Annotated in this window: 49 protein-coding genes, 1 pseudogene and 1 riboswitch (2 of these 51 running past the window's edge); of the genes and pseudogenes, 23 read left to right on the top strand and 27 right to left on the bottom strand. The window is 74.0% G+C overall.

Features of this window, described 5'->3' with window-relative positions:
- The 3 genes from AB0B55_RS03345 to AB0B55_RS03335 all read left to right on the top strand — a co-directional run.
- On the top strand, positions 1–268 hold the final stretch of the coding sequence (locus AB0B55_RS03345) for an ATP-binding cassette domain-containing protein (RefSeq protein ID WP_357169984.1). Its footprint begins 476 nt before the window's first position; 268 of the gene's 744 nt are visible here — the last part of the coding sequence; its start codon lies beyond the left edge, outside the window; it ends in the stop codon at positions 266–268.
- The gene (locus AB0B55_RS03340; RefSeq protein ID WP_357169981.1) at positions 268–1,038 is read left to right on the top strand and encodes an ABC transporter ATP-binding protein; all 771 of its coding nucleotides are present in this window, start codon (positions 268–270) and stop codon (positions 1,036–1,038) included. Before AB0B55_RS03345 ends, AB0B55_RS03340 begins: the two co-directional genes overlap by 1 nt.
- Positions 1,039–1,102: 64 nt before the next feature.
- Entirely contained in the window at positions 1,103–1,921 is an 819-nt protein-coding gene (locus AB0B55_RS03335) for a methyltransferase (RefSeq protein ID WP_357169978.1), read from the top strand.
- A 128-nt stretch (positions 1,922–2,049) separates the two neighbouring features.
- Here the strand turns inward: AB0B55_RS03335 and AB0B55_RS03330 are convergent, their stop codons facing one another.
- Positions 2,050–2,415: a hypothetical protein gene (locus tag AB0B55_RS03330; RefSeq protein WP_357118417.1), complete on the bottom strand. Its 366-nt coding sequence runs from the start codon at positions 2,413–2,415 to the stop codon at positions 2,050–2,052.
- Positions 2,416–2,957: 542 nt separating this feature from the next.
- On the opposite strand from AB0B55_RS03330, the gene AB0B55_RS03325 reads away from it, so the two are divergent.
- Entirely contained in the window at positions 2,958–3,917 is a 960-nt protein-coding gene (locus tag AB0B55_RS03325) for a TIGR03557 family F420-dependent LLM class oxidoreductase (protein WP_357118414.1), read from the top strand.
- An 83-nt stretch (positions 3,918–4,000) separates the two neighbouring features.
- Here the strand turns inward: AB0B55_RS03325 and AB0B55_RS03320 are convergent, their stop codons facing one another.
- From AB0B55_RS03320 to AB0B55_RS03300, 5 genes are all read right to left on the bottom strand, one after another.
- Positions 4,001–5,515, bottom strand: a complete 1,515-nt coding sequence (locus tag AB0B55_RS03320; RefSeq protein WP_357169975.1) for a hypothetical protein — start codon at positions 5,513–5,515, stop codon at positions 4,001–4,003.
- Between the two features lie 170 nt (positions 5,516–5,685).
- Positions 5,686–7,782, bottom strand: a complete 2,097-nt coding sequence (locus AB0B55_RS03315; protein WP_357118408.1) for an amino acid transporter — start codon at positions 7,780–7,782, stop codon at positions 5,686–5,688.
- An 87-nt stretch (positions 7,783–7,869) separates the two neighbouring features.
- Positions 7,870–8,271, bottom strand: coding sequence for a hypothetical protein (locus tag AB0B55_RS03310; protein WP_357118405.1), 402 nt, complete (start codon positions 8,269–8,271; stop codon positions 7,870–7,872).
- Positions 8,272–8,645: 374 nt separating this feature from the next.
- Complete coding sequence (locus tag AB0B55_RS03305; RefSeq protein WP_355051163.1) at positions 8,646–9,416, bottom strand: DUF5995 family protein; 771 nt, start codon at positions 9,414–9,416, stop codon at positions 8,646–8,648.
- A gap of 136 nt (positions 9,417–9,552) precedes the next feature.
- Entirely contained in the window at positions 9,553–12,444 is a 2,892-nt protein-coding gene (locus tag AB0B55_RS03300) for an AAA family ATPase (protein ID WP_357118401.1), read from the bottom strand.
- Between the two features lie 193 nt (positions 12,445–12,637).
- On the opposite strand from AB0B55_RS03300, the gene AB0B55_RS03295 reads away from it, so the two are divergent.
- The 3 genes from AB0B55_RS03295 (at position 12,638) to AB0B55_RS03285 (ending at position 18,822) form a co-directional block, all read left to right on the top strand.
- Positions 12,638–14,698: an adenylate/guanylate cyclase domain-containing protein gene (locus AB0B55_RS03295; protein WP_357169972.1), complete on the top strand. Its 2,061-nt coding sequence runs from the start codon at positions 12,638–12,640 to the stop codon at positions 14,696–14,698.
- An 81-nt stretch (positions 14,699–14,779) separates the two neighbouring features.
- Complete coding sequence (locus AB0B55_RS03290; protein ID WP_357169969.1) at positions 14,780–18,049, top strand: BTAD domain-containing putative transcriptional regulator; 3,270 nt, start codon at positions 14,780–14,782, stop codon at positions 18,047–18,049.
- Positions 18,050–18,129: 80 nt separating this feature from the next.
- A complete protein-coding gene (locus tag AB0B55_RS03285; RefSeq protein ID WP_357118392.1) occupies positions 18,130–18,822 on the top strand; it encodes a hemerythrin domain-containing protein in 693 nt (230 codons plus the stop codon).
- Positions 18,823–19,065: 243 nt separating this feature from the next.
- Here the strand turns inward: AB0B55_RS03285 and AB0B55_RS03280 are convergent, their stop codons facing one another.
- The 4 genes from AB0B55_RS03280 to AB0B55_RS03265 all read right to left on the bottom strand — a co-directional run bounded on the left by AB0B55_RS03280 (position 19,066) and on the right by AB0B55_RS03265 (position 22,677).
- Positions 19,066–19,632, bottom strand: coding sequence for a dienelactone hydrolase family protein (locus AB0B55_RS03280; RefSeq protein ID WP_357118389.1), 567 nt, complete (start codon positions 19,630–19,632; stop codon positions 19,066–19,068).
- Between the two features lie 55 nt (positions 19,633–19,687).
- A complete protein-coding gene (locus AB0B55_RS03275; protein ID WP_357169966.1) occupies positions 19,688–20,797 on the bottom strand; it encodes a nucleotide disphospho-sugar-binding domain-containing protein in 1,110 nt (369 codons plus the stop codon).
- 55 nt (positions 20,798–20,852) lie between these two features.
- The gene (gene paaK / locus AB0B55_RS03270; RefSeq protein ID WP_357118383.1) at positions 20,853–22,160 is read right to left on the bottom strand and encodes a phenylacetate--CoA ligase PaaK; all 1,308 of its coding nucleotides are present in this window, start codon (positions 22,158–22,160) and stop codon (positions 20,853–20,855) included.
- Between the two features lie 67 nt (positions 22,161–22,227).
- A complete protein-coding gene (locus AB0B55_RS03265) occupies positions 22,228–22,677 on the bottom strand; it encodes a MarR family transcriptional regulator (protein WP_357118380.1) in 450 nt (149 codons plus the stop codon).
- 137 nt (positions 22,678–22,814) lie between these two features.
- On the opposite strand from AB0B55_RS03265, the gene AB0B55_RS03260 reads away from it, so the two are divergent.
- From AB0B55_RS03260 to AB0B55_RS03230, 7 genes are all read left to right on the top strand, one after another.
- Positions 22,815–24,038, top strand: a complete 1,224-nt coding sequence (locus AB0B55_RS03260; protein ID WP_357169963.1) for an MFS transporter — start codon at positions 22,815–22,817, stop codon at positions 24,036–24,038.
- 140 nt (positions 24,039–24,178) lie between these two features.
- Positions 24,179–24,937 carry a class I SAM-dependent methyltransferase gene (locus AB0B55_RS03255; protein WP_357118373.1) on the top strand — a complete coding sequence of 253 codons (759 nt, stop codon included), beginning with the start codon at positions 24,179–24,181 and terminating at the stop codon, positions 24,935–24,937.
- A gap of 75 nt (positions 24,938–25,012) precedes the next feature.
- Positions 25,013–25,489 (top strand): CrcB family protein, encoded by a 477-nt coding sequence (locus tag AB0B55_RS03250; protein ID WP_357169959.1) that lies wholly within the window; start codon positions 25,013–25,015, stop codon positions 25,487–25,489.
- The gene (gene crcB / locus AB0B55_RS03245) at positions 25,486–25,848 is read left to right on the top strand and encodes a fluoride efflux transporter CrcB (RefSeq protein ID WP_357169956.1); all 363 of its coding nucleotides are present in this window, start codon (positions 25,486–25,488) and stop codon (positions 25,846–25,848) included. The genes AB0B55_RS03250 and crcB overlap by 4 nt, the downstream gene beginning before the upstream one ends.
- A gap of 147 nt (positions 25,849–25,995) precedes the next feature.
- Positions 25,996–26,520: a PadR family transcriptional regulator gene (locus AB0B55_RS03240; protein WP_357118364.1), complete on the top strand. Its 525-nt coding sequence runs from the start codon at positions 25,996–25,998 to the stop codon at positions 26,518–26,520.
- Complete coding sequence (locus tag AB0B55_RS03235) at positions 26,517–27,197, top strand: ABC transporter ATP-binding protein (protein ID WP_357169953.1); 681 nt, start codon at positions 26,517–26,519, stop codon at positions 27,195–27,197. Before AB0B55_RS03240 ends, AB0B55_RS03235 begins: the two co-directional genes overlap by 4 nt.
- A complete protein-coding gene (locus tag AB0B55_RS03230; RefSeq protein ID WP_357169950.1) occupies positions 27,194–29,347 on the top strand; it encodes an FtsX-like permease family protein in 2,154 nt (717 codons plus the stop codon). The genes AB0B55_RS03235 and AB0B55_RS03230 overlap by 4 nt, the downstream gene beginning before the upstream one ends.
- A gap of 33 nt (positions 29,348–29,380) precedes the next feature.
- Here AB0B55_RS03230 and AB0B55_RS03225 read toward each other — a convergent pair.
- The 13 genes and pseudogenes from AB0B55_RS03225 to AB0B55_RS03165 all read right to left on the bottom strand — a co-directional run.
- Positions 29,381–30,274: pseudogene (locus tag AB0B55_RS03225) on the bottom strand (sirohydrochlorin chelatase); the annotation flags it as partial.
- Positions 30,271–30,867: a precorrin-8X methylmutase gene (locus AB0B55_RS03220; RefSeq protein WP_357169947.1), complete on the bottom strand. Its 597-nt coding sequence runs from the start codon at positions 30,865–30,867 to the stop codon at positions 30,271–30,273. The pseudogene AB0B55_RS03225 and the gene AB0B55_RS03220, both read right to left, overlap by 4 nt.
- Positions 30,864–31,055: a 4Fe-4S binding protein gene (locus tag AB0B55_RS03215; RefSeq protein ID WP_357169944.1), complete on the bottom strand. Its 192-nt coding sequence runs from the start codon at positions 31,053–31,055 to the stop codon at positions 30,864–30,866. The genes AB0B55_RS03220 and AB0B55_RS03215 overlap by 4 nt, the downstream gene beginning before the upstream one ends.
- Positions 31,043–32,902, bottom strand: coding sequence for a precorrin-3B C(17)-methyltransferase (gene cobJ, locus AB0B55_RS03210; protein ID WP_357169941.1), 1,860 nt, complete (start codon positions 32,900–32,902; stop codon positions 31,043–31,045). Before cobJ ends, AB0B55_RS03215 begins: the two co-directional genes overlap by 13 nt.
- Complete coding sequence (gene cbiE, locus AB0B55_RS03205; protein ID WP_357169938.1) at positions 32,899–34,296, bottom strand: precorrin-6y C5,15-methyltransferase (decarboxylating) subunit CbiE; 1,398 nt, start codon at positions 34,294–34,296, stop codon at positions 32,899–32,901. Before cbiE ends, cobJ begins: the two co-directional genes overlap by 4 nt.
- Complete coding sequence (locus tag AB0B55_RS03200) at positions 34,293–35,444, bottom strand: cobalt-precorrin-5B (C(1))-methyltransferase (protein ID WP_357169935.1); 1,152 nt, start codon at positions 35,442–35,444, stop codon at positions 34,293–34,295. The genes cbiE and AB0B55_RS03200 overlap by 4 nt, the downstream gene beginning before the upstream one ends.
- Positions 35,441–36,265 carry a precorrin-4 C(11)-methyltransferase gene (cobM, locus tag AB0B55_RS03195; protein WP_357169932.1) on the bottom strand — a complete coding sequence of 275 codons (825 nt, stop codon included), beginning with the start codon at positions 36,263–36,265 and terminating at the stop codon, positions 35,441–35,443. Before cobM ends, AB0B55_RS03200 begins: the two co-directional genes overlap by 4 nt.
- Positions 36,262–37,035 (bottom strand): precorrin-2 C(20)-methyltransferase, encoded by a 774-nt coding sequence (cobI, locus tag AB0B55_RS03190; RefSeq protein WP_357169929.1) that lies wholly within the window; start codon positions 37,033–37,035, stop codon positions 36,262–36,264. The genes cobM and cobI overlap by 4 nt, the downstream gene beginning before the upstream one ends.
- On the bottom strand, positions 37,032–38,390 hold the full coding sequence (locus AB0B55_RS03185) for a cobyrinate a,c-diamide synthase (protein ID WP_357170567.1): 1,359 nt from the start codon (positions 38,388–38,390) through the stop codon (positions 37,032–37,034). Before AB0B55_RS03185 ends, cobI begins: the two co-directional genes overlap by 4 nt.
- Positions 38,390–39,001, bottom strand: coding sequence for a cob(I)yrinic acid a,c-diamide adenosyltransferase (gene cobO, locus AB0B55_RS03180; protein ID WP_357169926.1), 612 nt, complete (start codon positions 38,999–39,001; stop codon positions 38,390–38,392). The genes AB0B55_RS03185 and cobO overlap by 1 nt, the downstream gene beginning before the upstream one ends.
- Positions 39,002–39,155: 154 nt before the next feature.
- The gene (locus AB0B55_RS03175; protein WP_357169923.1) at positions 39,156–41,393 is read right to left on the bottom strand and encodes a magnesium chelatase subunit D family protein; all 2,238 of its coding nucleotides are present in this window, start codon (positions 41,391–41,393) and stop codon (positions 39,156–39,158) included.
- Positions 41,390–45,058, bottom strand: a complete 3,669-nt coding sequence (gene cobN, locus AB0B55_RS03170; RefSeq protein ID WP_357169920.1) for a cobaltochelatase subunit CobN — start codon at positions 45,056–45,058, stop codon at positions 41,390–41,392. The genes AB0B55_RS03175 and cobN overlap by 4 nt, the downstream gene beginning before the upstream one ends.
- A 316-nt stretch (positions 45,059–45,374) precedes the next feature.
- A riboswitch (cobalamin riboswitch) is annotated at positions 45,375–45,504 on the bottom strand.
- Positions 45,505–45,615: 111 nt separating this feature from the next.
- Positions 45,616–45,738: a hypothetical protein gene (locus AB0B55_RS03165; protein ID WP_357118330.1), complete on the bottom strand. Its 123-nt coding sequence runs from the start codon at positions 45,736–45,738 to the stop codon at positions 45,616–45,618.
- A 307-nt stretch (positions 45,739–46,045) separates the two neighbouring features.
- On the opposite strand from AB0B55_RS03165, the gene AB0B55_RS03160 reads away from it, so the two are divergent.
- Together AB0B55_RS03160 and AB0B55_RS03155 are read left to right on the top strand one after the other, a co-directional pair.
- Positions 46,046–46,936, top strand: a complete 891-nt coding sequence (locus tag AB0B55_RS03160) for a DUF5919 domain-containing protein (protein WP_357169917.1) — start codon at positions 46,046–46,048, stop codon at positions 46,934–46,936.
- The gene (locus AB0B55_RS03155; RefSeq protein ID WP_357169914.1) at positions 46,933–47,739 is read left to right on the top strand and encodes an inositol monophosphatase family protein; all 807 of its coding nucleotides are present in this window, start codon (positions 46,933–46,935) and stop codon (positions 47,737–47,739) included. Before AB0B55_RS03160 ends, AB0B55_RS03155 begins: the two co-directional genes overlap by 4 nt.
- Before the next feature lie 22 nt (positions 47,740–47,761).
- Here AB0B55_RS03155 and AB0B55_RS03150 read toward each other — a convergent pair whose 3' ends face one another.
- Positions 47,762–48,097 carry a hypothetical protein gene (locus AB0B55_RS03150; RefSeq protein ID WP_357118321.1) on the bottom strand — a complete coding sequence of 112 codons (336 nt, stop codon included), beginning with the start codon at positions 48,095–48,097 and terminating at the stop codon, positions 47,762–47,764.
- Positions 48,098–48,222: 125 nt separating this feature from the next.
- On the opposite strand from AB0B55_RS03150, the gene AB0B55_RS03145 reads away from it, so the two are divergent.
- From AB0B55_RS03145 to AB0B55_RS03125, 5 genes are all read left to right on the top strand, one after another.
- Positions 48,223–48,798 (top strand): RNA polymerase sigma factor, encoded by a 576-nt coding sequence (locus AB0B55_RS03145; protein ID WP_357169911.1) that lies wholly within the window; start codon positions 48,223–48,225, stop codon positions 48,796–48,798.
- Positions 48,791–49,525: a hypothetical protein gene (locus AB0B55_RS03140; protein WP_357169908.1), complete on the top strand. Its 735-nt coding sequence runs from the start codon at positions 48,791–48,793 to the stop codon at positions 49,523–49,525. Before AB0B55_RS03145 ends, AB0B55_RS03140 begins: the two co-directional genes overlap by 8 nt.
- A gap of 63 nt (positions 49,526–49,588) precedes the next feature.
- A complete protein-coding gene (locus AB0B55_RS03135; protein ID WP_357169905.1) occupies positions 49,589–50,095 on the top strand; it encodes a hypothetical protein in 507 nt (168 codons plus the stop codon).
- Positions 50,096–50,221: 126 nt separating this feature from the next.
- Positions 50,222–52,381, top strand: coding sequence for an RNA polymerase recycling motor ATPase HelR (gene helR / locus AB0B55_RS03130; RefSeq protein WP_357170565.1), 2,160 nt, complete (start codon positions 50,222–50,224; stop codon positions 52,379–52,381).
- A 10-nt stretch (positions 52,382–52,391) separates the two neighbouring features.
- Positions 52,392–53,054 (top strand): hypothetical protein, encoded by a 663-nt coding sequence (locus tag AB0B55_RS03125; RefSeq protein WP_357169901.1) that lies wholly within the window; start codon positions 52,392–52,394, stop codon positions 53,052–53,054.
- A gap of 84 nt (positions 53,055–53,138) precedes the next feature.
- Here the strand turns inward: AB0B55_RS03125 and AB0B55_RS03120 are convergent, their stop codons facing one another.
- Together AB0B55_RS03120 and AB0B55_RS03115 are read right to left on the bottom strand one after the other, a co-directional pair.
- A complete protein-coding gene (locus AB0B55_RS03120) occupies positions 53,139–54,035 on the bottom strand; it encodes an aldo/keto reductase (RefSeq protein ID WP_357169898.1) in 897 nt (298 codons plus the stop codon).
- Positions 54,036–54,108: 73 nt separating this feature from the next.
- Entirely contained in the window at positions 54,109–55,377 is a 1,269-nt protein-coding gene (locus AB0B55_RS03115) for an MFS transporter (RefSeq protein WP_357169895.1), read from the bottom strand.
- 161 nt (positions 55,378–55,538) lie between these two features.
- Between AB0B55_RS03115 and AB0B55_RS03110 the strand changes: the two genes are divergently transcribed.
- Entirely contained in the window at positions 55,539–56,528 is a 990-nt protein-coding gene (locus AB0B55_RS03110) for a LacI family DNA-binding transcriptional regulator (RefSeq protein WP_357169892.1), read from the top strand.
- A 76-nt stretch (positions 56,529–56,604) separates the two neighbouring features.
- Positions 56,605–57,306, top strand: a complete 702-nt coding sequence (locus AB0B55_RS03105; RefSeq protein WP_357118296.1) for a phospholipase — start codon at positions 56,605–56,607, stop codon at positions 57,304–57,306.
- A gap of 13 nt (positions 57,307–57,319) precedes the next feature.
- On the opposite strand, the gene AB0B55_RS03100 is transcribed toward AB0B55_RS03105, so the two are convergent.
- Positions 57,320–57,671 carry the end of an FUSC family protein gene (locus tag AB0B55_RS03100; RefSeq protein WP_357169887.1) on the bottom strand. 773 nt of this gene lie beyond the right edge of the window, so only the last 352 of its 1,125 coding nucleotides appear in the window; the start codon falls outside the window, past its right edge; its stop codon occupies positions 57,320–57,322.

The following is a 57,671-nucleotide window of genomic DNA, read 5'->3' as shown; positions in this document are numbered from 1 at the left end:
GGCCCTCGCCGGCCGTCCCCGCCTGCTGCTGCTCGACGAACCGGCGGCCGGACTGTCCGCCAGCGAGGTCGGCCGGCTCGCCGAACTGCTGGCGGCGCTGCCCCGGCAGGTCGCCGTGCTGCTGGTCGAACACCACCTGGACCTGGTGTACGCCCTCTGCGACACCGTCACCGTGCTGCGCGACGGCCGGACGGTGGCCGCCGGCACACCGGACGAGATCCGTACCTCGCCGCTGGTGCGGCGGGCCTACGCCGACGGGGTGTCCTGATGCTGTACGTGGAGCGGCTCTGCGCCGGCTACGCCGGGGGGACCGTGCTGCACGACGTCGACCTGCGGGTGGCGGCGGGGACCATCCAGGCCGTGGTGGGTCGCAACGGCGCCGGCAAGAGCACCCTCGTGCACACCATCGCCGGGCTGGTGCGCGCCTCCAGCGGGCGCGTCGAGATCGGCGGCGTCCGCGTGGCCGGACGGCAACCCCACCGGGTCGCCCAGTCCGGCGTCGGCCTCGTACCGCAGGGCCGGCGGGTCTTCTCCCGGTTGACGGTGGCCGAGCACCTCGTCCTGGCGGCCGCGCCGTGGCGGACCGCGACACCCGGCGGCGAGGGTTGGACGGTGGCCCGGATCCTCGAGCTGCTGCCGCGCCTGGCGGTACGGCTGCGACACCGCGGCTGCGAACTCTCCGGCGGCGAGCAGCAGATGCTGGCCATCGCCCGCGCGCTGCTCGGCCAGCCACGGGTGCTGCTGCTCGACGAGCCCTGTGAGGGGCTCGCGCCCGACCTGGCCGCGCGGGTCCGCGACCTCGTCGGTCACCTCGCCGCGAACGGGTTGACCGTGCTGCTCGTCGAGCAGCAACTCCGCCACGCGATCGAGATCGCCGACCGGGTGGCGGTGCTGGAGTACGGCCGGGTGGTCTATGACCGGCCGACCACCGAGGCGCGCAGCGACCCGGGCCGCCTGGAGGCGATGGTCGGCATCACCGCCACCCGCACACCGCCGGGCACCGGAGCGAGCCCACGGCTCTGGGCCGACACCCCGTAGTCAGCCGGCCCCCGCGTGCGGGGCCGACACCCCGCAGTCACCCACTCGGAGAGGCGGACGACGTATGGCGACCCCGACCAGCGACGGGACGTACACCTTCGACAACGGCGCACCGGACGCGGTACCGCAGATGCGGGCGCTGGAGTCCTTCCTGGACCCGATCACGATGCGCCGCCTGGCCCGTCCGGTCCTGCGCCTCGGGTCGACCTGCTGGGAGGTCGGTGCCGGGGGCGGCTCGATGGCCCGGCGGATCGCCCGTGCGGTCGGCGGGGACGGCAGCGTGCTCGCCACCGACATCGACCCCACGCACCTCGTGGCCGACGGCAACCTGCGCGTACGCCGGCACGACGTCCGCGCCGATCCCCCGCCCGGGGACGCGTTCGACCTGGTCCACGCCCGGCTGGTGCTGCTGCACCTACCCGAGCGCCGGCGGGTCCTGCGTACCCTCGCCGGAGCGCTGGCCCCCGGCGGCTGGCTGGTCGTGGAGGAGTTCGACTGCACCACGCCGGTACGGGTGCTGACCGCGCCGAGCGACGACGCGGCGAAGCTGTTCGCGCAGGTGATGGACACCATGATGGGGGTGCTCCAGGACCACGGCGCCGACCTGGGGTGGGCGCAGGACGTGCACACCGAGATGACCCTCGCCGGCCTGGCCGACGTCGACACCGTCACCCATTCGCAGAGCTGGGCCGGCGGGTCGACCGGCACGTCGCTCTACGAGACGAACTCCCGCCAGTTGGAGCCGGACCTGCTGGCGGCCGGCCTGTCACCGCAGCAGCTCACCGCCTTCCGTCGACTGGTCCGCGACCCGGCGTTCGCCGTCATGAGTTACCACTTCGTCTCCACCAGAGGCCGCCTCGGTGCCACCCCCCACACCCCCTAAACCGTCCTAGGACACCACCCCTCCCTGCTCGGCCGTCGACGTCCCATGGAGGGCTTTGTCAACGCCCGGGACGACCGCGGGCCCGTTACCCCCGGCACCGGGGGTAACGGGCCCATCTGCGAACTGGCCTACCCGAGACAGGTGACGACGGCCGTAAGGGTTTGAGCCGTGGTTCCCCGGTTGGAGCCTCGTACCGCCCAGCCGTTGCCCGACGCGAACGAGTCAGTGAGGAAGATGTCGAACGCGGATGTCTGTCCGCCTCCTCCGGTGACGATCGTGCCAGCGGGGCAGGTGGCGAAGGAGATATTGTTCGCGCCCGCCACCACTGTTACGGGAGTCCCTGTCGTTTGCGACAGTGCGGTCATCCCGGACGGCTTCTTGCTCGCGGCGGGACTGGTGTCAGCCGCGTTCGCCCCGCTCAGAGGAACGATCAGCAGAAGACCGCTGACCGATAGTGCCGCTGCGCTGCTGATGAACAACTTCTTCTTCTGCACGCCTGGTTCTCCCCTCGAGACATTCGACCGGACGGTCCGCAGCAGGCTACTAACAGTCAGCGATCGGGTTACATCGATGTATGCAGATCTACAGATGGGCAAAAATTCATCATATGACCCCGGCCGGCAACAAAGACGTGACCGATCTTGACCTTCCACCCACTCACCGACTTGGGCACCGGGCCGGATCCGGCACCGGCAAAAGATCCACCCCGCCGCAGCGGGAAGCCCGAGAGTCGATGTACGACCCCGGCGTCCAGGTAGGGCCCCCCAACCCCACGACGCCCGCTTCACCGCCGAGAACGACGAGCACCCACCGTCGGCACCGACCGCCTCCCACGAGCCGGGAGCCCGGAAGACAGCTGAAGTGGCTGCCCGGAAAACCCTCAGCCTGCGGACCCGACCCAGGTGACGGGCCTAGATCAACTGCCTGGAATGTTTCCGGTGTGTGAAAACGACGGGCGGGCCCATGGCGCTGGTTTGTCGGTCTTGCGGTCGGGAACCGACTGCCGTCAGGGCCGGGACGGAGCGGGGGCGCGCCAATGCAGATCGGCTACAAGCTGGCCTCGGAGGGTTTCGGGCCGCAGGAGATCATCCGGCAGGCCGTCCGGGCCGAGCAGGCCGGTTTCGACTTCGTCGAGATGAGCGACCACTACCACCCCTGGCTGGAGGCGCAGGGCCACTCGTCCTTCACGTGGAGCGTGCTGGGCGCGATCGCGGCGCGAACCACCACGCTGCGCCTCGCCACCGGCGTGACCTGCCCGACGGTGCGCTACCACCCGGCGATCATCGCGCAGGCGGCAGCCACCATGGGGCTGATCTCCGACGGACGGTTCACCCTCGGCGTCGGGGCCGGTGAGCGGCTCAACGAGCACGTGGTGGGGCAGGGCTTCCCCAGCGTACGGGGACGGCACGAACGGCTGCGCGAGGCGCTGGAGATCATCCGACTGCTCTGGCAGGGCGGCTACCGGTCGTACGAGGGGCGGCACCTGCGCCTGGAGGACGCCCGGGTCTTCGACCTGCCGGACACCCCGCCCGTGATCGCCGTCGCGGCCAGCGGGGAGGCGTCGGCCCGGCTCGCCGCCGAACTGGGCGACGGACTGTTCGCCACCGATCCGGACGCCTCGGTCGTCGAGCACTACCGGCGCGCCGGCGGATCGGGCCCCCGCTACGCCGAGGCGCCGCTGGCCTGGGCCACCGACGAGCAGCAGGCAGTGCGGGCGGTGTTGCAGACCAGCCGGTGGATGGTCACCGGCTGGAAGGTGATGAGCGAGCTGCCGAACCCGGTGAACTTCGACGCGGCGAGCGCGCACGTCGAGGAGAAGCACGTCCGGGCGCTGTTCGCCGTCGGCCCCGACCCCGAGGCGCACGTGGCGAAGGTCCGGTCGTACGTCGACGCCGGATTCGACCACATCGTGCTGCAGAACGCCGGTCCGGACCCCGACGGCTTCCTCGACTTCTTCGCCACCGACCTGTCCGGGCGGCTGCGCGCGCCGAGCTGACCGGCCGTGCACGAGCACGAGCACGCCCGCCCGGACGGCTGTCCGGGCGGGCGTCTGCGCTCAGGATCAAGGACGGGTCGAAGTCAGCGGAAGCAGTGCGCGATCGGTACGGCGCTGCCCTCGCAGTTGGTCGGCTCGTTCTCGACGACCACGCTCTCGTCGTCGATCTTGACCTGGGCGTGCTCGGCAAAGATGCCGCCCGGCTTCACCGTGGCCGCATTGTGGGTGACCTTGCTCGTGTAGAGCGCCACCGCGCCCGCGGTGGCGTAGATGCCGCCACCCCTGGACGTCGCGCCGACCGCCTCGTTGCCGGTCACGTCGCTGCCGCGCACGAGCAGGTTGGACTTCTCGGTGTAGATGCCGGCCCCGATGCCGTGCGTGGTGTTGCCGGCCACCACGCTGTCGTCGAGGGGCAGCAGCCCCTTGACGGTCGAGATGCCGCCGCCGTTGACGGTGGAGGTGTTGCCGCGGATGGTCATCTTGCGCATCACCAGCACCGCGTCGGAGTTGGCGGCGCCGCCGCCGACCTGTGCGGTGTTGTTCAGCAACTCGGTGTCGTACACCTTCGTCCGGGCCGAGAAGCTGGCCAGGCCGCCGCCCTGCCCGGCGCTGTTCTGCGCGAAGCTGGTGCTCTCCACGTCGGCCGCGCCCCGGTAGTTGCCGAGCCCGCCGCCGTAGCCGTTGGCGCTGTTGTGGTGGAACTCCGAGCGCTTGAGCGTCAACACTCCGCCGTTGAGCAGGCCCCCGCCCTTGCCCGCGGCGCCGGAGGCGCTGTTGCCGATGAACGTGGAGTCGGTGACCACCATGTTGCCGTCGTTGAAGATCCCACCGCCGCCGCCCTCGGGCGACAGCGACGTGCTCTGGGTGACGGTGACCCGTTCCACCACGGCCGTCGCGCCGTGCACGACGTGCACGCTGCCGCCCTCGATGGCCGAGCGGCCGTTGTGCAGCTCGACGTCGCGCAGGGTCAGCTCGCCGCCGTCGCGGACGGTGAAGAATCGGAACGCCTCGGCCTGGACGGCGCGGGCGATCGTCGCGCCAGCGCCGTCGATGGTGATGGGCTGGTAGATCACCGGCAGGCCGGCCGTGTCGTCGGCCGGGTTGTGCGGCGGGGCGTCGGCGTCCCCGGGGGTCTCCGCCGCGTCGGCCTGCTCCCGGGCGTCGCGGATGCCGCCGTCGTACTGGTCGGTCTCGTGGAACGCCTCGGTCAGCGTGTACCGGCACCGGGGCGCGAGCCGCAGCTCGGCGCCGCCCTCCGCGTTGGCCGCCACCAACGCGGCCACCAGCTTCGCCGCGTCGCAGGGCACCTCGACCACGCCATGCTTGCCGGTGCCCGGCGTCTGCGGCCGGGCCCGCTCGGCGTCGTCCCCGCCGCGCTCGGGGGTGGACCCGTCGCCGGAGCGCCGGTCGTCGTCGCGGTCGGCGGCGGTCAACCGGCCCAGGACGCCGAGGGAGAGGTCACGGTCGGCGGCGGCGGCGACGCCGGCCACCCCGGCCGCACCCACCACCAGGCTCCCCGCCAGGAGCCCGCCGGCTAAGAACCATCGGGACCGCCGTCGAGGTCGAGCTGGGCGATCTCCTGGTCGGTACGTGGACATCCGGTTCCTGCCTTCCTGCGTACGTGCCGTGACCGCGTCCCATTCGGGCGCGGGGGGCCGGACGTGCCGCCGACCACCAGAGGTCACGATATGACCGCAATCCGGACAGTGAGGTGTGAACGTGAATAGTGCTGCCATTCATCTTTTTCGGTACCAGACGGCGCGTGTCCTCAGCCGCCGACGTGGATGCCGGGGCGGCGCAGCGGGTCCGGCTCGGTACGGCGGATGATCTCCCGCACCACCGGCGGGGTGTCCCCTCGGCCGAGGATCAGGTACCGCAGCAGGTGCGCGATCGGGCTGCCCTCGGACCACTCGAAGTGCGCGTGGGGGCGTACCCCGGTCGCGTCGCGCAGCGCCAGCAGGATCGCGGCGATCGCGTTCGGCGCGGCCGCGCTGCTGGCCCGCAGCACCCGGAAGCCGCCCACCTCCACCCCGTGCACCCGCAGCACCTGGCTGAATCCCGACGGGTCCACCACGTCGATCTCCAGGAACAGCACGTCGGACGCGCCGGGCACCGGGTTCATGCCGCGCTGCGCCCGCTCCTTGAGGGTGTACTCCTTCAGGGACCCGCCCTGGCGCTTGTTCGCGATCAGGTGCAACTGACCGTCGTGGGCGAGCGACTCGGTGACGAACCGTCGGGCCGCCTCGTCGAACTCGATCCGTTCGGCGCGCAGCTCGGTGGTCCGGGTGACCCGGGAGACCAGGGACACCGCGATGATGCCGAGGATGAACAGCGCCGAGATGGTGATCCCGTCCGGCTTCTCGATGACGTTCTCCACCAACGCGTACAGCAGCACCAGCGTCAGCACGGTGAAGCCGATGGCGCCGCCGCGCTGACGGCTCCGGACCGCGGAGATGGCCACCGCCACCGCGCCGGACACCATCATCGCCAGGATGCCGGTGGCGTACGCGCCGGCCTGGGCGTTGACGTCGGCGCGGAAGGCGACCGTGATGGCGACGCTGACGACGGTGTAGACGATCACCACCGGACGTACGGCACGAGCCCACTCCGGGGCCATGCCGTACGAGGGCAGGTAGCGGGGCACGATGTTGATCAGCCCGGCCATCGCCGACGCGCCCGCGAACCAGAGGATGAGCACGCTGCTCAGGTCGTAGACGGTGCCGAACCCCTCACCGAGGTACGTGTGCGCCAGATACGCCAGCGCCCGTCCGTTCGCCGCCCCACCCGGCCGGAACTCGGCGGCCGGGACGAGCGCGGTGGTCACGAACGTCGTCGAGATGAGGTACACCGACATGATCAGCGCGGCGGTGGTGAGCAACCGCCGGGTGTTCCGGATCCGGGCGGCGAGCCGGGCCTGCCGGTCCGGTCCGTCGGCCGCCACCAGGGGCATCATGCTGACTCCGGTCTCGAAGCCGGACAGGCCCAGCACCAGCAGCGGAAAGGCCAACACGGCGGTGAGCAGCACGTCGCCGGGTCCGCCGCCGCTCGCCGTCAGCGCCGCCGTCCAGTTCGACACGATGGTGGGATCGCCGGCGATCCGGGCCACCGCGACCACCACGATCACCGCGTTGAGCACGAGGAACACGGCCACCAACGGGATGGCGACCACCACCGCCTCACGGAAGCCGAGCAGGAACACCCCGCCGAGGACGAGCAGCAGCGCCACGGTGAGCAGCACCGGCACCGCCGGGCCGTGCAGGGCGTCCGGCAGGAACGGGTTCTCCAGCAGGTGCACGGTGGCGTCGGCCGAGGACAGGGTGATCGTGATGATCCACGAGGTGGCCACGAACCCGAGCAACACGAGCACGAAGATCTTGCCCCGCCAGAACGGCAGCAGCCGCTCCAGCATCGCCACCGAACCCTGCCCGTGCGGACTCTCCTGGGCGACCCGCCGGTACATGGGCAACATGCCGAACAGGGTCAGCGCGACGATCAGCAGGGTCGCCAGCGGAGACAGCGCGCCAGCGGCCACCGCCGCGATGCCCGGCAGGTACGACAGGGTGGAGAAGTAGTCCACGCCGGTCAGGCACATCACCTGCCACCAGGCGTGCCGGCGGTTCTGCCCCTCGCTCGTCTCCGGGCCCGGCGGCTGCACCTGGTGCTCGAAGAGCCACCGCCGCAGCGGGCTGGCCGGCGTCGTCGAGCGGGCCGGGCTGTCCACCCGCTCCGGCACCACGACACCCGGCCGACCGCCCGGGTGCGGCCGGGCCGGGTCGCGGGCCGCGCGCAGGGCCGGGTCCGGCCCGGTCGGCGTGTGGCGTCGTCCGCCCCAGCGTCGCGGTCTCGCCCGGTGCTCGTCAGCCATCGCCCGTCCCACCCTCGCAGGTCCTGATCCGACCGTAGGTGCCAGCCCACGGCCCGAGCGGCCGAACGGGACAGGTAGGTGGGCTGCTCAGGGCAGGTCCGGTCCGCCGAGCAGCCGAGCCAGGGCAGCCGGGTCGGCGACGGTGACCGTGGCCGCCGGGTGCCGGGGCCAGCCCGCGGGCGACAGGGCCGGCACCGGTACGCCGAAGCGCACGCAGACCCCTGCCCGCGCGCTGCTGCCGAAACTCACGCCGCCGTCGGCCAGCGACAGGCGCGGGCCGATCACCCGCCACCACCGGTACGGCCCGCCGACCTCGGCGCCGAGCACGTTGTCCCGGCCGGTCCGCAGCCGCCACGGCCCGTACCGGATCTCCAGGTCCCGGTCGTCGACGGCGACCCAGGCCGTCGCCGGGCGGACCCCCACCAGCGCCAGTGCCGGACGGAACGCCGCGTCGAAGCGGAACGGAAGCCGGGTCGGCACGTCGGTCATCGGGCACCCGGCCGGGCAGCCGGCCGCGAGACCGGGCCGCCCGGACGCAGCGGACCGGGCCGCGCGGGACGAGGTCGGGCAGCGGGACGACGCCGGTCCAGGACGGTCATGGCGCGGGCGTACCCGGAACTCATCGGTCGACACCCCCGGATTCGCCGCACCCGCCCCGCACCCGCCGCTCCCCCGTCGCCGGCCGGCACCCCCCGGGCCGGCCGACGACGGCAGACGGTCGACACCCCCCGGGCCGACCGGCCGACTACCCGGTCGCCGCCGACGGGTGCCGGCGGACCGCGCGGGTAGGTGGAGCGGGCGGGTGGTTGCGCCCCCGCGCTCCGCCGCCCCCACGGGCGGAGCGCGGGGACCCCCCGTCCCGGCTACTGCAGGAACGCCCCGAGGGGCGAGAGCAGCAACCGTCCAAGCGCAGCGGCGTTGTCGTCCAGCCGCAGACGCTCGCACTCTCGGGCGTCCGGATCGTGCCGGCACCGCCAGATCTTCTGCGCGTTGCGCCACGCGACATCGCGGGTGTACTCGACCAGTTCCCCCTGGTACCAGTCGTCGATGTCGCCGTTGAGCATGTCAATGAGCAGCTGCCACCGCTCCAGGTAGCCCCGGCGCAGACCGGGGATCTTGTCGGCGAAGATGTTGTTGATCTCGAGGTAGTCGTGGTGCTGGTCGGTGCCGTCGACCGGCTCCGACTCGAGGTGGTCGAACGTCGTCACCAACGCGAACGGCAGGTCGAAGTTGATGTGCGCGTTCACACCGGCCGCCGCCGACGGCAACGGGCGGGCGTCAGGCCCCCGCATCCGCGAGAACAGACACGACCACGCCTTCGGCGTGCCCGGGCTGGAGTCGGTCCAGAGCCGCAGAGCGTCGAAGTAGCGGGCCGCGAACTCGACGTCCAGGCGGGAGAGGAAGACCGGGTCGACGAAACGGTCGTCGTACAGGCCGTCCAGCACACTGCTGGTGATCGTCAGGTACAACCTGTTGAAGTCGGCGAGCGGGCAGCTCGCCTCCAACGGAGGCAACCGCACCAGCAGGTCCTGGAGCTTCGTGAGATGGTCGACCACCGCCGGCACGTCCGCCGGGTGATCGGCGAGCAGGTCGACGATGTCCCGGTGCACGGGCCCCCAGACCGGTTCGGTCATCTCTCCTCCATGATGGTCGTTGCGCCTACGCGACGCCGTCGACGGGGCACAGCCTCTCAGCCGGCAACCGCCGCCGGGATCAGTAGAACGACGTATCCCCGGCGCACACGCGCGCCGGGGATACGTAGTGGGTTGGTCAACCGCGCGCGCTACGCAGGTGGATCGCGCTGGCCTGCACGCGGGTGCGGACCTGCAGTTTGTCGAAGATATGCGACACGTGCACGCCGATGGTCCGCTCGCTGATGAACAGCCGCTGCCCGATCTCCCGGTTGGTCAACCCCTCGGCGACGAGCGCGAGAACCTCCCGCTCCCGCGCGGTGAGAGTCGCCAACTCGTCGTCGGCCGGCTCGACCGAGCCGGCGCCGTCGGCGCTGTCCCGCTCCTGAAGGGACACCCGGGCCCGCCCGGCCAGCTCCCGGATCTCCGAGGTCAGTGGCACGGCGCCCAACGCCTGGGCCACCCCGTACGCCTCCCGGAGCAACTTGCCCGCGGTGGCCACCCGGCTCCGTCGGGCCAACAGGGCCTCAGCCTGGCGCAGCCGCGAGTACGCCGCCGGGTAGGGGTGGTTACGCCGGTCCCACTCGGCGACCGAGGTGGCCCACAGCTCCGGGTCGCTGCCGTCGAGGCGGCTCACCTCGGCGGCGCACAGCGCCAGGAAGCCGTCCACCACCGACCGCACCGGTCGGGCCGCGGCGGCGCTCTTGCGCGCCACCCGCTCGGCCACGTCCCGCAGCCGGCGTACCGCCGTCGGGTCCACGTCGACGGTACGGCTGGCGTGCGCCTCCGCCTCGGCGCGCAACCCGTGCCAGACCAGCGCGGACAGGATCGTCACGTCGTCCGAGCGACTCTCGGTGAGGCCGCGCTGCACCGCCTGGCGAGCCACATCGTGCCGGCCCTCCCACATCGACAGCCCGGCGCGCAGCGTGAGCAGCGGGATGACGTGTCGGGCGCCGCCCCCGGCCAGCACCGTCGCCACCGCGTCGAGGTCCCGGTCGGCGGCCGCGATGTCGCCGTAGCCCACCGACAGCCGGCACCGGGCCAGCAGCAGCTCGACGGCGTCCGCCCCGGACGGTCGGTGCCGCAGCGCGGCGGCCACCACCTTCTCCGCCTCGGCCCACTGCCCCACCCGGAACAGCCCGTTGGTGGCGATGGCCAACAGACGGGTCTCATAGGTACGCCCGAGGCCCAGCTCGGCCACCCGCTCGGCGCCCCGGCGGGCCACCACGACACCCTCTTCGAGGATGTTCAGCGGCCCGGTCAACAGCTCCGCCAGGTGCAGGTACGCGCAGGCCACGTCCTCCGGCTGGCCGGAGCGCTCGGCGGTCTCCAGGGCCTGACGCACGACGGCCAGCCCGGCCTCCGGGTCCTCCAGGTACGCGTCGCTGAAGCCGAGCGCCGAGCTGGCGAGCACCACCTCGGTGGTGGACCCCTCCACCTCGGCGGCCAACGCCAGCGCCTCCCGCGCGCGCCGGCCCGCGTCGGCGTACCGGCCCAGGTGCAGCAGCAGTTCGGCGAGCCGCGCGGCGGCGGTCGCCCGTTCCCGTGGCGAGCAGTCCGACGCGTCGAGGGCCCGCTCGTACTCCTTCTCGGCGAGGGCGGAGCGGCCCGCGGCGGCGAGGTATCGCGCCCGGCGGATGTGCAGCGCGCAGCTCGGCGCGCCACCCCGCACCGCGACCAACTCCTCCAGCAACGCCAAGGCGCGGGCGTGCTCACCGCAGTGGTGGGCCGCCTCGGCCGCGTTACCGAGCAGCTCGACCCGGTCCACCTCTGGCGAGCCGGAGTCGCCGGCCAACTGCAACGCGACCGTCCAGTGGCGGTGCGCCTCGGCGTAACCGTGCAGCCGCTCGGCCTCCTGCGCGGCGCCCACCGCGGCCGGCAACGCCCGGGCCGGCTCGCCGGCCAGCCGCCAGTGATGCGCCAACCGGGCCTGCCGCAGCTCGCCCGGCGCCGCGGTGAGCGCCTCGGCGTAGCGGCGGTGCAGCCCGGAGCGTTCGGCGGGCAGCAGCTCGTGCGCCAGCACCTCGGCGACGAGTCGGTGCCGCAGCCGGTAGCCGTCGTCGGCGCTGACCAGCAACCGGTGCGCGACCGCGGCCCGCGCGGCCTCGATCAACTCGCCGTCGGGCAGGTGCAGCACCTCGGCCAACAACCAGTGCTGCACGGGCTCGACGCCGGCCGCCACGGCATGCACCACGGCGTGCGCGTGCTGCGGCAACGCGTCGACCCGGTCGAGGAAGATCTCGCGCAGCGTCTCGGACAGCCCGTCCCGCCCGTCCCGCAGGTCGCGGGCCAGCTCCTCGATGACGAACGGGTTGCCGCCGCTGCGCTGCCAGACCTGCTCGGCCGCCTCGACGGCAAGCGGCCGGCCCACCACCGCGGCGGCGAGCTGTTCGGTGTCGGCGCGGTCCAGCGGAGACAGGTCGAGCACCCGTACCGTCCGTAGCCGGCGCAGCTCGGTCAGCACGCGGCGCAGCGGATGCGCGCCCTGCAACGATTCGGCGCGTACCGCCGCCAGCACCGAGAGTTGCAGGTCGCCCAGACCCGCCAACAGGTACAGCAGGAGCTGCCGGGTGCTGCGGTCGACCCACTGCAGATCGTCGAGGATCAGCACCAGCGGTCGTCCCTCGGCGATCAGGTGCAGACCCCGGGAGACGCGTTCCAACAGGGTGCCCGCGCCGTCCGGGCCGCCGGTCTCGTCGGCGAACACCTGCAACAGCCCACGTACGGCCGAGGAGGTGCGCGCCTGCGCGGCGGTCAGGTCGGCGTCGAAACGCCGCAGCGCCTGGAGCAACGGGTGCAGTGGGGAGGCGTCGCCGATGTCCAGGCAACTGCCGGTCAACACCAACGCGCCCGCCGCACGCAGTCGGACGCCGACCTCGCCGAGGATCCGGGTCTTGCCCACACCGCTCTCGCCGGTAAGGAAGACGGCGGCCGTCTGTCCCTGTGCCACGTCACCGAGAAGCGCCGACCGAACCGTCTGTACCAGCTCGGCCCGGCCCACGAGCGGTGCGGTGTCCACATCGCTGGCCATGGCACGCAGCCTAATCACAGGCCCCCCGACCGTTCTACGGCCATCTGCCGCTTGTGGTACTCCTCGCGTCGACATTGCGACTAAAGGTTGCGGGCGGCCGACATACGTCGTTCTGCCGATCCCCTGTCGGCCCAGGGATGCCAATCTCCGAGGGTCGTCAGCCCATCACCCGGGAAGGTCGGGTGCGCCACCCATGATCACCATCGTCGCCGACACACAGCGGACCGACCGCCCACACTGGCCGGTGCCCGAGGAACGCCGGACGGTCAGCGTCCTCTTCGTCGACATCGTCGGCTCCACCGCGCTCGTCGACCAGCTCGACCCCGAGGACGTCCGCGCCCTGCAACGGGCCTACTTCGAACGGGTCGCCGGGGTGCTGCGCCGCTGGCAGGGCGTGGTGGAGAAGTACGTCGGCGACGCGGTGATGGCGCTGTTCGGGGCACGGCACTCCGACGGCTTCGACGCGTACCGGGCGGTGCGGGCCGGGCTGGAGATCCAGGCCGCGCTGGACCGCCGTCCCATCCTCGGCGAGATCACCCTGCGGGTGCGCGTCGGGATCGCCACCGGCGAGGTGGTGGTCGACCTGGGCGACGCGGTCAGCGGTGGTCACGGCGTGGCCAGCGGCGCGGTGATCACCACCGCGGCCCGCCTACAGGGGTACGCGGCACCCGGCGGTGTCGCGTTGTGCGCGGTCACCGCGCGGGCCACCGCCGGCCTCATCGCCCAGCGTCAACTCGCGCCGATGCCGGTGGCCGGCCGGTTGGCGCCGATGCCCGTGTGGCACGCCAGCGGTCCCGCCCGTCCCGGCGCCGACCGGCACGACGGCCCGCTCATCGGGCGTCGCCGCGAACTGGCCGGCATCGGCGAGCAGGTGAGCGAGGCCCTGCGGACACGCGAACCGCGCTGGATCTCCCTCGTCGGCCCGAGCGGCAGCGGCCGTAGCCGGTTGCTGCACGAGCTGAGCCGGACGCTGCACACGGTGGACGGGCTGCCGGTGCGCTGGTGCGTGGTGGGCTGCCCGCCGTACCCCGATCAGGTGCTCGCGCCGGTCGCCGAGCTGGTCCGCGTCCTGGCCGGCACCCGCCCCGGCGACGGCCCGGCGGCGGTCCGCGAACGCCTGACCGACGCCCTGACGCCGCTGTACCCGCCCGACCGCGTCGCGGCGGCGGTGCCGGCGCTGCACCGGCTGCTGACCACCCCGGACGCCTCGGTCGAGGCGCTCGCCGCCGCGGCGATCTGCCGCGACGCCCTCCTGCGGCTGGCCGCCCATCGGCCGCTGGTCGTGGCCGTGGACGATGTGGACCGCGCCGCGCCGGCCGTGAGTCGCTTCCTGCACGACCTGTTCACCGCGGCCACGGTGCGGGGCGTGCCGCTGGCCGTGCTCACCGTGCACCAGCCGCAGTGGGCCGACACCCGGCCGGGTCCCGCCCGGCGGGTGCCGATCCGACCGTTGGCCGCCGTCCAGTCCGGCCGCCTCCTGCGGCACCTGCTGACCCGCGCCGGGCAGCCGGTGGCCCTGGCCGACCGGCTGCTGCCGCTGGTCGGCGGCCGGCCCGGGCACGCCGTCGCATACGTCACCTCGATCGCGGCGGGAGCGGACCCGACGACGCTGCCCGAACCGGTACGTCGCAGCACCGGCGCCGAGTTGGACCGGCTCGGCGGTGAAGGCCGGGCGGTGCTGATGGCCGCCGGCACCCTCACGGGCCTGCTCTCCGGCCCGGCCGTCGACCAGGCACTGGGGTGGCGGCCGGGGAGGTCCGCTCCCCTGCTGCGCGCCCTCGTCTCCGCCGGCCTGCTGCGCGACGACCGCGTCCGCGGGTACGCGTTCGTCGCGCCGGCGTTGCGTCAGGTCGCCGCCGAGCGTCTTCCCCACGCCCTGCGCGCCGTGCTCACCCGGCGGGCCGCCGAGAATCCGGCATCCGACACCGTCGGCGGCCTCGCGGCGCTGCCGCCCACCGGTCAGCAGCGGCGCGCAGCCAACGCGGCGGGACCGATGCCCGACCGCGCGCCGATTCTCCGACCGCTTTCCACCGCCCCGGAGGCCCCCACCCCCGCCGCGCCGACGCGGCCGGCCGACCATGCGCCGGTCCGCCGCCGACTACGCGCGGTCACCGGGGACGACGTTGCGCCGGTGGGAACGAGCGCCCCGACGCCCGTCGGCCGCGCCCGGACGGCGCTTCGCCCCGGCCGCGCCCGGACCGGATTCCGATTACCGGTGACGCCTGCGCCGGGCGACCTGGCCGCCGCGGCCTGACCGCGGCGACCCGGGCGTGACCGTGCACGGGCGGATCGCCCGACGCCGTTGACTAGGATTGGCCCAGTCATGCTGCTACGGGTGCTCGGACCGCTCGAGGTCGAGGTCGACACCGGCGGACCGACCGACCTCGGCGGCCCCCGTCAACGCGCCGTGCTCGCGCTGCTGCTGGCGGCCCGCGGCGAGGTCGTCTCCGTCGGCCGGATGATCGAGTTGCTGTGGCGGGGGGACGCCCCACCACGGGCGATCGTCTCGCTCCAGGCGTACGTCTCGCACCTGCGCCGCGTGGTCGAGCCGACCCGCGAGCGCCGGGCGCCGGCGCGGGTCCTGGTCACCGTGCCACCCGGGTACGCCCTGCGGGTGCCGGCCGACGCCGTCGACGCCAGCCGATTCGAGTCGCTGCTGGCCGAGGCTCGCGCGGTCAGCTCGACCGACCCGGAGCGGGCCCGTCAGCTGCTCCGCGCCGGACTCGACCTGTGGCGCGGCCCGGCGTACGCCGAATTCGTCGGTGAGCCGTGGGCGCAGCCGGAGGTGCTGCGCCTGGAGGAGCTGCGACTGGTCGCCCGGGAGCTGCTGGTCGACGTGACCATGCGCGGCGGCGACCCCGCCGAGGCGGTGCCGGAGGCGGAGCTGCTGACCCGCCAGGCGCCACTGCGGGAGGAGGCGTGGCGGCTGCTGGCCCTGGCGTTGTGGCGCACCGGCCGGCAGGGCGACGCGCTCGCCGCGCTGCGGCGGGCCAGGGCGACCCTGGTGGACCAGCTCGGCCTGGACCCCGGCCCGGCGCTGGTCGAGGTCGAGGCCGCGATCCTGGGCCAACGCCTGGACCTGCTCCCGCCGGCCGCCGCGACGACGGCCGCCGGGGCCGAGCGGCCGGAGGAGACGTTCGTCGGCCGGGAGGCCGAGTTGGCGGCCCTCGGACAGGCAGCCGCCGAGGCGCGGGTTGGTGGCCCGCGTGTCGCGCTGGTCAGCGGGGAGGCGGGCGCCGGCAAGACGCGTCTGCTCAGCCGGTTCGTCGAGGACCTGAACGCCACCGGCTGGCTGGTCGCCCTCGGTCGCTGCCCCGAGGTCGAGGGCGCCCCGCCGGCCTGGGCGTGGGTCGAGGCGCTCCGGCGCCTCGCGCTCCAGGCGCCGCCCGGTGCTCTCGCCCCGGCGCTCGCACCGCTGCTCGACGAGGGCGACGGGGAGGTCGGTGGGGACGTCACCGCCGGCCGGTTCCGGCTGCATCGCGCCGTGGCCGCCTGGTTGGATGTCGCGGCCGCCGGCCGACCGGTCGCCGTCGTACTCGACGACCTGCACGCCGCGGACGCCGAGACGCTGCTGTTGTTGACCAGCGTGGCCGAGACGACGGCGGGCGCGGTGCTGTTCGTCGCGGCGTTACGGCCCGCCGACAACGCCGAACGGCTCGCCGACACCATGGCCGTCCTGGCCCGCCGGTCGCCGCAGCGGATCGCGCTGGGCGGTCTGACGACGCCCGAGGTCGAACGGCTGCTCGGCGCGCTGGCCCGGACCAGCGTCGATCCGGACACCGTCGCCGCGCTGGCCGAACGCACCGGCGGCAACCCCTTCTACGTCCGCGAGTCGGCCCGGTTGCTCGCCGCCGAGGGCACCCTCGTCGCCACCTCCGACGTGCCCGAGGGCGTCCGCGACGTGCTGCGTCGACGACTCGCCCACCTGCCGTCGGCGGCGGTGTCGGTGCTGCGCCTCACCGCGACCGTGGGCCGGGAGGCGGACGTGCGGACCCTCGTCGACGCCTCCGGCGCCGACGAGGGCACCGTCCTGGGCGGGCTGGAAGCCGGACTGAGCGCCGGTCTGCTCACCGAGCCGGCGCCGGGACGGGTCCGCTTCGTCCACGGTCTGGTCTGCGACACCATCTACCGCGACCTGCCGCAGCTACGCCGTACCCGCCTGCACGCCCGGATCGCCGCCGTCACCCGCCGACTCGACCCGGACGACTATCCGGCCCTGGCGTACCACTACTCGCGCGCCGCGTCGACCGACACCGCGCCCCTCGCCGTCGAGTACGCCGTCCGCGCCGCCGAGCTGGCCGAGCGTCGGTACGCGTACGACGCCGCCATCGAACTGCTCGCAAACGCCGTCGACGCGGCCGCGTCGGTGCCCGGGGACCGGGACGCGCTCCGGGTCGACCTGCTGGGCCGGCTGCTGCGCGCCCAGGCCCGGGCCGGCGCGGTGGCCGCCGCCCAGCGGACGCGGACGCGGGCCGTCGACATCGCCATCGCGGCCGGCCGCGACGAGCTGCTCATCGCGGCCTTCACCGCGTGGACCGTGCCGAGCCCCTGGCTGCGCCACGAGTACGGCGCCGTGGACCCCACCGCTGTCGAGCTGCTCACGCGGCTGTTGCGCGCCGACCACTTGGACCCGGTCACCCGGTGCCGGCTGCTCGACGCGCTCGCCACCGAGCTGGACGGGGAAGCGGACCCACGCGGCGTGGCGGCCGGGAGGGAGGCCGTGGCGGTCTCCCGGCGGCTGGATGACCCCGAGCTGCGCGCCCTCGCGCTGGCCGCCCGCGCCCGCACCCTGAACTACGAGTTGGAGGCCCCGCAGCGCCTGGAGCTGGCCCGGGAGCTGCGGGACCTCGCCGACGAGCACGGCCTGGTGACCTGGCGCTGGGTCGCCGAGCAGGTGGTCGGTCACTGCGCCGCCGCGCTCAACGACCCGGAGCAGCTCCGGGCCAGCGTCACGCGGCAGGGGCAGCTGGCCGAGACGTACCAGCTCAAGGAGGCGCAGGTTCTCCACCTGTGTTCCCTGGCCGTGCTCGCACACGTCGCCGGTGACTTCGTGACCGCGCGGAAGCACTACGACGAGGTCGCCGAGCAGATGCGGCGGCAGGGATCGCTGCACGCGGAGGCCTTCCACTACCTTGCCGTGGCGACCCTGCTGATGAGCCAGGGCCGTTTCGGCGAGCACGTGGAGGCGACCCGCAGGATGCGGCCGTCGTTGGGGCCGATCGTGGACGACCTGCTGGCGTTGGCGCTGATCGAGAGCGGCCGGGTGGACGAGGCACGGGCCATGCCGATCGGCCGGCACACCTACCGCCCCGACTACTTCCAGTCGTCCCTGCTGAGCGTACGGGCGATGGTCATCGTGGCCCTGGGTCGGCGGGACCTGGCGCAGCCGGTGATCGACGCGCTGCTCCCGTTCCGTGATCAACTGGCCGGGCTCTCCACCACGGCGGCCGTGGTACGACCGGTCGCGCTGACGCTCGGGGAGCTGTTCCGCCTGACAGGTCGTACCGAGGAGGCCGCGGAACACTTCCGGCTGGCGGCGGCGCTGGCGCGCCGGTGGGAGTCGCCGCACTGGCTGGCCCAGGCGACGGCGGCGCTGGCCGACTGACTCCCTCCTTCCAAGTGGGTTCCAAGTGGCGGCGCGAATGATCGTCGTGTTCGACCCACCGAGTCCGTGGAAAGGGAACCGTGAACCAGACCCACCAGGAAGCGATGGCCGACGTCCGCGACATGTACATGGTGCACATCATGTTCCGTCGCGAGCTCGGCCTGCTCCCACAACTCGTCCGCGGCGTACGGCCCGGCGACGCGAAGCGCGCGGACGTCGTCGGCGCCCACGCCGCGCTCCTGTGCCAGCAGTTGCACCTGCACCACGAGGGTGAGGACCTCTTCCTGTGGCCGCTGCTCGCCGAGCGCGGTGGCGCGGAGGCGGCCGCCGTCGTCCCCGCGATGCAGGCCCAGCACCACGGCATCGAGCAGGCCTACGAGGCGGTCGTCGCGCTGCTCCCCGCATGGCGTCGGACCGGACACGACGGCGCGGCCGTGGCCGACGCCCTGGAGCAGCTCCGGACCGTCGCCGCCGAGCACATGGCCCTCGAGGAGGCCGAGATCCTGCCGCTGGCGCAGCGGTACGTCACCGCGGCCGAATGGGCGAAGCTCGGTGAGCACGGGCTCAACGACACCCCGAAGAAGGACCTGCCGCTGATCTTCGGGATGGCGATGTACGAGGGCGACGCCGCGGTGATCAAGGCGGTGCTCGCGCACGCCCCGCTGCCGGCGCGGCTGCTCATGCCGATCGTCGGACCCCGGCTCTACCGCACGTACGCCAAGCGCGTCCACGGCACGGCCACGCCCCCACGCATCGGCGCGACCGCAAGCTGAACACTTCGCTCGCGGCGAATCGACCGCGCCGACGAGGGGGCGGCGGGGTCGACGCACGCCAATCGGGGTCGGCGATTGGGGGCGCCGGCGACGGACGTCGCCGGGCCGGGGTGGCACCGCGGCGAAGACGCCGCTCCGGGAGGGACGGCAGGCGAAGCCGAGCCGGGAGGGGCGGCAGGCGAAGACGCCGCCGAGCTGGGGTGGCGAGGCGCAGGGGCGACACCTGACCGCGCGGACGCGCGGTCAGGTGTCGGCGAGGAAGGCCAGCGCGCGGGGCCAGAGCGCCGTGGCGGCGTCCGGGGCGTACTCGGTCAGGGCCGGGTCGGTGAACAGGTGACCCACGCCGGGGTAGCGGAACACCGTCAGGTCGGCGCCGGCGGCGGTCATCGCCCGTTGCCACTCGTCGATTTCGTCCGGCGCGTCGTACGGGTCCGGGTCGGCGACGTGCAACTGCACCGGCAACCCGGGCCGCACGACGTCCGGCGCACCGCCGGTGCCGTGCAGCAGGAGGAGGGCGGCGGCGTCGGGGCGTTCGGCGAGCAGCGCCCCGGCCACCCCCGCGCCCATCGAGAAGCCGGCGAGGACCGTCTGCGGCGGCAGGTCGCGCAGCGCGGCGCGGGCCCGGTCGAGCACCAGCTCGTGGCCGATCTTGTCGAGCAGCGCGAAGCCGTCCTCGACGGTGTCGGCGGCGGGCACGCCGTACAGGTCGGGGGTCGTGACCTGGTGCCCGGCGGCGCGCAACCGGTCGGCGGCGGCGCGGACGGCGGGCCGCAGCCCGTACACGGAGTGGAACAGCACGACGTGGCGCATCCGGTCATCCTGCCGCCGCCGGGCCGCCGACCGGCGGGGACACGCGGGGGTGGGCTCAGACCAGCGCCGCCAGCCGGGCGATCAGGGCCGACGGCGGTGGCATCGCGGCGATCTCCTGGCTGACCTGCACGGCGACGGTCCGCAGGGTCTCGTCGGTGAGGAGCCGGGTCAGCGTGCGCGCGGTGATGTCGGCCGGGCGGGACGCGAGACCCGCGCCCCGGCGAGCCACCAGCTCCGCGTTGTGCCGCCGGTCCCCCGGACCGACGGTCGCCAGTTGCGGCAGGCCGGCGGCGAGGGCGCCGAGCGCGCTGCCCGCGCCCCCGTGATGAACCAGCGCCGCGCTCGCCGGCAACGCCTCGTCGAGCGGGATCCAGTCGACGACCCGGACGTTGGCCGGCAACGGACCGGCCGCCGTACGCCGGTCGGGGCGGACCAGCACGATCTCGGCGTCCACGTCGGGCGCGGCCGCGACCACGGCGGGCATCGGGCCCCGGTCGCCGGGGCCGGTCAGCGTGCTGCGGGTGACCAGGATCCGGGGCCGTTCGGCGGGCTCCCGCAGCCAGTCCGGCAGCTCACCGCCGCCCACGTAGGAGGTGTGGCGCAGCGGCCAGCCGTCCTGGGTCGCGACGCTGGGTGGCGCCACGGCGAGGGCGGCGGCCGGGGCGGGCAGCTCGGACAGGCCGTGCCGGCGCAGCGCGGCGCCGAGCCGGACGACGGTGGCGGCGACCAGCTCCCGGCCGTCGAAGAGGCTGTTCTCCTGGCGTACGGCGGGCACGCCCAGCCGTGCGGCGGCGACCGCCCCAGCGACCGCGAACGGCTCGTGCAGCACCAGGTCCGGTCGCCACTGCGTAGCCAGCGTGACGACCGGGTCGGTGAGCTGGTCGTTGAGCGCGCCGAAGAGCAGCCCCGCGCCCCGGGTGTCGGCGGTGCCGGCCATCTCGGCACGGGCGATCAGCGGATGGCGGAGGAAGACCCGCCGGGCGATCCGGCCGAAGTCGAAGCCCGGCGCGATGTCGTGCACGGCCAGTCCGGCGTCGGCGGCGGCCAGGGCGCCGCCGCCGGTGGCCAGCAGCACGTCGTGGCCGGCGTCGCGCAGCGCGACCGCCAGCGGCACCAGGGGGAAGGCGTGCCCGACCAGCGGAGCGGAGACCACCAGCACACGCATGGCGTCGATCCTAGGTCGACACCGGCCGACCCGTTGTCCCGCTGACCGGACGGGGTCAGCTGGCCCGTCGCTGGTCGACGATACGGCGCATCTTGCCCATCGACCGCTCCACCGCGTCCGGGGCGAGCACGTCCACAGTGACGCTCACCCCGATCGTGTTCTTCACCAGCTCCACCAGGGCGGCACCTGCCCGCTCGGCGGCGTCCACGGCCACGTCGGCGCGTCGCTCAACCCGTACGGTGAGGGTGTCCAGCCGGCCCTGCCGGTCCAGGACGCACTGAAAGTGCGGCGAGAGCTGGGGCGTCCGCAGGATCAGCTCCTCGATCTGGGTGGGGAAGACGTTCACCCCCCGCACGATCATCATGTCGTCCGTCCGGCCGGTGATCTTCTCGATCCGGCGCATGGGGCGCGCGGTGCCGGGCAACAGCCGGGTGAGGTCGCGGGTGCGGTAGCGCACGACCGGCATCGCCTGTTTGGTCAGCGAGGTGAGCACCAGTTCGCCCTGCTCGCCGTCGGGCAGCACCGCGCCGGTGACCGGGTCGATGATCTCCGGGTAGAAGTGGTCCTCCCAGAGGTGCAACCCGTCCTTGGTCTCGACGCACTCGGTGGCCACGCCGGGGCCCATCACCTCGGAGAGCCCGTAGATGTCCAGCGCGTGGATGTCCAGGCGCTGCTCCATCTCACGGCGCATGTCCTCGGTCCACGGCTCCGCGCCGAAGATGCCGACCCGCAGCGAGGTGCTGCGCGGGTCGACGCCCTGACGCCGCATCTCGTCGACGATGGCGAGCATGTAACTGGGCGTCACCATGATGATCTCGGGCTCGAAGTCGCGGATCAGCATGACCTGCCGTTCGGTCATGCCACCGGAGACCGGGATGACCGTGCACCCCAACTCCTCGGCGCCGTAGTGGGCGCCGAGGCCGCCGGTGAAGAGCCCGTAGCCGTACGCGACGTGCACCCGGTCGCCGGGTCGTCCGCCGGAGGCGCGGATGGACCGGGCCATCAGCCGGGCCCAGGTGCGCAGGTCGTCGCGGGTGTAGCCGACCACGGTGGGTCGGCCGGTGGTGCCGGAGGACGCGTGCAGTCGGGCCACCTGCTCCCGGGGTACGGCGAACATGCCGAACGGGTAGTTGTCGCGCAGCTCCGCCTTGCCGGTGAACGGGAAACGGGCCAGGTCGGCGAGGTCCCGGCAGTCGTCGGGGTGCGCTCCGACGGCGTCGAAGGCCCGGCGGTAGTGCGGCACGTTGTCGTACGCGTGCCGCAGCGACCAGCGCAGTCGCTCGCGTTGCAGGGCGCGCAGCTCGTCGACGTCGGCGCGCTCGATCGGCTCCAACTCCTGGAGCGCCGGGGTGCGGTCCTGCATCGCGTGCCTCCCTTGGTGCGGCGATCCCGGGTACCGTACGCCCGCCGTCGTCAGCCTGACCGGGCGGTCAGCGGACGGCCGGCAGCCGGTGCAGGGCGTCGACCAGTGGGGCCAGCTCGGGGGTGGCGTGCGCCTCGGCGAGCGCGTCGGTGAGTACCCGGTCGTGGGTGGGTCGGGCGCGGGCGAGCAGCTCGGACCCGGCCGGGGTCAGCTCGGTGTAGATGCCGCGCCGGTCGTCGGCGCAGAGGATGCGGGTCAACAGTCCGCGCTGCTCCAGCCGGGTGACGAGGCGGGTGGTGGCGCTTCCGGAGAGCGCGGCGGCGCGGGCGAGTTGGCTCATCCGCATGTGCCAGCCGTCCTGCCGCGAGAGCGCGTCGAGCACCGTGTACTCGACGACGGACAGCTCGTGGCCGGCCTGCAGCGCCCGTTCCAGGGACGCCTCGATGAGCCCGTGCAGGGCGGCGAGGGTGCGCCAGCCCTGGGCGCGGATCTCGACCGCGTCGTCGGCGATGCCCATCTCGGCCTCCTCGATGTGATCTGACCTGGAGCCCAGGCTACCACGCTTGCGCTTATATAGAGCGTGTGCAAGCATCTCGTTGTCAACGCGTGTAGTTGCACACGCTGCACATCCGACCCCTCCCCGATGGGATGACCATGTCCGCACGCCAACAGTCCCTGCCGCCCGGCCTGATCGCGCTGGCCATCGGCGCCTTCGGTATCGGCCTCACCGAATTCGTCATCATGGGATTGCTGCCCGAGGTGGCCGCCGACTTCGCGGTCACCGAGCCGGTCGCCGGCTGGCTGATCTCCGGCTACGCGCTCAGCGTGGCCGTCGGCGGAGTCGCCCTCACCGCGGCGGTCACCCGACTGCCCCGTAAGCCCGTACTGCTCGGCCTGATGGTGCTCTTCATCGTCGGCAATCTCCTCTCCGCCGTCGCGGGGAACTATCCGGTGATGATGGCCGGTCGCGTCGTCGCCGCGCTCTGCCACGGCGCGTTCTTCGGCATCGGCGCCGTGGTGGCCGCCGGCCTGGTCGCGCCGGCCCGTCGCGCCGGCGCCATCGCCATGATGTTCGCCGGACTGACCATCGCGAACGTGCTCGGCGTACCCTTCGGCACCTTCCTCGGGCAGCACTTCGGCTGGCGCTCCACGTTCTGGGCGATCACCGCCATCGGCGTGGTCGCCCTGATCGGGTTGGCCGTGCTCATCCCGGCCCGCGACACCGCCGACACCGACCGCCCCGCCGGCGGCCTGCGCGGCGAGCTGGGAGCCTTCACCCACACCCAGGTCTGGCTGTCGCTGGTGATCACCGTCCTCGGCTTCGGCGGGATGTTCGGCGCGTTCACCTACATCGCCTACACCCTCACCGAGGTCAGCGGCTTCGCCAGCGGCACGGTGCCGTGGCTGCTCGTCCTCTTCGGGGTGGGCCTCTTCGCCGGCAACCTGCTCGGTGGCCGGGCGGCCGACCGGTCGCTGTCACGCACGCTGGTCACCGTCCTGGCGGCGCTCACCGTGGTCCTCGTCGGCTTCGCGCTGACCGCGACGAGCCCGACCCTGACCATCGTCGCGCTGGTGCTGATGGGTGGGTTCGGCTTCGCCACCGTCCCGCCGCTGCAGATGCGGATCATGCACTACGCCCGCCAGGCACCGACCCTGGCGTCCGGCGCGAACATCGCCGCGTTCAACCTCGGCAACGCGCTGGGCGCCTGGATCGGCGGGGTGACCATCGCCGCCGGGTTCGGCTACACCTCGCCGATCTGGGCCGGCGCCGCGCTCACCCTGGCCGGGCTGCTGGTCCTCGTCGGGGCGCTGCGGCTGGCTCGGCGGAGCGAGCCGGCACCGACGGCCGACACGGAGGTGGCGGAGACGGCGGCCTGACCGCCGGGACGACGACGCCGGGTCGGGCGGTTGCCTGACCCGGCGTCACCTCGATCATCGCCCTGCCATCTTCTCGCAGTTGCAAAAGATGTGCAACAAGGTCTGGACAACACTCCGGTGCTGTAACTAGCCTTTTTCTTATGAGTCCTTACATCACCGATCCCTGGGCATGGCAGGAGAGCTGGGACCGCCAGCAGGAGGCGTACCTGCCGGACCGGGAACACCGCTTCACCGCCATGCTCGACACCGTCGACGCGGTCGTCGACGGTCGACCGCCGCGCGTGCTCGACCTGGCGGGTGGCACCGGGACCATCTCGCTGCGCACGCTGGCCCGCTTCCCCGACGCCGAGGTGACCCTGGTCGACCTCGATCCGGCGCTGCTCGCCATCGCCCGCGCCTCGCTCGGCGGACGCGCCACGATCGTCACCGCCGACCTCGGCGCCCCCGACTGGCACGCCGCGCTCCCCCATCGCGACTACGACGCCGTCCTCACCGCCACCGCCCTGCACTGGCTGCCGGCCGACCGGCTCGGGCAGCTCTACGCCGAACTGCGCGACGTGCTGCGCCCGGGCGGCGTCCTCGTCAACGCCGACCACATGCCCGACGACGCGCTGCCGGCGCTGACCAAGCGGCTCCTGGATCGGGCACGTGACCGGCGCGAAGCCCGCTACGCCGCCGGCTCGACGCTGTCCTGGTCGGACTGGTGGGCCCGCGCCGGCGCCGACCCGGCGCTCGCCCCGCTGGTCGCCCAGCGGCAGACGATCTATCCGAGTGGGCACAGCCCCGAGTGGACCCCGCCGGTCTCCTGGCACCTGACCGCCCTCACGGCGGCCGGCTTCGACCAGGTCGGCACCCTCTGGCGAGGCGGCGCGGACGCCGCCGTCGCGGCCGTACGCTGAGGCTGACACGCGCGGCCGCCGGCGTCCGTGAGCCGTACGCGGACACCGCCGGCGGCGGCAGTACGCTGAGAACCCGTGGCAGAGCCGCTGGACCCGCGCACCGACCCAGACGTCGACCTCCGGGTGCCCGCCGACCGGGGTGAGCTGACCGCGCACCCCGCGGCGATCGTCGCCGCCATCGCGGCGGGCGGCGTGCTCGGCGCGCTGGGCCGGGCCGGGCTGCAACACCTCGCTCCGCACGCGTCGACCGGCTTCCCGTGGGCGACGTTCGCCGTCAACACGTCCGGCTGTCTGCTGATCGGCGTGCTGATGGCGGTGCTCGGGCACCTCGGCGGCGGGCACCCCCTCGCGCGCCCGTTCCTCGGGGTCGGGATTCTCGGCGGCTTCACCACGTTCTCCACCTACGCGGTCGACATCCAGCAGGCGCTGGTCGCGGGCGCCGCGGGCACCGCGCTGACCAACCTGGCCGCGACGCTGCTCGGGGCGCTCGTCGCGGTCGCGCTGGGTGACGCCGTCACCGCCCGACTGCTGAGCGGCGCGGCGGCCCGATGACCGTCCTGCTGATCGCCCTGGGCGCGGCCGTCGGCGCTCCCCTGCGCTACCTCGCCGACCGGGCCGTGCAGTCCCGGCACACCTCGGCGTTCCCCTGGGGCACGTTGACCGTCAACGTGGTGGGCTCGCTGCTGCTCGGCGCTCTCGTCGGCGTACCGGCGGGTCCGGCGGTCAGCGCTCTCGTCGGCACCGGATTCTGTGGGGCGCTGACCACCTACTCGACGTTCAGCTACGAGACGCTGCGGCTGGCCAGGGGCGGTCGCCGGCTGTTCGCGCTGGCCAACGTGGCGGGCAGCGTCGCCGCCGGGCTCACCGCGGCCAGCGCCGGCTACGCCCTGACCCACGCCCTGACGGCCTGACCCGCAAGGAAGGGCCCGTTACTAACGCTATGCGTTAGTAACGGGCCCTTCCTTGCAAACACCCAGCACACCCCCGGACCAGGAGCGCGACGGCGAGCACCCCGAGGGTATATACGCGAGGTATACCCTCGGTGTAGTCTCCTGGGCATGAGCGTGCCACTGACCCTGCTCGGTCTCCTCGAACGAGAACCCAGCCACGGCTACGACCTGAAGCGCGACTACGACGCCTTCTTCGGCCGGGGCAAGCCACTGCCGTTCGGCCAGGTCTACTCGACCCTCAGCCGGCTCGCCCGGGACGGAAAGGTGGTGATCAGCGACGTCGCACCCGGCGCGGGGCCCGACCGCAAGCGCTACATCATCACCGACGTCGGTGCGACCGAGGTCGAGCAGTGGTTGACCCAGCCCGTCGACCCGGAGCCGCACCTACAGACGGTGCTCTTCGCCAAGGTCGTCCTCGCGCTGATGCTGGACCGGCCGGCCGCCGACTACCTCGACACCCAGCGCAGGGCGCACCTGCACCGGATGCGCGAGCTGACCGAGATCAAGCGCGCCGGCAACCTGGTCGACGCGCTCCTGGCCGACCACGGCCTCTACCACCTGGAGGCCGACCTCCGGTGGATCGAGATGACCGGCGCCCGACTGGACGCCCTGCGCAAGGAGGTGCGGCCATGAGCGTCGTCATCGAAGCCCGTAACGTGACGTTCGCCTTCGGACAGACGCCCGCCCTGCGGGGTGCAACCATCAGCGTCGACACCGGCGAGATCGTCGCGATCATGGGGCCCAGCGGCTCGGGCAAGTCCACCCTGCTGCACTGCCTGGCCGGCATCCTGGTGCCCGACTCCGGCGCGATCCTCTTCGACGGGGCACGCGTCGACGCCATGGACGAAAGCCGGCGCAGCGGTCTGCGCCGGGACCGGTTCGGCTTCGTGTTCCAGTTCGGCCAACTCGTCCCCGAGCTGACCGCCGTGGAGAACGTCGCGCTGCCGTTGCTGCTCGACGGCGTACACCGCAAGCAGGCGCTGCCGAAGGCGAGCGCCTGGTTCACGCGCCTCGGCCTGGACGGCCTGGAGCAGCGCCGCTCCGGCGAGCTCTCCGGCGGGCAAGCGCAACGCGTCGCCCTGGCCCGCGGCCTGGTCGCCGAGCCGCAGGTGCTCTTCGCCGACGAGCCGACCGGCGCGCTCGACTCGCTCACCGGCGAACAGGTGATGGACCTGCTGGTCAGCTCCGCCCGCGAGCAGGGCACCACAGTCATCCTGGTGACCCACGAGGCGCGGATCGCCGCGTACGCCGATCGCGAGGTCATGGTCCGCGACGGGCGCGTGAACGCGCCGGAACGGATCGCCTCATGATCCGCTTCGGCCTCCGCCTCGCCGTGGCCGGTGGCCGGGAGGCACTCACCCGCCTGCTCGTCATCGCCGCCGCCGTCGCGATCGGCAGCGGGCTGCTGCTCACCACCCTGGCCGGGGTCAACGCCGTCAACGCCCAGCTCACCCGGTACGCCTCGATGTATCCCAACGCCTCGGCCGGCGACGTCGACCCGCTGTGGTGGTCGACCCGTCAGGACTACTTCCGTGGCAAGCAGATCATCCGCATCGACGTCGCCGCGACCGGCTCGACGTCGCCCACCCCGGTCGGCGTCCCGACCGTCCCCGGCTCCGGGGAGTTCTACGCCTCGCCCGCGTTCCGCGATCTGCTGGCCGCCCACCCGGCCGCCGAACTGGGCGACCGCTACCCGGGGCGTAACCTCGGCACGGTGGGTCCGGCCGCGCTGACCTCGCCGGACACCCTGCTCATCATCGTGGGCGGCACCCCCGACCAGGTCGCCGCTCTGCCCGCCGCCAAGCAGGTCACCAGCGTCGGCGACACCCCCGCCCTCCCCGAGACCACGGTGGACCTCATCCTGGGCGTGATCGCCGGCGGGTTGCTGTTCCCGGTGCTGATCTTCATCGGCACCGCCACCCGGCTCAGCGCCGCCCGCCGGGAGCAGCGCTTCGCCGCGATGCGCCTGGTCGGCGCGACGCCCCGGCAGATCTCGACGGTCGCCGCCGTGGAGGCGACCGCCGCCGCCCTCGCCGGCACCGCCGTCGGCTTCGGTCTGTTCTACGCCTTCCGCGACCCGCTCGCGGGCATCCCGTTCACCGGCATGCCGTTCTTCCCCAGCGACATGTCCCTGGGCGTGCTGAACATCCTGCTGGTGGCGCTCGGCGTCCCGGCCGGCGCGGCGCTGGCGGCCCAGATCTCGCTGCGCCGGGTCCGGATCTCGCCGCTGGGCGTCACCCGACGGGTCACTCCCCGCGCCCCACGCGCGTACCGGCTGATCCCGATGGTGCTCGGCGTCGCCGTGCTGCTCTTCGCCCTCGGCTTCAAGCCCGCGACGTCCGACGGCCAGACCGCGGTGTTCCTGCCCGGCCTGCTGCTCATCATGGCCGGCCTGGTCCTCGCCGGTCCCTGGCTGACGATGGTCGGCGCGCGGGTGATGGCCCGGTACGCCAACCGTCCCGCCACGCTCATCGCCGCGCGACGTCTCGCCGACAACCCGAAGGCCGGGTTCCGGGCGATCAGCGGCATCATGCTCGCGCTGTTCGTGACGAGCGTGGCCGTCGGCGTGATCACCACGATCGTCGCCAACCGTGGTCCGGCGCCGGTGGGCTCGACCGACGCGGGCACGGTGAACACCGTCTTCGACGAGAAGGCGCAGTCGGTGCCCGACACGCTCTTCGCCGACCTGCACGCGATCAGCGGTGTGCGGTCGGCGACCGCCATCCGGGAGAACCCGGCGCCCACCGGCTCCGGCGAGGTCGGGGTGATCGCGTGCGCCGACCTCCCGAGCGCGTACGGCCGGTGCGCCGAAGGCGCGAGCGTCATCGAGGTGCCGATGGGCCTCAGCCGCTGGCGGGAGTCGGCATCGCCCGCGACGGTCTGGCCCGCCGCCTCGCTCACCCTCGACGACCTCCAACGGCTACCGGTGTTGTCGGTGGTCGTCGGCACGGACGGGTCCGCCACCGCCATCGAGGGCGTCCGCACCGTGCTGGAGGTCGCCTTCCCGACCTTCTGGGTGGGGCCGAACGTGCCCGGCGACTTCGAGTCGGACTTCGCCGACACGCTGCGCGGCTGGGAACAACTGGCCAACGTGATCATCGTGGCCAGCCTCGCGCTCGGCGGGTGCAGCCTCGCGGTCAGTGTGATCGGCGGTCTCACCGAACGCCGTCGACCGTTCAGCCTGCTACGCCTCAGCGGCGCCCCGGTACGGGTCCTGCGCCGGGTGGTGGCGCTGGAGAGCGCCGTACCGATGCTCGCCGTCGCCGCCGTCGCCATCGGGATGGGACTGCTCGCCGGGCACCTGTTCCTGCGGGCGCAGATGCACTACACGCTCGTCGCGCCGCCGCCGCGCTTCGCTCTGATCGTCGTCGTCGGCCTGGCTGCCTGCCTGGGCGTCATCGCCTCGACCATGCCGCTGTTGGAACGCGTCACCGGCCCGGAGACGGCCCGCAGCGAGTGAGCGTCAGGACCCGGTGGCCACCGCGATCGCCCCGTGCCCGTGGTGGTGGTGATGGTGGTGGCCAACCGGGTCGTCGGGGTGGTCGTGCGGTTGCTGCGGGCGGCCCACCTTGTCGGCGAAGCCGGGCATCAGGACCCGGTAGGCGCAGGTGTCGCAGTTCATCCGGATGTCCCCGCCCAGCGCCTCGTCGTAACGTTCGCGCACCAGGTCGGCGAGGGCGTCGCAGTCGCCGATCACGTCGGCGACGCGGACGTCCAGGTTGGGGTGGGCGGCGGCGAACTCGGCCGACTGGGCGACGATCCGGTCGGGCAGCACCCCGGCGAACAGGAAGTACGGCGCGACGACGATCCGCCGCGCGCCGAGCCGGCGCAGCCGTTCCAGCACCGCCGGCACGGACGGTTCGGCGAGGGAGATGAACCCGGGCTCGACGCCCGCGTACCCGCGCCCCTCCCAGAGCAGCCGGGCGACCTTGGCGACCTCGGCGTTGGCGTCCGGGTCGGTGGAGCCGCGCCCGATGAGCGCCACCCAGGTACCGGCCCGGTCGGCGTCCGCCGACGTGGTGCCCGCCAAGGCGGCGTCGATGCGCTCCTCGAGGGCCGTGTGCAGCAACGGGTGAGGGCCGAGCGGACGCCCGTAGCGGTACGTCAACCCGGGGTGCCGCTGCTGTTCACGGGCCATCGCGGCCGGGATGTCGCCCTTGCCGTGCCCGGCGCCGGTGAGCACCAGCGGCAGCGCGACCAGGTTCCGGTGACCGCGCCCGACGAGCGTGCCGACCGCGTCGGTGAGCGGCGGACGGGACAGCTCGATGAAACCGCCCTCCACGTCGCCGATCTCACCCCGACGGCGGACCCGCTCGACGAGCGCGGCGAACTGGTCGACCCCGGCCGCGCTGCGCGTGCCGTGCCCGACGATGACCAACCCGGTCATGACCTCTCCTCGCTGTAGAGCAGGGCATTGAGGGCGGCGGCGGCGACCGCCGAGCCGCCCTTCTCGCCCACGTTGGACACCCCGGGCAGGCCGCTGGCCCGCAGCGCCGCCTTCGATTCGGCCGCGCCCACGAAGCCGACCGGCAGGCCGACGACCAGCGCCGGGGCGGCGTCCAGGGTGAGTAGTTCGACGAGCGCGGTCGGCGCGCAGCCGACCACCCAGACCGCGCCGGGGCCGACCCGGTCCAGGGCGATCCGCACGGCCGCCGCCGAGCGGGTGATGCCGGCCGCGCGGCCCAGCTCGGCGGCGGCCGGCTCGGCGACCGGGCAGACGAGTTCCAGTCCGGCCCGGGTGATGCCGGCGGCGACCATCGCCACGTCCGTCACCACGGGTGCGCCCGCGCGCAGCGCGGCCAGCCCCGCCTCCAGGGCCACCTCGTCGCAGACCAGCTCGTCGACGTACGCGAGGTCGGCGCTGGCGTGCACCACCCGCTCGGTAACCGCCCGGGTCAGTGGTGGCAGGTGCGACAGGTCGACGCGCTCGCGCAGGATGCGGTACGACTCGACCTCGATGGGATGCACCGTCCGGCTCATCGGGCTCCTTCCCAGGGCTCGGTCACGCGGATCGCGTCGACCGGGCAGATCTCCAGGCACTCCAGGCAGCCGGTGCACCGGTCGGCGCGTACCGTGAGGCCGCCGGCGACCGGCCTGATCGCGTGCGTGGGGCAGGTCAGCAGGCACGCGCCGCAGCCCTGGCAGGCGTCGATGGTCACGAGCGCCACCGGTACCCCCGGGGTGTGACCATCCGCCCGGCGACCAGCCGGGTGTCGCTGTTGCCCACCACCACCACGCTGTACATGTCGACGATGGCCGCGTCGAGCGTGGCCACCGTCGCGAGGTGCACCCGCTCGCCGGGGCGGCTGGCGTTGCGCACCACCCCGACCGGGGTGTCCGGCGGCCGGTGCGCGGCGAGGATGCCGAGCGCCTTGCCGAGCTGCCAGTCGCGGGCGCGGCTGCGCGGGTTGTAGAACACCGTCACGAAGTCACCCTCGGCGGCGGCGCTCACCCGCCGCTCGATGACCTCCCACGGAGTGTGCAGATCGGACAGACTGACGTAGGCGTGGTCGTGCCCGAGTGGCGCGCCGAGCAGCGCCCCGGCGGCGAGGGCGGCGGTCACCCCGGGCACGCCCACCACGTCGATCCGCTCGTCGGCGTACTCCAGGGCGGGGCTCGCCATCGCGTACACCCCGGCGTCGCCGGACCCGATGAGCGCGACCGCGCGGCCGGCGGCGGCCTCGGCCACGGCGGCCCTGGCCCGCGCCTCCTCCGCGCCGAGCGAGCTGGCGAGCACCCGGGTGCCCGGCCGCAGCACGTCGCGGACCTGGTCGACGTACTGGTCCAGGCCCACCACCACGGCCGCGCGGCGCAGCTCCGCCACCGCCCGGGGAGCGCGCAGGTCGGCCGCGCCCGGCCCGAGACCGACGACGGCGAGCCGGCCGCGCGGCGCGTGCCGCGCCACCGCCACGGTCGCCATCGCCGACGCGGTCTTGCCCACCAGCAGCGTCGCGTCGCCGGCCCGGCCGTCCGCGCCGAGCAGGGCCGCGGCCTCCGCGACGCTCGGCGTGCCGACCGCCGCCCGGACCACCTCGCTGGGGTGCGGCACGTCGACCGCGGCGAGGCGCGTCGCGGGCCAGGTCACCAGGGGTACGCCGAGCGCGTCGGCGGTGCTGCGGATGCCCGCCTCGTCAGCCTTGATGTCGGCGCTGGCCAGGCAGCTCAGGCTCGCCGGGTCGACGCCGGCCTCGGCCAGCACCCGGTGCAGCAGTTCGGCCACCTCGGCGGCCGGTACGCCCCGACTCGCCCCGACACCGGCGACCAGCGACGGCGGTCGCAGCACGGCGGTCCGCGCGTCGATCGGCACCACCCGATCGGTGACCAGCAGTCGGTAGTGACCGCCGGTCGCCTTCTCGTCGGCCGCGCTGCCGGTGACGCCCTCGTCGAACGCGCCTTCGACGAACGCGCCTTCGACGAACGCGCCTTCAACGGCCACGCCTTCGACGGACGTGGCCCCGGGGTGGCCGGCATGGCCGGCGCCGGCCTCGGGCTGGACGACGCGCACGTTCGGTGGCAGGGCGGGTAGCGGCCAGGCGGCGTCGGCGACCAGCTCGACCGGCTCACCGTCCAGGATGGCCCGGGACACCGCGGCGACCGCGCCCCGCACGGGCCAGCCGAGGGTGTCCAGCCCGGGCAGCCCGACCGCGTCGGTGGCGGTGGTGACCACCGGTTGGGCGTCCAGTAGCGCGCCGACCCGCTCGGCGAGGTCGTTGCCGCCGCCGGCGTGACCGCCCAGCAGCGCCACCGAGTGCCGGGCCGCCTCGTCGACGACCACCACGGCCGGGTCGGTGCGCTTGTCGCCGAGCAGCGGCGCGAGGACGCGTACCACCGCGCCGGTGGCCAGGAACGCGACCACCGCGTCACATTCCGCCCAGGCGGCGCGTAGCGCGTCGGCGACGCCGTCGCCCTCGACCAGCCGGGCGTGCGGCCAGGCGGCGGCCAGGATGTCGGCGTGCCGCCGACCGGCGGCGGTGGCCGCCACCAGGCCGATCCGCGCCGGAGTGTTGTCGTTCACGGGCGCTCCCCGGTGAGGACGACCACCGGGTTGGTGGCCGCGAGACGGATCGACCCGCCGGGCAGGTCGGCGAGGCGGGCGGCGGCGAGCTGGCTGCCCTCGACCCGGTAGCCGGCGGCGCGCAGCAGCGCCACCGCCGGCGCGACGCGATCCAGCGCGGCCAGGGTGAGCACGATCCGCTCGGGGCGGCGGGCCACCACGGCGGCGAGGACGTCGACGCCGCCGCCACCCACGAAGACCGCGTCCGGTTCGGGCAGACCATCAAGCGCCGTCGGGGCACGCCCGACGACGATCCGGACGTCGACGGCGTGCGTGGCGGCGTTCTCCCGAATCGTCGCGGCGGACGCCGGGTCCTGCTCGACGGCGAGCACGGCCGCGCCGAGTAGCGCGCACTCGATGCCGACCGAGCCGCTGCCCGCGCCGACGTCCCAGACGAGGCGACCCAGCCGGGGGCGCAGCCGCGCGACGACCAGGGCACGCACCTCCGACTTGGTGATCATCGAGTCGCGGTGGGCGTACCGGCTCTCCGGCAGCGCCCAGCCGCCGACCGGCGCGGCGGCCGGCTGGTTGTCGACGCGCATCCCACCGACCGCGACGGGTTCGGGAGCTGGCGCGGGCACGGCCCGCGCGGGCGCAGACACGGGCACGGCTGGCTCGGACACGGCGGGCACGGGCACGGCGGGCACGGGCACGGCGGGCACGGGCACGGCGGGCTCGGACACGGCGACGCTGAGCAGGACGTGTGGGTCGGGCCAGGTGCCGGCGGCGGCTTGCGCAGGGCTCATCTCCCGCACCCGTTCGGCGTCGGTGCCGAGGTTCTCGGCGACCAGCAGGCGTCGGGACCAGCCGACGAGGCCGGCGCCCACTTCGGCGGCCCCGGCCCCCGGCGCGGTGAGGACCGCGACCAGCGGCAGCGCCCGGCAGGCGTTCAGCGCCGGTCGGAGGTCGCGGCCGTGCGCGGTCACCACGGCCGCGCCGTCCCAGGACAGTCCGGCGCGGGCGAACGCGGCGGCCACACTGGACACCGCCGGCACCACCCGCAGCGGCAGCCCGGCCGCGCGCAGCCGCCGGACGATCCCGAACAGGCCGGGATCGCCGCTGGCCAGCACGACGGCCGGCACCCGGGCGTCGACGGCGTCGGCCAACCGGCGCAGGGCCGGGGCGAGCGGTCCGAGGACGATGGTCTGCGCGCTCCCCGGTACGGGCACCGCGGCCAGGTGCCGGGCCGCCCCGACCACCAGTCCCGCGCCGGCCAGCGCGGAGGCGAGGGCGGGATGCGGCGGCGCCCCGGCGGCGTCGAGCCCGACCACGGTCACCAGCGCGTCCGGGGATGCCACCGTCGCCGTCGCTTCGCTTGAGGTCACTCCGCCCACCAGCGCGTCCGGGGCGCTCATCGCGGCCACCGGCCGGACGAGGCGACGACCCGCGCGCCGGCGAAGTCGACCATCGCCACGTCCACGGTGACCGTCGGCCCGGCGAAGCGTCGTAGCACCGCCTGGACCCGTTGGCAGAGCAGGTCCCCGGCCGCACCGAGCAGGCCGGCCGCCTCCCACAGCTCGTACGCGTGCCGCCCGGTGTTGGCCTCGGTCACGGCGGCGACGAGCGCCGGATCGCCACCGGCGTCGGCGGTCACCGCGCCGAGCAGGGACAGGTCCACCGTGGAGCGGGTGTAGTGGGTCATCAGAATGCCGGCGGCGAGCTTGGCGAGCTTGCCGGCCATGCCGACGAAGACCACGCCGGTCATCGCGTCCTCGACGGCGGCGCTCACCGCCGCGCCGGTGAAGTCGCCCACCTCGACGAAGCACACCTCGGGCAGGTCGGGCAGCAGCGCGCGGGCGGCCCGCTCGGTACGCCCACCGGTGCACAGCACCACGGTCCGCTCGCCCTGGGCGGCCATGACGTGCACGGCCTGCACCACGCTGGCCCGCCAGGAGGCGGTGGAGAAGGGCCGGACGATTCCGGTGGTGCCGAGGATCGAGATGCCGCCGAGGATGCCGAGCCGCCGGTTGGTGGTCTTGCGGGCCATGATCTCGCCCCGGGGCACGCTGATGACCACGCGCACACCGACCTCGGTGAGGTCGACGACCTCGGCCACCGCCTCGCCGATCATCCGGCGGGGCGTGTCGTTGATGGCCGGTCCGCCGACGGCGAGCCCGAGGCCGGGTTTGGTGACGGTGCCGACGCCGGTGCCGCCGGCCAACCGCAGCCCAGGGGCGTCCGTGTAGTCCACGGTGGCGGTCAGCTCGGCGCCGTGGGTGACGTCCGGGTCGTCCCCGGCGTCCTTGACCACGACCGCCTCGGCGCGCACCGGTGGGCTGCCGGTCACCTCGCAGCGTTCCACCGGGAAGCGCACCCGTCGCCCGGCGGGCAGGCCGATCTCCACCTCAGGTTGGATTTCGCCGGTGACCAGGGCGGTGACCGCCGCCTTGGCCGCCGCGGTCGCGCACGCGCCGGTGGTCCAGCCGGTCCGTAGCGCGGTGGGCCGGACCTTCGCCGTACGCGGCAGGTCCGGCTCGCGCAGCGGCGGTTCGGCGTACGTCATGGGGTTTCTGTCTCTCCGGCGCGGGCGCGGCGCAGCTCGGCGCGGGCGGCCGGTTCGGCGCGACGGAAGGTGTGGAAGTGCCCCGGGTGGTAGAGGTGCGAGCGGGTGCCCGTCGCGGCGAGGGCCGGGCCGACCAGGAACAAGGTGTGTTTCCACAGCTTGTGCCGCTTGACGGTGGCCTCCAGGGTGCCGACCGTGCAGCGCACGACCAGCTCGTCGGGCCAGGTGGCCTGGTACGCCACGACGGCCGGAGTGTCCGCCGGGTAGCCGCCGGCCAGCAGTTCGGCCTGCACCTGCCCGGAGCGGGCGGCGGAGAGGAACAGCGCCATGGTGGTGCCGTGCCGGGCGAAGTCGCGGACCCGCTCGCCGGGCGGCATGGGGGTCTTGCCGCCTTCGAGGCGGGTGAGGATCACCGACTGGGCGACCTCGGGCACGGTCAGTTCCCGCCCGACGATCGCGGCCACGGCGGTGAACGACGACACCCCGGGGACGATCTCGACGGCCAGGTCGAGCGCCCGGCACAGGTCCAGTTGCTCCTGCACCGCGCCCCAGAGGGCCGGGTCGCCGGAGTGGATGCGCGCCACGGTCAGCCCCTGCGCGGCGGCCCGCTCGTAGAGCGGCAACACCCCCTCGATGGGCAGTTGCGACGAGTCGACGACCTTCGCGTCGGGGCGGGCGTGGTCGAGCACGTCGGCGTGCACCAGGCTGGCCGCCCAGATCACGACGTCCGCCGTGGCGATCACGCGGGCGGCCCGCAGGGTCAGCAGGTCCGCCGCGCCCGGGCCGGCGCCGACGAACCACACCTTGCCGTCGCTGGTCACAGTTTTCCTCCTCGGTACGCGCGCCGGGCGGGGACCAGCAGCGTGGACAGGTACGGCAGGTCGGGCCCGGCGTCGTCGACCGGGCCGATCCGTTCGCCGGGCAGGCCCAGGGCGCGCCCGAGCACCGCGTCGGGAAGGCGGTCCTGCCGGCGTAACTCGGCCAGCAGCTCGGGGTGCCGTCGCCAGCCCTTGTAGACGACCACGGTGCCCGGCCCGGCGAGGGCGTCGGCGAACGGCGCGAGGCCGGCGGTGGCCGGCAGCAGCGTGAGCGGTTCGCGTCCCTCCACGAGCGGGGTGCCGCTGCGCGCGGCCAGCTCCTGCATGGCGGTGACGCCGGGCACCGTCGCCACCCGCACGGCGGGGCGCAGGGCCCGCACGCTCTGCGCCAGGTAGCCGAAGGTGGAGTAGACGTTGGGGTCGCCGATGGTGGCGAAGGCCAGCGATCGCGCGCCCGCGTCGATCGCCTCGACGACCGTCCCGGCGGCCTCGTCCCAGGCCGCCGTGCGGCGGGCGGTCACCCCACCTCGATCGTCGAGGGCGAACGGCAGCCGGCGCAGCCGGTCCGCCGCGACGTAGGCCCGGACGGTCGCCTCGGCCCGTCCGGCGTCCGCGCCCGGCGGCGTCGGACCGGTCGTCGCGCTGGTCTCGGCCCGGTCCGCCATCACGGGTACGAAGACCACGTCGGCCTCGCGCAGGACCCGCACCGCCTTGACGGTGAGCAGTTCCGGGTCGCCCGGTCCGACGCCGACGCCGGTCAGCGTGGCGGTCATCGGGCCGCCTCGACCAGCCGGCGGGCCGCCGCGGGGTGCCCGGCCCAGTGGGTGTGCAGGTAGGAGGCGTGCACCCGACCGTCGACGAAGCCGTGCTCGGTGTCGTTCCAACGCCACGCCGGCGCCTTGCCGTGTCCGGGGTCGGTGGTGGTGCGGTGGAACTCGTGGCCGCGTACCGGCTCGCCCGTCCGGGCCACCGGTGAGTCGGTGACGGCGACGGCCTCGCGGTAGCCGAGGGTGAGCCGGCCGGTCATCTGGGCGGTCAGGTCCAGCCGCCCGCACATGGGTACGCCGTCCAGGGACCGCCCGAGGTAGAGCAGCCCGGCGCACTCGGCCACGATCGGCCCGTCGAAGTCGGCCAGCTCGGCGCGGAGCGTGCCGTTGCCCGCGAGGGCCTCGGCGTACGCCTCGGGGAAGCCGCCGCCGATGACCACCGCCCGGGTGCCGCTGGGCAGCGCCGGGTCGCGCAGCGGGTCGACGGTGACGATGTCCGCGCCGGCAGCCGTGAGGAGTTCGGCGGTCTCGGCGTACGAGAAGGTGAAGGCCGGACCACCGGCGAGCGCGACCCGTGGCCGCCCGACGCCGGCCGGCCCGCCGACGGCCTGGACCGGGTCCCAGGCCGGGGCGGTCAGCGGCCCGGCGCTGCGGGCCAGGTCGAGGACGGCGTCGAGGTCGACGGTGGCCTCGACCAGTTCGGCGAGCGCGGTGACGATGGCGAGCGATTCGGGGGTCCGTTCGGCGACCGGTACCAGCCCGAGGTGCCGGGCCGGCGCGGCGACCTCGGCGGCGCGGGTGACGGCCCCGAGCACCGGTACGCCCACCTCGGCGAGGGCGTCGCGCAGCAGCGTCTCGTGCCGGGGCGAGCCGACCCGGTTGAGGATCACGCCGCCGATCCGCACGGCGGGGTCGAACGCGGCCATGCCGAGGGTCAGCGCCGCGGCGGAGCGGCCCTGCGCGGTGGTGTCCAGCACCAGCAGCACGGGCGCGTCGACGAGCCGGGCGACGTGTGCCGTGGAGGCGAAGTCGCGCCGGCCCACCGCGCCGTCGTGCAGGCCCATGACGCCCTCCACCACGGCGATGTCGGCGGGCGTGGGGACGCTCGCGCCGTGCCGCAGCAGGCCGGCGATCCGCTCGGCCCCGACCAGGAACGGGTCGAGGTTGCGACCGGGCCGGCCGGCGGCGAGGGCGTGGTAGCCGGGGTCGATGTAGTCCGGGCCGACCTTGTGCGGGCTGACCGTGAGGCCGCGTCGACGCAGCGCGGCGAGCAGCCCGGTGGCGACCGTCGTCTTGCCGTGGCCGCTGGCCGGCGCGGCGACCACCACCCGGGGCAGCGACAACGGTTCGGCGGGGGCGATCACCACTCGATGCCCTTCTGACCCTTCTGACCGGCGTCCATCGGGTGCTTGACCTTGGTCAGCTCGGCGACCAGGTCGGCGGCGGCGACCAGGCGCGGGTCGGCGTCGCGACCGGTGATGACGACGTGTTGGAAGCCGGGCCGGTCGGCGAGGGTGGCGACCACCTCGTCGACGTCCACCCAGCCCCACTTCATCGGGTAGGTGAACTCGTCCAGCACGTACAGCCCGTAACGCTCGGCGGCCAGGTCCCGCTGGATCTGCCGCCACCCCTCCAGGGCGTCGGCGGCGTGGTCGGCCTCGCCGCCGCGCTGGATCCAGGACCAGCCCTCACCCATCTTGTGCCAGGCGACCGGCGCGCCCTGGCCGGTACGCTCGTGCACCTCGCCGAGCGCCCGGAAGGCGTTCTCCTCCCCGACCCGCCACTTGGCGCTCTTGACGAACTGGAAGACTCCGATCGGCAGGCCGGCCGTCCAGGCCCGCAGCGCCAGCCCGAAGGCGGCCGTCGACTTCCCCTTCATCTGTCCGGTGTGGACGGCGAGCAGCGGCCGATTCCGCCGCTGCCGCGTCGTCAACCCGTCCGCGGGCACGTGACTCGGCTGTCCCTGCGGCATCAGAGTTCCCCCCTCATCGTCAAGCCCCGCGCGCCCTCCGCGCCCCGCGCGCCTTCCGCGCCCCGCGCGCCCTCCGCGCCCCGCGCGCCCTCCGCGCCCCGCGCGCCCTCCGCGATCTTGCAGTTTCTGTTGCTCATATGCGTATCTCGTCCTCTTATGTGGCGACAGAAACTGCAAGATCGCGGGGGGCGGGGTGGGTCAGGGCGTGCAGGGGGTGCAGGGGGGCGTTGAGTTGGGTGGCCAGGCGGCGGGCCAGGTGCAGGCGGATCGGGCCGGATTCGCAGTCGACGACCACGCAGGGGGCACCCGTCGCCGCGAGGATTGCCGCCGCTCCTGCCGCCCGGTCGAGCGGGCGGGTTCCGGCGGTGGCGCGGCCGTCGGTGACCACCAGGACCAGGGGGCGGCGCTTCGGGTCGCGCAGGCGCTCCACCCGCAGCAGGTCCGCGGCGGCCAGCAGACCCTCGGCCAGTGGTGTCCGCCCGCCGGTGGGCAACTCGGCCAGACGGGTCGAGGCGGCCAGCACCGACGAGGTCGCCGGCAGCACGGTGCGCGCGCCGGCTCCCCGGAAGGCGATCACCGCGACCTTGTCCCGCCGCTGGTACGCGTCGGTGAGCAGGGCGAGCACGGCATCCTTCACGGTGACCATCCGCTGCCGGGCGCCCATCGAACCGCTGGCGTCCACCACGAACAGCACCAGGTTGCCCTCGCGCCCCTCCCGGACCGCCTCGCGGACGTCGTCCGGACGCAGACGCAGCGGGCCCGCCAGTCGGCCCCGAGCCGCCTGGTGGGGTGCGGCGGCGCGGATGGTGGCCGGCAGGTGCAGCGCGCCGACCCGACCGTTCGGCACCCGGGCCCCGGTGGTGCGGCCCCTCCCGGTCCGGGCCCGCGACCGCCGGCCCGGCACCCCGTCACCGACGCCGGGCGCGGTCAGCAGCCGGGCTCGCAGACCACCCCGGGGTACGGCCACCCGTCCACCCTCGCGCTCCCGGTCGTTCCCGGTGCCGCTGCGCTCACCCTCCTCGGCCCGCTGACGGCGACCGCCCCGACCGTTCACCCCCGAGAAGTCCCCGTCCGCGCCGACGTCGGCGGCGTGCGGCTCCGGGCCGTCGGCCCTTCCGGACTCGCCGGCGCCGGAATCGTGCCCGCCGCTGCCCGACTCCCCACCGTCCACGTCGGCGGGATCGAGGGCGTCGCCGTCGGGGCCGTTCCCATCGTGACGATGTTCCCCGGTGTCGCCGTCCACGCCGGAGGAGCCGCCCAGGTCGCCGGCACTGCCGCCGGGGCCGCCCCCACCGCCACCATCGGGACCGTCGGGGCGCGGGCCGGCGGAGCCGCCGTCGTCCGGGCGGCCGTCGTCGTCCGGGTCGTCGGGGTGGTTGTCCTGGGCCCGTTGCAGCGCCTCGTCGAGGCGCTTCTCGTCCAGCCCCGGCGTGTCGAACGGGTCGCGGCGACGGCGGTGCGGCAGGGCGAGTCGGGCCGCCACCCGCACGTCGTCGCTGGTGACCCGGTCCCGGTCGTGCCAGGCGGCGTGGGCGAGGGCGGTACGCGCGGTGACGATGTCGGCGCGCATCCCGTCCACGTCGAACGCCGCGCACACCTCGGCGATCTGCCGCAGCGCGGCGTCCGGCAGGCGTACCCCGGGAAGCCGGCGGCGGGCGGCGGCCACCTGGGCGGCGATCTCGGCGTCGGCGTCGGCCCAGCGGGCGGCGAACCCGGCCGGGTCGGCGTCGGCGGCGAGCCGCCGGCGGACGACCTCCACCCGGATCTCCGGGTCCCGGCTGGCGTTCACCTCCACGGTCAGCCCGAACCGGTCGAGCAGCTGCGGGCGCAGCTCCCCCTCCTCCGGGTTCATGGTGCCGACCAGCAGGAACCGGGCCGCGTGGCTGACCGAGACGCCCTCGCGCTCGACGTGGCTGCGGCCCATCGCCGCCGCGTCCAGCAGCAGGTCGACGAGGTGGTCGTGCAGCAGGTTGACCTCGTCCACGTAGAGCACGCCCCGGTGGGCGGCGGCGAGCAGGCCCGGTTCGAAGGCGCGTACGCCCTCGCCGAGGGCCTTCTCCAGGTCCAGCGACCCGACCACCCGGTCCTCGGCCGCTCCGACGGGCAGTTCGACGAGGCGCGCCGGCCCGGTCTCGACGGCCGCCCCGACCGGGTGCGGCCCGTCCGGGCAGCCCGGGTCGGGTTCGGCCGGATCACACCCGAAGCGGCAGCCGGCGACCCGGCGCACCGGGGGCAGCAGCGCGGCGAGGGCGCGTACGGCGGTGGACTTGGCGGTGCCCTTCTCGCCCCGCACGAGGACCCCACCGATCGCCGGGGACACGGCGTTGAGCAGCAACGCCAGCCGCATGTCGGCCATGCCGAGCACGGCGCTGAACGGGTAGGTCGTGGTCATGCCCGGTCCTCCAGGTCGCCCTCGCTGGCCAGGTAGGTGTCGCGCAGGCGGTCCAGGGTGGCCGGCTCGGGCTTGGCCCACAGCCCCCGGTCGGCGGCCTCCAATAGCCGCTCGGTGATGCCGCGTAGCGCCCACGGGTTGGACTTCTCCAGGAACTCGCGGGTGGTGTCGTCGAACAGGTACGCGGCGGCCAGGTGCTCGTACATCCAGTCGTCCACCACACCGGCGGTGGCGTCGTAGCCGAACAGGTAGTCCACGGTGGCGGCCAGCTCGAACGCGCCCTTGTAGCCGTGCCGGCGCATCGCGGCGATCCACTTCGGGTTGACCACCCGGGCCCGGAACACCCGCCGGGTCTCCTCGCCCAGCGTGCGGGTCCGCACGTCGTGCGGCATCGCCGAGTCGCCCACGTACGCGGCCGGGGACGTGCCGGTGAGGTGGCGGACCATCGCCACCATCCCGCCGTGATACTGGAAGTAGTCGTCGGAGTCGACGATGTCGTGCTCGCGGGTGTCCTGGTTCTTCACCGCGACCGAGATCCGCGCGAAGGAGCGTTCCATGTCGGCGCGCGCCTCCCGACCGTCCAGGCCCCGGCCGTACGCGTAGCCACCCCACACCGCGTACACCTCGGCCAGGTCGGCGTCGCTGCGCCAGGTCCGGGCGTCGATCAGCGGCAGCAGGCCCGCGCCGTACGCCCCGGGTTTGGAGCCGAAGATCCGGGCGGTGGCCCGCCGCTCGTCACCGTGCTCGGCGAGGTCGGCGGCCACGTGGGCGCGCAGGTAGTTCTCCTCGGCCGGCTCGTTCAGGGCGGCGACCTGCCGGACGGCGTCGTCGAGCAGCGCCACCACGTGCGGGAACGCGTCGCGGAAGAACCCGGAGATCCGTACGGTGACGTCGACGCGGGGCCGACCCAGCTCGGCGGTCGGCACCACCTCGACGCCGGTGACCCGCCGGGACCGCTCGTCCCACACCGGCCGGCAGCCGATAAGCGCGAGCACCTCGGCGATGTCGTCGCCCTGCGTCCGCATGGCGCTGGTGCCCCACACGGTCAACCCCACCGAGCGGGGGTACGCGCCGGTGTCGGCGAGGTGCCGGGCCAGCAGCGAGTCGGCCAGGGCCACGCCGACGTCCCAGGCGTTGCGGCTGGGGATGGCCTTCGGGTCGACGGAGTAGAAGTTCCGGCCGGTGGGCAACACGTTGACCAGGCCCCGGGTGGGTGAGCCGGACGGGCCGGGCGGCACGAACCGGCCGTCGAGCGCACCGAGGGTGTTGGTCAGCTCGTCGGTGGTGCGAACCAGCCGGGGCACCAACTCGGTGGCGGCGAAGCGCAGCACCTCGGCGGCGTCCGGGATCGGCTGGCCGGTCACCTCGGCGACGACCGCCTCGGCCGTGTCGGCGGTCCAGCCCAGGGTCTCCATGCCGACGACCAGCCGCCGGGCGAGGGTTTCGATCAGGTCGATGGCATCGGCGGCGGTGCCGGCCGGCCCGTCCACCGCGTCGGTCAACGCGGCCGGCAGGGCGATCCGCCGGCCCGGCATGGCAAGCAGTTCCTGTTCGTCGAGGCCGTACGCGGTGGCGAGGGCCTGCCGCAGGCCGGGCAGGGCCTGGACGCCACCCCAGATCTGCGGGGCGCGCAGCACCGCGAGGACCAGGTTGACCCGCGGCTCGCCGGTGGGCGCGTCGGCGAGGATGTGCAGGCCGTCGCGGATCTGCACGTCCTTGACCTCGCACAGGTAGCCGTCGAGGTGCAGCACGAAGTCGTCGAAGTCGTCCGCGTCGGGCATCGCCTCGGTGTGCAGGTCGTGGTGCAGCTCGGCGGCGCGGACCAGGTCCCAGATCTGCGCCCGCACGGTCGGCACCTTCGCCGGGTCGAGCGCCTGCACGGTGGCGTACTCGTCGAGCAGTTGCTCCAGTTTGGCCAGGTCGCCGTAGGTCTCGGCGCGGGCCATCGGCGGCACCAGGTGGTCGATGACCACGGCGTGCGCCCGCCGCTTGGCCTGGGTGCCCTCGCCGGGGTCGTTGACGATGAACGGGTACACCAGCGGCAGGTCCGCGAGGACCGCGTCGGGCGCGCAGCCGGCGGCCAGGCCGAGGCCCTTGCCGGGCAGCCACTCCAGGGTGCCGTGCTTGCCCAGGTGCACCACGGCGTCCGCGCCGAAGCCGCCGTCGGAGACCGGCGCGGCGAGCCAGCGGTACGCGGCCAGGTAGTGGTGGCTCGGCGGCAGGTCCGGGTCGTGGTAGATGGCGATCGGGTTCTCCCCGAAACCACGCGGCGGCTGGATCAGCAGCGCCACGTTGCCGAAGCGCAGCCCGGCCAGCACGACGTCCCCGCCGTCGGTGTACAGCTCGCCGGGCGGCTCGCCCCAGTGTTGCCGCATCCGCTCGCGCAGCTCGACCGGGACCGCCTCGAACCAGCGCCGGTACGTCTGCCCCGGTATCCGCGCCTCGGCGGCGGCCAACTGATCCGGGGTGAGCCACTCCACGTCGTGCCCGCCGGCGGCGATCAGCGCGTGGATCAGCGCGTCACCGTCCGTGGGCGGCGGCGTGCCGCCGAGGTCGTAGCCCGCCTCGGCGAGCGCGGCGAACAGCCGGACCGCCGAGGCCGGGGTGTCCAGCCCGACGGCGTTGCCGACCCGCGAGTGCTTGGTGGGGTACGAGCTGAGCACCACGGCGATCCGCTTGTCGGCGTTCGGCACGTACCGCAGCCGGGCGTGCCGCACCGCGATCCCGGCGACGCGGGCGGCCCGCTCGGGGTCGGCGGCGTACACCGAAAGACCGTCGGCGTCGACCTGCTTGAACGAGAACGGCACGGTGACGATCCGGCCGTCGAACTCGGGGATGGCCACCTGCATCGCCGCGTCCAACGGGGACAGTCCGGCGTCGCTGGCGGCCCACTGCTCGCGCGTGCTGGTGAGGCAGAGCGCCTGGATGACCGGCACGTCCAGGGCGGCGAGCGCGCCGACGTCCCAGGCGTCCTCGTCGCCGCCGGAGGAGGCGTCGGCGGCGACCGCGCCGCCGGCCGCGAGGACGGTGACCAGCAGCGCGTCGCAGCGGGCGAAGAGCCCGAGGGGGCCGGCGCCGGCCGTCAGCCCGCGCAGCGAGCCGCAGAAGATCGGCAGGGGGTTGCCGCCGGCCGCGCGGACCGCCTCGGCCAGCACGTCGACGAACGCGGTGTTGCCGGCCAGGGCGTGCGCCCGGTAGAAGACGATTCCGATGGTGGGCCGACCCGGTTCGGTGGGGTGCTCGCCGTGCACGCCGTACGCCGGGGTCGGCGCGGGCGGTGCGAACCCCTCCCCGGTGAGCAGGACCGTGTCGGAGAGGAACCGGGCCAACTCCCCCAGGTTGTCCGGGCCACCCTCGACCAGGTACGCGAGGGCCTGGGCGACCACCCCGGACGGCACCGTGGAGACCGCCATCAGCTCCGCGTCCGGCAGCGCCTCGCCGCCAAGGACGACCGTGGGCACGCCGCTGGCGAGCACGGCGGCGAGGCCGTCCGGCCACGCCTGCCGACCGCCGAGCAGGCGTACGACGGCGAGGTCGACCCCGTCGAGCAGGGCGGGCACCTCGTCGGCCGCCACCCGGGCAGGGTTGGCGAGCCGGTAGTCGGCGTCGCTGGCGCGGGCGGCCAGCAGGTCGGTGTCGGCGGTGGAGAGCAGCAGAATGCGCACGGCAGGCTCCGGACGGTAACGTCGGCGCGCTCGCGGAAGCGGTTCGGCGACGACGTGCGGGTGGGCGCGGGGTTCAGCGGGCACCGCGACCCGGACCGCTCACCGGCACGGGGCCGGCGGCGACGGGTGGCGTGGCGCGGAACTCAGCGGGAAACGACGCCCAAGCGAGCGGATGCCGGCGCGGTTGTGCGGCCGGGTCGGGGCGCGGCGGTGCGACCGCCGCTCGGGGTACGACGGTGCTCGTGGGTGCGCAAGACGCCATGCGTCATCGGGTCCTCCTCGGGTGTCCACGCCCTGGGGTACGTCCCGACGGCCGAAGTATCCTGGCTTCCGGATCGACGCTCTCCCCCGGCCTTCCAACCGCAGACACACGGCCGTGACTCGCGAGGGGGGATCACTCCCCGGTGACAGTGGCGGGACCGCGTCGGATTCGCACCGACTTCCTTCACTGCCGTCAGGCCGCGAATGCTGCCACACCCTCGCGCCGCCGGTCAACGCGGACCCCGGTGCCGCCCGGTCACGAGCACCACATTGACCTGCGAAGATATCGGGGCGAGTCACTCATGGTTGAAGCGACGCGGCCGGCGAGTCAACGACAGCCAGCCGAGGAAACGCGCGTGCATCAGGGCAAGGTCGGGGCGACCGCCGAGACCGTACAAGTCGTGGATGGCCTCGTTCATGCAGGACGTAAGGTAGAGGGCCAGCGCCAGCGAGTGACCGTAGAACTCGGCGACGAGATCGAGTTGGGCGCGGGAGCATGGCCATGCTGCGGCACAGTTGCGGCACAACCAGGCGGGGCGCATGGGCAGGTGGGGGCGGGACCGCAGACTCACACCACGACCCTGCTCACCACAACCGCAGCGATCCATCACGGCGGGTGAATCCTCGATGGATAACTTTCATCCGCCCTCTGGATGTCCTCCCGGCATGCCATCCCACTACTGGATAAGCTGGCCCTCGGCCCTTGTAGCAGGAAGGAAGCCAGCCGTGAGCGTCCGCACAACTGCCACGCTTACCACTGACGACCTGCTGTGGGACACCACTGACATGCTCGACGCCCTGGCCGCTCGTAACATCGCTCAGGTATTCCGCCTCGTCCAGCGAGCCACCCGCGCCAGCCAGACCACTCTCGGCGTCGCCACCGGCCTCAGCCAGGCTCAGATCAGCGAGATCACCAGCGGTGCCCGCCGGGTCAGCAGCATCGATGTCCTCACCCGCATCTGCACCGGCCTGTCCATGCCCCGCCACGCACGAATGACGCTTCTCCTCGGCGAACGCGAGCCGGCCCCGGACCTCGCCGGACACCAGCTCAGCACGGCCGTACGGAACCAATGCGCTGATGTCAGCGCGATCTATTCCAGCCGATCAGATTTTATGGCGGAGCTGCCCCCGCAAGCCCTTTTCGACCATGCCACGGACATCCGAGCGGCCGGGCTGTCACTGAACCTCATCTGTCAGCAGTACGGCGACAATCGCCTCCTGAGACTCCTCGCCGCCGGCACCCGCCTCCGCTGCCTGTTCCTTGACCCGGCCGGCGAGGCGATCAGGCGGCAGGAGCGGGAGGACGACTATCCAGATGGGCACCTCAGCGCGCTCACCGAACTCAACATCCAGAACTTGGCCCGCCGCATTCGTGACCGGCTCCCGGCGGATGCCCGGGACAACCTCACCATCGGCGTCTACGACGAATCCATCCGCGCCAACGTCCTTCTGATCGATGGTCGACTCTGCGTTGTCCAGCACTACCTACCGCAGATGCGCGGTGTCGACTGCCCGACGCTGGTCATCGAGCGCAGCGCCAGCCCCAGCCCTTCCGGCCTCTACCCGATATTCGACGAGATGTTCAACTCGCTGTGGGAGCGCAGCCGCCAGCTATGACCGGCTACGCGCACCTCCTCCCTCTCGCACAGGAGGCCGTCGACCTGGCCCACGACCTGATGCGCAGGCTCCAGCCCGGTGCGCTGACCTTCAAGGGTGACCGCGACATGGCCTCGGACGTGGATTACGCCATCGAGCGAGCGGTCCGCGAGCATCTGGCCGCCAAGGCGCCTGACATCGGTTTCCTCGGTGAGGAGTACGGCAGCAGCGGCGACACCAGCGCGCTGACCTGGGCACTCGATCCAGTCGACGGCACCGTCAACTTCATCCACGGCTCGCCCCTGTGCGCGATCTCTCTCGGCCTCATCCACCGCACACACGCCGTCCTCGGTGTCATCGACCTTCCGTTCCTCGGCACCCGCTACCACGCCGTGCAGGGGCACGGCGCCTATGCCGACAACCGGCGCATCCGCGCCAGCCAGGTCACCGATCTGCGGGACGCCGTCGTCGCCATCGGCGACTATGCGGTCGGTGCCGAGGCCAGCCGGAAGAACACCGAGCGACTCGCCATCACCGAGCAGCTCACCCGACACGTCCAACGGATACGCATGCACGGGTCAGCCGCAATCGACCTCGCCTGGTTGGCGCACGGCCGGATCGACGCGTTCGTCATGCTCAACAACAACCCGTGGGACACCGTCGCGGGCGTCGTCATCGCCAGGGAGGCTGGCGCGCTGGTGGTCGACATTGACGGCACGCCCCACCACGTGAACGCTGGCGCCACGATCGGCGGCGGTGAGCTGATCCTTCCACCCGTCCTCACGCTCATCCAGCGATCACTCGCGCAGGCGAAACCCGCTTGAGCCCGGTTACGGCCTGACCGGCTCAGCGGGCGTGGCGTTCCGGGTGGGCCCGATTCCACACCCGCATCCGCTCCGGGTAGCCGGTGCGGGCCGCCTCGTACAGCGGCACCGCGTGTTTGCGGGCGATGTCGCCCGCCGCCCGGGGTGTGCCGGTGCGGCGACGGATCCACTCACCGTCGTAGGCGATCGCGACCACGGTGGTGTCGGTGGCGGTCGTCTCCGGTTCCAGGTAGAACTCCACCCCTCGCCGGCTGGCGACGAACGCCTCCAGCGCGGCGAGGTCGTCCCGGGTGGCCTCACGGTCCAGCTTCGTCGGGGTCGCCTCGCCGCCGCGAGACCGCCGGTTGAACCAGCCCATGCCCAGCCCCTCTCCTTCGACGCCACTCCCAGTTCAGCACCGATTCCTGGCAATAGGCTGCACGGCGGGTGGGAGAAATCTGACTCCGCTGGGGCGGAACCCGACGGGCGCGGGCGGTGTCATCAGTGCGAGTCCGACCGGAGGTACCCCTGGACGACGACGTGCTCGTCACCCGCGCCCGAGCCGGTGACCTGGAGGCGTACGACCTCCTGGTCGCCCGGCACACCGCGTCCGCGTACCGGACGGCGGTGCTGCTCGGCGCGGGTTCGGACTCCGAGGACGTCGTCCAGGAGGCGTTCGTGAAGGGCTACCGCAAGCTGTCGCGCTACCGGGGAGAGTCGTCCTTCCGCTCCTGGTTGCTCGCGATCGTCGCCAACGAGACCCGCAACCTGCACCGGTCCCGCACGCGCCGGGAGGGCCTGGTCCTGCGGGCGGCGGCGAACCCCCCGCCCGAGGTCGCCGAGGATGACGCCGTTGACGCCGTCCTGGCCGGCGAGCGGCGGGCCGCGCTGGTGGCGGCCCTGCGGCAACTGCCGGTACGCGACCGCGAGGTGATCGTCTGCCGGTTCTTCCTCGATCTCGGCGAGCAGGAGACGGGCGTCATGCTGGGCTGGCCCCGGGGAACGGTGAAGTCGCGTACCTCACGGGCACTGGCGAAGCTGCGCGCCCTGCTCGCCGACGAGGAGGTGCGTCATGGATGACCTCGCCCGGGACGGCCTAGAGGCGGAGCTGCGTGACCTCGGCGTCTGGTTGGACACGCCCGCCACGCCGGACGTGACCGCACGGGTGCGCGACCGGCTCGTCGGGGACGTACGCGGGCGACGTCGGTGGCGCTCCCTGGCCGCGGCGGCGCTCGTTGCCCTGCTGGTCGCGGCGCTGCCGCCGACGCGTGCGGCCGTCGCCGACGCGGTCGGCGAGGTGCTGCGCTTCGCCGGCGTCGGCATCGTCACGTCGTCCACGCCGTCGCCGCCCGAGGACGAGCCGTCGCCCCTGCCGTCGCTGCGGATGGTGGGGCTCGACGAGGCACGGCGGGCGGTCCGCTTCCCGATCCGGGTGCCGGCCGCGCTCGGGCCGCCGGAGCGGGTGTCGGTCGCCGACCCCGACGGCACCGGCGCGTACCGGGTCGCGACGCTGCTGTACGAGGGCGGCGGGGTGCGTCTCGACGCGTTCGACGGTCGTCTCGACCTGACCTTCCACAAGCGGACCAGCCGGCCGGGTGCGGAGTGGACGCAGGTCGACGGTGACTTCGCCGTCTGGGTCGACGGTCCGCACGTGCTGTCCTACGTCGACCGGTCGGGGCAGATCCGCCGGGAGACCGCACGACTCGCCGCGTCGACCCTGATCTGGGAGCAGGCCGGCGTGACCTACCGGCTGGAGGGCGCGCGCAGCATGGCCGAGGCGCTCGAGATCGCCGGCTCGCTCCCCTAGGAACCCGCCCGGCCCGACCGGTGTCTCTCTGGTACGGGACACGTCCTTGTGGGAGGGAGCGAGATGATCACTTGGGGCAGGTTTCTGCTGGGGTCGGTTCTGGTGCTGGCGGGCTGCGGCACGGCCGGTGACGGGCCGGCGACGACTGCCGGCGGTCCAACCACTGCGGCGGTCGGCTGCGCGTCGCGGGTCGAGACGGGGTCGCTGCCCGACTGGGCGGACGAGGGGTTCCACGGGGACACCCGCATGCCGCACGTCTTCGGCGCACGGGGTGAGATCGTGGCGGTGCTGTTCGGCCACCCGCTGGCGCAGGTCCGACCGGACGCGTCGAGCAACAAGATCCTCTGGGTGGCCCGGCCCGCCACGACCTCGCCGCCCCCGGGCGCGTCGACCACCCTGAAGATCATCGCCACGTTGGACGGCACCGACACGCGAGTGACCCACGAGGTCGCCGGCGGGCCAGCGCCGTCGATCATCGACATGCCGCGAGCGGGGTGCTGGCATCTCGACCTGAGCTGGGGCGGGCGCGCCGACACGATGGATCTCGTCTACGCCGAGCGGAAGCCGTGACGACGAGGAACAACCCCTCCCGCCATATCCAACATATACCGCATGGGGGGACTTGCGGCAAGGCCCCCGCTGTGCCGCAGAATGGCCCGTCCAAGGCCATGACCTGCGCAAACGGGAGCCATGAAGATGAACGTGTCGTCGGCGGCGGCCAGTGTGTTCGACCTCCCCGAGAACCTCGCCGCCAAGGCCGACCCGGCGCTCGTCGCCCGGGACGAGCAGCACTTCGCCGTGATCGCGGCGAGCCTTCAGCGGTCGATCGCCGACCTGTCCGACCGCCTGGACGCCGAGCGCCGGGCACCGGCGGGCAAGGGTCGGCAGGCGGTCGTCCGGGACGAGGAGGTCCGGCGGCTGACCGCCCGCCTGCGTGCGCTGCGCCGTTTCGGTCTGGATCTGTGTCTCGGTCGCATGGTCCACGCGGACGACCCCGAGCCCGTCTATATCGGACGGTTCGGCCTCAGCGACGGCGATGGCCGCCGGCTGCTGCTCGACTGGCGTTCACCGGCCGCCGCGCCGTTCTTCGGAGCGACCCACGCCAACCCGATGGGCCTCGCGAGCCGACGCCGGTATCGCTGGACCCTCGGCCGGATCAGCGACTACTGGGACGAGGTGTTCACCCCGGACGGGTTCGAGGGGCACGCCGCGCTGGACGACCAGTCGGCGTTCATCGCCAGCCTCGGCGGCAACCGCTCCGCCCGGATGCGCGACGTGCTCGGCACCATCCAGGCCGACCAGGACGCCATCATCCGGGCCGGATCACGCGGCGCGCTCGTCGTCGACGGCGGTCCGGGCACGGGCAAGACCGTCGTCGCCCTGCACCGCACCGCGTACCTGCTCTACTCCGACCCGCGCCTGCGGCAGGGGCGCGGCGGGGTGCTGTTCGTCGGGCCGCACCAGCCCTACCTGGCGTACGTCGCCGACGTCCTGCCCAGCCTCGGCGAGGAGGACGTGCAGACCTGCACCCTGCGGGACCTGGTACCGCAGGGCGCCTCGGCCGCCGCCGAGAGCGACCCGGAGGTGGACCGCCTCAAGTCCTCGCTCGGCCTGGTACGGGCGATCGACGCGGCCGTCCGCTTCTACGAGGAGCCGCCGACGACGGCGCTGACCGTCGCGGCCGGCGACACCGACATCCGGCTGAGCGCCGACGACTGGGCCCAGGCGTTCGAGGCGCCCGGATCGGGCACCCCGCACAACGAGGCCCGCGACGAGATCTGGGACGAACTGCTGAGCATCCTGCTCGGCAGGTACGACGGCGACGAACCCGAGGACCTCGTCCGCGCGTCGCTGCGGCGCGACGCGGAAATCCGTACCACGGTCAACCGCGCCTGGCCGCTGCTCGACGCGGCCGACATCGTCGCGGACCTGTGGTCGGTGCCCGCCTATCTGCGCAGGTGCGCCCCCTGGCTCGGTCCCGACGACGTCCGCCGGCTCCAGCGCGCCGACGCCCGCGCGTGGACGGTGTCCGACCTGCCGCTGCTGGACGCGGCACGACAGCGGCTCGGCGATGCGGAGGCGTCAGGGCGTACCCGCCGCCGCGACGCCACGATCGCCGCCGAACGGGAACGCATGGCGACGGTGGTCGACGAGCTGATCGAGGCGCACGCCTACGACGACGGCGAGGGCGTGCTGTCGAGCCTGCGCCAACTGGACCTGCAGGACGCGCTTGTCGACGAGGCCGTGCTGCCGGGCGTCGCCGCGGATCTGCTGGCCGGCCCGTTCGCGCACATCGTGGTGGACGAGGCGCAGGAGCTGACCGACGCGCAGTGGCAGATGCTGCTGTCGCGGTGCCCGTCGCGCAGCTTCACGATCGTCGGGGACCGGGCCCAGGCCCGGCACGGATTCACCGGGTCGTGGCGCGAACGGCTCGCCCGCGTCGGGCTCAACGAGGTGACCCTGACCTCGTTGACCGTCAACTACCGGACGCCCCGGGAGGTCATGGCGCAGGCCGAACCGGTCATCCGGGCCGTACTCCCGGACGCGAACGTGCCGACCTCGATCCGCGGCAACGGGATCCCCGTCACCCACGGATCGGTGCGCGACCGGGACGCGATCGTCGACGGCTGGCTCGCGGAGCACGCCGAGGGAATCGCCTGCGTCATCGGCGACCCCACGTTCCGGCCGGCGACGAGTCGCGTCCGGTCGCTGAGTCCGGAACTGTCCAAGGGGCTGGAGTTCGACCTGGTCGTCCTCGTCGATCCGGAGGCGTTCGGTGAGGGCGTCCAGGGGGCGGTCGACAGGTACGTCGCGATGACGCGCGCGACCCAGCGGCTCGTCGTGCTCACCGATTAGGCTGCCGGACGTGCCAAACGACGTGCGGGAGGCGGCGGCGCACAACAACGCGCAATGGTGCGACGTGGTGTGCGCCAGCCACGGCCTGGTCGGCCGGATCGACGCCGACGCGTGGTCGGTGCCCCGCCGCTCCCCGCCCTGGTATCCGGACGCGGTCACCCTGCGCCCCGGCGTCGACCCCGAGGCGCTGCTCGCGCGGATCGACGCCGGGGCCGGCGCGTCGGTGAAGGACAGCTTCGCCGACCTCGACCTCGCGGCGTACGGGTTCCGGGTCCTCTTCGACGCGCAGTGGATCCACCGCCCGCCGACCGATCCGCCGACCGGCGTGCCGCTCGACCGGGTCACCACGGCGCGGGGGCTCGCGGAGTGGGCGAGCGCGCACGGCGGTGGGGAGCTGTTCCGCCCGGCGCTGCTGGCCGACCCGGGCATCCGGGTGCTGGCCCGGCACGACGGGCGGGGCGCTGTCGTGGGTGGGGCGGTGGTCAGCGGCGACGATCCGTCGGGCGTCTCCAACCTGTTCAGCACCAGCGACGATCCGGACGAGATCTGGCTGGCGATCTCCGCCACCCTGCCCGACGTACCCCTGGTCGGCTACGAGTCCGCGCCCGACCTGCCCCCGGCCCGCCGAGCCGGCTTCCACCCCGCGGGCCTCCTGCGCATCTGGCTCCGTTGATCATGAAGTTATTGCCACGACACGCCGACATCGATGGCAACAACTTCATGATCAACGCCGGCGGGACGGGGGTGGGGGACGGCGTCAGCCCAGGCGGGTCAGGTCCTCCGGGGTCAGGTCCAGGGACGCGGCGGCTATGTTCTCCTCGAGGTGTGCGGGGTCGCTGGTGCCGGGGATGGCGAGGACGTGCGGGCCCTGGTGCAGGGTCCAGGCCAGGCGTACCTGCGAAGGGGTGACGCCGTGGTCGCGGGCGACCGCCTCGACGGCCGCGCCCGGCGCGGCGGTCGCTCCCGCCTCCCGGGAGGTTCCGGCCAGCGCGAAGAACGGCACGTAGGCGACTCCCCGCTCGCCGCAGGCCCGGACGAAGGCGTCCTGTTCCCGGTAGGCGTCCAAGCCGTAGTTGTTCTGCACGCAGACCACCGGCGCGATGCCGGCCACCTCGTCCAGCTGCTCGGGCCGGACGTTGGACAGCCCGAGGTGCCGGATCAGCCCGGCGTCGCGCAGCTCGGCCAGGGCGCCGAACCGCTCGGCCAGCGGCACCGCCCCCGGCCCCCGGCCGAGCCGTAGGTTCACCACGTCGAGCTGGTCGCGGCCGAGACGACGCAGGTTCTCCTCGACCTGCGCGCGCAACTGCGCGGGGGTGAACGCCTCGGTGAACCCGTCCACCGGGTCGTAGCCGAAGCCGACCTTGGTGGCGATCACCAGATCCTCGGGGTACGGGGCGAGGGCCGCCCGGATCAGCTCGGTGGCGTACCGGGCGGGACCGGTGCCCACCCGCAGGGTCCCGCCGGGCGAGACGTAGAACGCGGCCGTGTCGAGGTGGTTGACGCCCAGCTCGACGGCGCGGCGCAGCAGCGCGATCGCGCGCTCGCGGTCGGGGTTCGCGGTGATCCGCATCGAGCCGAAGCCCATCCGGCGCACCGTGCGGTCGCCCAGGGTCCAGGTGCCCGCCGCGGCGGCGGTGATCTCGTCGATTGGCATCGGGCGACCGTAGCCAGCACGGGCGTGCGGCGCACTCGGCCGCGCGCCCGATACCGGCACGCCCTGATCCGGGCTAGTTTTGTTGTGCTGCCGACGACTGCTCCCGCTCGGCGGCGCGCGGCGGGCGCAGCGCCGGCACCAGGGCCAACGTCGGCAGGAGCAGCAGCGGCACCACCAGCAGCGCCCGCAGGACGCCGACGTGGTCGCCGAGCAGGCCCAGCAGCGGCGGGCCACCCAGGAAGGCCGTGTAGCCGATCACGGCGACGACGCTGACCCGTACCGCCGCGTGCGCCTCCTCGTCGGCCGCCGCGCTCATGCCGACGGGGAAGCCGAGAGACGCGCCGATCCCCCACAGCGCGACGCCGACGATGGCCACCGGCCCCGAGCCGGCCAGCACGGCCAGCGTCGCGCCGGCGGCGGCGAGCAGGACGGTGCCGGTGAGGACCGGCACCCGCCCCCAACGGTCCAGCGCGACCGTGCCGGCGGTACGACCGAGGGTCATGCCGACGACGAACACACCGAAGACCGCGGCACCGGCCGCCTCGCTCAGGTCCCGGCCGTCCACGAACGCGACCGCCAGCCAGTCGTTGGCGCTGCCCTCGGTGAAGGCCGCCACCAGCACGAACAACCCGATCAGCAGGGTGCGCGGCTCGCGCCAGGCGGCGAGCTGGGCCCGCCGACGGCCGGCCGGGCTGGTGTCCGTCGGCCCGTTGGCCGCGTCCACGACGGGCTGGGGCAGGTACGCCCGGGACGCGAAGACGGTGCCGACCAGGACCACCACGGCCACCACGGCGAGGTGCGCGCCCACCGGCACGTCCAGGCGGGCCGCCCCGGCGCCGACGCCCGCGCCGGCCACCGACCCGAGGCTCCAGGCCGCGTGGAAACGGGGCATGACGGTACGCCCCAACCGACGCTCCACCGCCGCGCCCTCGACGTTCATCGCCACGTCACACGCGCCGGAGCCGTAGCCGAAGGCGACCATGCCCAGCGCGACGACGGCGGCCGACCCGGCGACCGTCGCGCCCAGCCCAGCCACGATCAGGCCCACCGCGACCAGCACGGTCGAGAGGGTCACGGTGCGGGCGGAGCCGAGGCGCTGGGCGAGCAGCCCGGACGTCGGCATGGCGAGCAGCGCGCCGACGCTCAACGCGAGCAACAGCAGCCCGAGGCGGCCGGCGGACAGGTCCAGCGCCTCCCGGACGGCCGGCACCCGGGAGAACCAGCTACCGACGGCCAGGCCGTTCAGGGTGAAGGTCAGGGCGACGCCGTTGCGGGCGAGCACGACGGCCCGCGCCGGCGCGGTGGCGTCCGGGGCGATGGCGGGACTGGTGGGGGCACTCACGGGGTGGTCCTCTTCCTAGGGGTGATCTCCTGGCACGATCGCACACCTGAGAGCGCTACCACCACAAGCGGGCCCCACCCCTTACCGCAGGCCCGCAGGTCGGGGGATGATGGCCGGCAGGCGCACGCCCGCCGGGGGCGGGCGTCGTCGGGGAGGACACGATGACGGCAGCGGCACCGCGCCCAGCCACCCTGGAGGACGTCGCCCGGGCCGCCGGAGTGTCCCGGTCCACCGCCTCGCGGGTGATCGCCGGCACCGGGTTCGCCTCGCCGGCCGCCCGGGCACGGGTGGTGACGGCCGCCGACCAGCTCGGCTACGTGCCCAACCCGGCCGCCCGCGCACTGGTCCGCGGCGGCGGCGTACGGCTGGTGGTGGCCGCCCTGGGGACCAGCGCGGCCGTGCTGGACGACCCGTACGTGGACCGCGTGGTCGGCTCGGCCGCCCGGGTGTGCGCGCCGGCCGGCGTCGGGGTGGCCCTGCACTGGCTGCCGCTGGGTGACCCGCGCGGCCTCGACCAGCTCGCCGCCGACCGCAGCGTGTGCGGGGTCGTGCTGGTCAACACCACCGAGGACCTGCTGGCGGCCGTACCCCGGGCGCTGCACGGCCGGATCGCCTCGATCGGCATCGGCTCGGCCACGGTGCCGTCGTTCGACGTCGACAACACCACCGGCGCGGGCGCGGTGTTACGCCACCTGTACGGCACGGGCCGCCGCCGGATCGCCATGGTGACCGGTCCACGGTGGCTGCCGTGCGCGCAGCGGCCGGTGCGGGCGTACCGCCACCTGATGCGCGAGGCCGGCCTGCCGGAGCGGGTCGTGCGGGGGGACTTCACGGCGGCGCGGGGCCGGGAGGCGGCCGGCGAGGCGCTGCGGCGCTGGCCGGACGTCGACGCGATCTACGCGATCAGCGACGAGACGGCCCTGGGCGTGATCGCGGAGCTGCGTGAGGACGGCGTCCGGGTGCCCGGTGACGTCGCGGTGGCCGGCTTCGACGACATCCCGCTGGCCGGCATGACCGCGCCGGCGCTGACCACCGCGAGCCACCCCGTGGGCCGGATCGCCGCCGCGGCGGCCGCCGCCGTGCTGGCCGGTCGCCCGGGAGCGCCGGTGACGCTCTTCCCGTCCGACCTGGTGGCCCGGGACAGCGCCTGAGCGGCCGCCCGGTTAACCGGCGGCCGGCCGGGTAACCGCCTCGCACCTCTCGTCGACCGCGAGGAGTTGGTGGCCCGTGTCCGACCCCGTGCCGCCGAGCCGGGCGCCCGCGCAGGGTCACCGGCACGGCCGGTTGACCACCCGCCCACACCCGCCGGTGGTGACCGGGCCGACCGGCATCGTGCCGCTGCCCGGCGGTGACGGTGGTCGGCCCGCGATGGCGTACGTGCCGGAGCCGGCCGCCGACGGGGCCGCGTACCGGCTGGTGGTGCTCCTGCACGGGGCGGGTGGTTCCGCGCGGCACGGACTGGACCTGCTGCTCGCGGAGGCGGACGCGCAGCACCTGCTGCTGATCGCCCCGCAGTCGTCGGCGACCAGTTGGGACCTGATCGCCGGTGGCCTCGGGGTGGACGTCGGGCACATCGACGCGTTGCTGGCCAGCGCGTTCGACGGCTACCCCGTACAGGGTGTGACGCTCGGCGGTTTCTCCGACGGAGCCTCGTACGCGCTCTCGCTGGGCCTGGCCAACGGCGACCTGGTCGACGCGGTGCTGGCCTTCTCCCCCGGCTTCGCCGCGCCGCCGGTCGTCCGTGGGCGACCACGGATCTTCGTCTCGCACGGGGTGGACGACCCGGTGCTGCCCGTCGACGTGTGCAGCCGCCGCTTCGTGCCGCACCTGCGCGGAATCGGCTACGACGTCACCTACGAGGAGTTCACCGGCGGCCATGAGCTGCCCGCGGAGATCCGGGCGAGGGCCACCGGGTGGCTCACCGGGTGACCCCCGGTGTCGGTCAGACGGCGGGTAGGCCGAGGGCCGCGTCCACGCGGGCCAGGACGGCGACGTCGTCGTCGGGATGCACGCCCCGCAGCAGGTCGATCGCCGTCGCCCGGACCTGGCCGATGATCATGGCGAGGGGGAGGGTCTGGGTCGACCCGAAGAGCTGCCCCGCGGTACGGACGGCCGCCAGCGCCGCCTCGTCCGCCCGCAGGGCGTGCCGGTCGGCGACCTCCTCCTGCCCGTCCAGGTCGGCGGCGAGCGCCGCGCCGGCCTCCCGGACCGCCTCCACCAGGCAGCGCAGCGCGTCGCCCAGCTCGGGCGGGGTGGAGGTCCCGAGTCGACTGAGCGTCACGCCCGCGCGGGCC

It is taken from the genome of Micromonospora sp. NPDC049107, assembly GCF_040648595.1.
Lineage (GTDB): Bacteria > Actinomycetota > Actinomycetes > Mycobacteriales > Micromonosporaceae > Micromonospora.
The sequence above is the reverse complement of the archived record's forward strand: the minus strand, read 5'-3'. Positions and strand labels throughout refer to the sequence as shown.

Coding starts and splice junctions, on each gene's coding strand:
- AB0B55_RS03340 (WP_357169981.1), top strand. CDS start 268: ATGCTGTACGTGGAGCGGCTCTGCGCCGGCTACGCCGGGGGGACCGTG.
- AB0B55_RS03335 (WP_357169978.1), top strand. CDS start 1,103: ATGGCGACCCCGACCAGCGACGGGACGTACACCTTCGACAACGGCGCA.
- AB0B55_RS03325 (WP_357118414.1), top strand. CDS start 2,958: ATGCAGATCGGCTACAAGCTGGCCTCGGAGGGTTTCGGGCCGCAGGAG.
- AB0B55_RS03320 (WP_357169975.1), bottom strand. CDS start 5,515: ATGTCCACGTACCGACCAGGAGATCGCCCAGCTCGACCTCGACGGCGG.
- AB0B55_RS03315 (WP_357118408.1), bottom strand. CDS start 7,782: ATGGCTGACGAGCACCGGGCGAGACCGCGACGCTGGGGCGGACGACGC.
- AB0B55_RS03310 (WP_357118405.1), bottom strand. CDS start 8,271: ATGACCGACGTGCCGACCCGGCTTCCGTTCCGCTTCGACGCGGCGTTC.
- AB0B55_RS03305 (WP_355051163.1), bottom strand. CDS start 9,416: ATGACCGAACCGGTCTGGGGGCCCGTGCACCGGGACATCGTCGACCTG.
- AB0B55_RS03300 (WP_357118401.1), bottom strand. CDS start 12,444: ATGGCCAGCGATGTGGACACCGCACCGCTCGTGGGCCGGGCCGAGCTG.
- AB0B55_RS03295 (WP_357169972.1), top strand. CDS start 12,638: ATGATCACCATCGTCGCCGACACACAGCGGACCGACCGCCCACACTGG.
- AB0B55_RS03280 (WP_357118389.1), bottom strand. CDS start 19,632: ATGCGCCACGTCGTGCTGTTCCACTCCGTGTACGGGCTGCGGCCCGCC.
- AB0B55_RS03275 (WP_357169966.1), bottom strand. CDS start 20,797: ATGCGTGTGCTGGTGGTCTCCGCTCCGCTGGTCGGGCACGCCTTCCCC.
- paaK (WP_357118383.1), bottom strand. CDS start 22,160: ATGCAGGACCGCACCCCGGCGCTCCAGGAGTTGGAGCCGATCGAGCGC.
- AB0B55_RS03265 (WP_357118380.1), bottom strand. CDS start 22,677: ATGGGCATCGCCGACGACGCGGTCGAGATCCGCGCCCAGGGCTGGCGC.
- AB0B55_RS03260 (WP_357169963.1), top strand. CDS start 22,815: ATGTCCGCACGCCAACAGTCCCTGCCGCCCGGCCTGATCGCGCTGGCC.
- AB0B55_RS03255 (WP_357118373.1), top strand. CDS start 24,179: ATGAGTCCTTACATCACCGATCCCTGGGCATGGCAGGAGAGCTGGGAC.
- crcB (WP_357169956.1), top strand. CDS start 25,486: ATGACCGTCCTGCTGATCGCCCTGGGCGCGGCCGTCGGCGCTCCCCTG.
- AB0B55_RS03240 (WP_357118364.1), top strand. CDS start 25,996: ATGAGCGTGCCACTGACCCTGCTCGGTCTCCTCGAACGAGAACCCAGC.
- AB0B55_RS03235 (WP_357169953.1), top strand. CDS start 26,517: ATGAGCGTCGTCATCGAAGCCCGTAACGTGACGTTCGCCTTCGGACAG.
- AB0B55_RS03230 (WP_357169950.1), top strand. CDS start 27,194: ATGATCCGCTTCGGCCTCCGCCTCGCCGTGGCCGGTGGCCGGGAGGCA.
- AB0B55_RS03220 (WP_357169947.1), bottom strand. CDS start 30,867: ATGAGCCGGACGGTGCATCCCATCGAGGTCGAGTCGTACCGCATCCTG.
- cbiE (WP_357169938.1), bottom strand. CDS start 34,296: ATGAGCGCCCCGGACGCGCTGGTGGGCGGAGTGACCTCAAGCGAAGCG.
- AB0B55_RS03200 (WP_357169935.1), bottom strand. CDS start 35,444: ATGACGTACGCCGAACCGCCGCTGCGCGAGCCGGACCTGCCGCGTACG.
- cobI (WP_357169929.1), bottom strand. CDS start 37,035: ATGACCGCCACGCTGACCGGCGTCGGCGTCGGACCGGGCGACCCGGAA.
- cobO (WP_357169926.1), bottom strand. CDS start 39,001: ATGCCGCAGGGACAGCCGAGTCACGTGCCCGCGGACGGGTTGACGACG.
- AB0B55_RS03175 (WP_357169923.1), bottom strand. CDS start 41,393: ATGACCACGACCTACCCGTTCAGCGCCGTGCTCGGCATGGCCGACATG.
- AB0B55_RS03165 (WP_357118330.1), bottom strand. CDS start 45,738: ATGAACGAGGCCATCCACGACTTGTACGGTCTCGGCGGTCGCCCCGAC.
- AB0B55_RS03155 (WP_357169914.1), top strand. CDS start 46,933: ATGACCGGCTACGCGCACCTCCTCCCTCTCGCACAGGAGGCCGTCGAC.
- AB0B55_RS03150 (WP_357118321.1), bottom strand. CDS start 48,097: ATGGGCTGGTTCAACCGGCGGTCTCGCGGCGGCGAGGCGACCCCGACG.
- AB0B55_RS03140 (WP_357169908.1), top strand. CDS start 48,791: ATGGATGACCTCGCCCGGGACGGCCTAGAGGCGGAGCTGCGTGACCTC.
- AB0B55_RS03135 (WP_357169905.1), top strand. CDS start 49,589: ATGATCACTTGGGGCAGGTTTCTGCTGGGGTCGGTTCTGGTGCTGGCG.
- helR (WP_357170565.1), top strand. CDS start 50,222: ATGAACGTGTCGTCGGCGGCGGCCAGTGTGTTCGACCTCCCCGAGAAC.
- AB0B55_RS03120 (WP_357169898.1), bottom strand. CDS start 54,035: ATGCCAATCGACGAGATCACCGCCGCCGCGGCGGGCACCTGGACCCTG.
- AB0B55_RS03110 (WP_357169892.1), top strand. CDS start 55,539: ATGACGGCAGCGGCACCGCGCCCAGCCACCCTGGAGGACGTCGCCCGG.